The organism is Desulforamulus putei DSM 12395 (genome assembly GCF_900129195.1).
GTDB lineage: Bacteria > Bacillota > Desulfotomaculia > Desulfotomaculales > Desulfotomaculaceae > Desulfotomaculum > Desulfotomaculum putei.
Map to the genome: position 1 here is coordinate 1 of NZ_FQUY01000017.1, position 57,671 is coordinate 57,671.

The 57,671-nt window shown below is 49.0% G+C and carries 57 protein-coding genes (1 of these 57 running past the window's edge); 54 read left to right on the forward strand and 3 right to left on the reverse strand.

From position 1 onward, the window contains the following. Window positions 1-771 precede the first annotated feature (771 nt). The 27 genes from BUB67_RS10945 (at window position 772) to spoIIM (ending at window position 27,445) form a co-directional block, all read left to right on the forward strand. On the forward strand, window positions 772-1,611 hold the full coding sequence (locus BUB67_RS10945; protein WP_238457029.1) for an IclR family transcriptional regulator: 840 nt from the start codon (window positions 772-774) through the stop codon (window positions 1,609-1,611). Between the two features lie 5 nt (window positions 1,612-1,616). Beyond that, a complete protein-coding gene (locus BUB67_RS10950) occupies window positions 1,617-2,417 on the forward strand; it encodes a nicotinate-nucleotide diphosphorylase (protein ID WP_084127715.1) in 801 nt (266 codons plus the stop codon). 5 nt (window positions 2,418-2,422) lie between these two features. Continuing rightward, window positions 2,423-3,331: a molybdopterin-binding protein gene (locus BUB67_RS10955; protein WP_073239470.1), complete on the forward strand. Its 909-nt coding sequence runs from the start codon at window positions 2,423-2,425 to the stop codon at window positions 3,329-3,331. Beyond that, on the forward strand, window positions 3,318-4,091 hold the full coding sequence (locus BUB67_RS10960) for a 2-keto-4-pentenoate hydratase (RefSeq protein WP_073239471.1): 774 nt from the start codon (window positions 3,318-3,320) through the stop codon (window positions 4,089-4,091). The genes BUB67_RS10955 and BUB67_RS10960 overlap by 14 nt, the downstream gene beginning before the upstream one ends. Before the next feature lie 19 nt (window positions 4,092-4,110). Further along, on the forward strand, window positions 4,111-4,986 hold the full coding sequence (locus BUB67_RS10965; RefSeq protein WP_073239472.1) for an acetaldehyde dehydrogenase (acetylating): 876 nt from the start codon (window positions 4,111-4,113) through the stop codon (window positions 4,984-4,986). Next, window positions 4,983-5,999, forward strand: a complete 1,017-nt coding sequence (gene dmpG / locus BUB67_RS10970; protein ID WP_073239473.1) for a 4-hydroxy-2-oxovalerate aldolase — start codon at window positions 4,983-4,985, stop codon at window positions 5,997-5,999. Before BUB67_RS10965 ends, dmpG begins: the two co-directional genes overlap by 4 nt. 1 nt (window position 6,000) lies before the next feature. Then, window positions 6,001-6,621: a 4Fe-4S binding protein gene (locus BUB67_RS10975; protein ID WP_073239474.1), complete on the forward strand. Its 621-nt coding sequence runs from the start codon at window positions 6,001-6,003 to the stop codon at window positions 6,619-6,621. After that, window positions 6,621-8,042: a hypothetical protein gene (locus BUB67_RS10980; protein ID WP_073239475.1), complete on the forward strand. Its 1,422-nt coding sequence runs from the start codon at window positions 6,621-6,623 to the stop codon at window positions 8,040-8,042. Before BUB67_RS10975 ends, BUB67_RS10980 begins: the two co-directional genes overlap by 1 nt. Window positions 8,043-8,221: 179 nt before the next feature. After that, the gene (locus BUB67_RS10985; RefSeq protein WP_073239476.1) at window positions 8,222-9,502 is read left to right on the forward strand and encodes a benzoate/H(+) symporter BenE family transporter; all 1,281 of its coding nucleotides are present in this window, start codon (window positions 8,222-8,224) and stop codon (window positions 9,500-9,502) included. A 96-nt stretch (window positions 9,503-9,598) separates the two neighbouring features. Next, entirely contained in the window at window positions 9,599-10,696 is a 1,098-nt protein-coding gene (locus BUB67_RS10990; RefSeq protein WP_238457030.1) for a M24 family metallopeptidase, read from the forward strand. Window positions 10,697-10,764: 68 nt separating this feature from the next. Then, the gene (locus BUB67_RS10995) at window positions 10,765-11,793 is read left to right on the forward strand and encodes a HoxN/HupN/NixA family nickel/cobalt transporter (protein ID WP_073239478.1); all 1,029 of its coding nucleotides are present in this window, start codon (window positions 10,765-10,767) and stop codon (window positions 11,791-11,793) included. Between the two features lie 558 nt (window positions 11,794-12,351). Further along, window positions 12,352-13,473, forward strand: a complete 1,122-nt coding sequence (gene steA, locus BUB67_RS11000) for a putative cytokinetic ring protein SteA (protein WP_073239479.1) — start codon at window positions 12,352-12,354, stop codon at window positions 13,471-13,473. Between the two features lie 11 nt (window positions 13,474-13,484). Continuing rightward, on the forward strand, window positions 13,485-14,417 hold the full coding sequence (locus BUB67_RS11005) for a copper transporter (protein WP_073239480.1): 933 nt from the start codon (window positions 13,485-13,487) through the stop codon (window positions 14,415-14,417). Further along, window positions 14,374-15,078 (forward strand): glycosyltransferase family 2 protein, encoded by a 705-nt coding sequence (locus tag BUB67_RS11010; RefSeq protein ID WP_073239481.1) that lies wholly within the window; start codon window positions 14,374-14,376, stop codon window positions 15,076-15,078. The genes BUB67_RS11005 and BUB67_RS11010 overlap by 44 nt, the downstream gene beginning before the upstream one ends. 526 nt (window positions 15,079-15,604) lie before the next feature. Beyond that, window positions 15,605-16,438, forward strand: coding sequence for a hypothetical protein (locus tag BUB67_RS11015; protein ID WP_073239482.1), 834 nt, complete (start codon window positions 15,605-15,607; stop codon window positions 16,436-16,438). 339 nt (window positions 16,439-16,777) lie between these two features. Then, entirely contained in the window at window positions 16,778-17,881 is a 1,104-nt protein-coding gene (locus BUB67_RS11020) for a Leu/Phe/Val dehydrogenase (protein WP_073239483.1), read from the forward strand. Window positions 17,882-18,146: 265 nt separating this feature from the next. Beyond that, complete coding sequence (locus BUB67_RS11025) at window positions 18,147-19,088, forward strand: bifunctional enoyl-CoA hydratase/phosphate acetyltransferase (protein WP_073239484.1); 942 nt, start codon at window positions 18,147-18,149, stop codon at window positions 19,086-19,088. 141 nt (window positions 19,089-19,229) lie between these two features. Beyond that, a complete protein-coding gene (locus BUB67_RS11030) occupies window positions 19,230-19,925 on the forward strand; it encodes a nucleotide-binding protein (RefSeq protein ID WP_073239485.1) in 696 nt (231 codons plus the stop codon). A 97-nt stretch (window positions 19,926-20,022) separates the two neighbouring features. Next, on the forward strand, window positions 20,023-20,241 hold the full coding sequence (locus BUB67_RS11035; protein WP_073239486.1) for a 4Fe-4S binding protein: 219 nt from the start codon (window positions 20,023-20,025) through the stop codon (window positions 20,239-20,241). Beyond that, complete coding sequence (locus BUB67_RS11040; protein WP_073239487.1) at window positions 20,238-21,305, forward strand: 3-methyl-2-oxobutanoate dehydrogenase subunit VorB; 1,068 nt, start codon at window positions 20,238-20,240, stop codon at window positions 21,303-21,305. Before BUB67_RS11035 ends, BUB67_RS11040 begins: the two co-directional genes overlap by 4 nt. Continuing rightward, complete coding sequence (locus BUB67_RS11045; protein ID WP_073239488.1) at window positions 21,305-22,054, forward strand: thiamine pyrophosphate-dependent enzyme; 750 nt, start codon at window positions 21,305-21,307, stop codon at window positions 22,052-22,054. The genes BUB67_RS11040 and BUB67_RS11045 overlap by 1 nt, the downstream gene beginning before the upstream one ends. Further along, the gene (locus BUB67_RS11050; RefSeq protein WP_073239489.1) at window positions 22,055-22,603 is read left to right on the forward strand and encodes a 2-oxoacid:acceptor oxidoreductase family protein; all 549 of its coding nucleotides are present in this window, start codon (window positions 22,055-22,057) and stop codon (window positions 22,601-22,603) included. It abuts the gene before it with no gap. A 120-nt stretch (window positions 22,604-22,723) separates the two neighbouring features. After that, entirely contained in the window at window positions 22,724-23,857 is a 1,134-nt protein-coding gene (locus BUB67_RS11055; protein WP_073239490.1) for a M20/M25/M40 family metallo-hydrolase, read from the forward strand. A gap of 6 nt (window positions 23,858-23,863) precedes the next feature. Next, window positions 23,864-24,073, forward strand: a complete 210-nt coding sequence (locus tag BUB67_RS11060) for a hypothetical protein (protein WP_073239491.1) — start codon at window positions 23,864-23,866, stop codon at window positions 24,071-24,073. A 352-nt stretch (window positions 24,074-24,425) separates the two neighbouring features. Then, the gene (locus BUB67_RS11065) at window positions 24,426-25,505 is read left to right on the forward strand and encodes a DUF3866 family protein (protein ID WP_073239492.1); all 1,080 of its coding nucleotides are present in this window, start codon (window positions 24,426-24,428) and stop codon (window positions 25,503-25,505) included. A 429-nt stretch (window positions 25,506-25,934) separates the two neighbouring features. After that, window positions 25,935-26,609, forward strand: a complete 675-nt coding sequence (locus BUB67_RS11070; protein WP_073239493.1) for a hypothetical protein — start codon at window positions 25,935-25,937, stop codon at window positions 26,607-26,609. 203 nt (window positions 26,610-26,812) lie between these two features. Next, window positions 26,813-27,445 (forward strand): stage II sporulation protein M, encoded by a 633-nt coding sequence (gene spoIIM / locus BUB67_RS11075; protein WP_238457031.1) that lies wholly within the window; start codon window positions 26,813-26,815, stop codon window positions 27,443-27,445. Window positions 27,446-27,498: 53 nt separating this feature from the next. On the opposite strand, the gene BUB67_RS11080 is transcribed toward spoIIM, so the two are convergent. Both BUB67_RS11080 and BUB67_RS11085 read right to left on the reverse strand, forming a co-directional pair. Further along, window positions 27,499-27,954, reverse strand: a complete 456-nt coding sequence (locus BUB67_RS11080; RefSeq protein WP_073239494.1) for a DUF441 domain-containing protein — start codon at window positions 27,952-27,954, stop codon at window positions 27,499-27,501. 101 nt (window positions 27,955-28,055) lie between these two features. After that, window positions 28,056-28,292 (reverse strand): hypothetical protein, encoded by a 237-nt coding sequence (locus BUB67_RS11085; protein ID WP_073239495.1) that lies wholly within the window; start codon window positions 28,290-28,292, stop codon window positions 28,056-28,058. A gap of 137 nt (window positions 28,293-28,429) precedes the next feature. Between BUB67_RS11085 and BUB67_RS11090 the strand changes: the two genes are divergently transcribed. The 14 genes from BUB67_RS11090 to BUB67_RS11150 all read left to right on the forward strand — a co-directional run bounded on the left by BUB67_RS11090 (window position 28,430) and on the right by BUB67_RS11150 (window position 39,217). Beyond that, window positions 28,430-28,696, forward strand: a complete 267-nt coding sequence (locus BUB67_RS11090; protein WP_073239496.1) for a hypothetical protein — start codon at window positions 28,430-28,432, stop codon at window positions 28,694-28,696. Between the two features lie 74 nt (window positions 28,697-28,770). After that, the gene (gene xerD, locus BUB67_RS11095; protein WP_073239497.1) at window positions 28,771-29,661 is read left to right on the forward strand and encodes a site-specific tyrosine recombinase XerD; all 891 of its coding nucleotides are present in this window, start codon (window positions 28,771-28,773) and stop codon (window positions 29,659-29,661) included. 27 nt (window positions 29,662-29,688) lie between these two features. Then, complete coding sequence (locus BUB67_RS11100) at window positions 29,689-30,870, forward strand: phosphopentomutase (protein WP_073239498.1); 1,182 nt, start codon at window positions 29,689-29,691, stop codon at window positions 30,868-30,870. A gap of 26 nt (window positions 30,871-30,896) precedes the next feature. Beyond that, window positions 30,897-32,222, forward strand: a complete 1,326-nt coding sequence (locus BUB67_RS11105; RefSeq protein ID WP_073239499.1) for a pyrimidine-nucleoside phosphorylase — start codon at window positions 30,897-30,899, stop codon at window positions 32,220-32,222. A 174-nt stretch (window positions 32,223-32,396) separates the two neighbouring features. Continuing rightward, window positions 32,397-33,650 (forward strand): D-alanyl-D-alanine carboxypeptidase family protein, encoded by a 1,254-nt coding sequence (locus BUB67_RS11110; RefSeq protein ID WP_073239500.1) that lies wholly within the window; start codon window positions 32,397-32,399, stop codon window positions 33,648-33,650. Window positions 33,651-33,780: 130 nt separating this feature from the next. Beyond that, window positions 33,781-34,119: an anti-sigma F factor antagonist gene (gene spoIIAA / locus BUB67_RS11115; RefSeq protein ID WP_073239501.1), complete on the forward strand. Its 339-nt coding sequence runs from the start codon at window positions 33,781-33,783 to the stop codon at window positions 34,117-34,119. Window positions 34,120-34,133: 14 nt separating this feature from the next. Further along, window positions 34,134-34,580 carry an anti-sigma F factor gene (spoIIAB, locus tag BUB67_RS11120; protein WP_073239502.1) on the forward strand — a complete coding sequence of 149 codons (447 nt, stop codon included), beginning with the start codon at window positions 34,134-34,136 and terminating at the stop codon, window positions 34,578-34,580. Window positions 34,581-34,597: 17 nt separating this feature from the next. Next, window positions 34,598-35,380: an RNA polymerase sporulation sigma factor SigF gene (gene sigF, locus BUB67_RS11125; protein WP_073239503.1), complete on the forward strand. Its 783-nt coding sequence runs from the start codon at window positions 34,598-34,600 to the stop codon at window positions 35,378-35,380. A gap of 166 nt (window positions 35,381-35,546) precedes the next feature. After that, window positions 35,547-36,005, forward strand: a complete 459-nt coding sequence (gene spoVAC, locus BUB67_RS11130; protein ID WP_073239504.1) for a stage V sporulation protein AC — start codon at window positions 35,547-35,549, stop codon at window positions 36,003-36,005. A 20-nt stretch (window positions 36,006-36,025) separates the two neighbouring features. Next, on the forward strand, window positions 36,026-37,039 hold the full coding sequence (spoVAD, locus tag BUB67_RS11135; protein ID WP_073239505.1) for a stage V sporulation protein AD: 1,014 nt from the start codon (window positions 36,026-36,028) through the stop codon (window positions 37,037-37,039). 12 nt (window positions 37,040-37,051) lie between these two features. Then, complete coding sequence (gene spoVAE, locus BUB67_RS11140) at window positions 37,052-37,405, forward strand: stage V sporulation protein AE (RefSeq protein ID WP_073239506.1); 354 nt, start codon at window positions 37,052-37,054, stop codon at window positions 37,403-37,405. Window positions 37,406-37,414: 9 nt separating this feature from the next. Next, window positions 37,415-37,624 (forward strand): stage V sporulation protein AE, encoded by a 210-nt coding sequence (locus BUB67_RS17430; RefSeq protein WP_420795744.1) that lies wholly within the window; start codon window positions 37,415-37,417, stop codon window positions 37,622-37,624. Continuing rightward, the gene (locus BUB67_RS17435; protein WP_420795745.1) at window positions 37,608-37,757 is read left to right on the forward strand and encodes a hypothetical protein; all 150 of its coding nucleotides are present in this window, start codon (window positions 37,608-37,610) and stop codon (window positions 37,755-37,757) included. The genes BUB67_RS17430 and BUB67_RS17435 overlap by 17 nt, the downstream gene beginning before the upstream one ends. Beyond that, window positions 37,691-39,217, forward strand: a complete 1,527-nt coding sequence (locus tag BUB67_RS11150; protein WP_073239508.1) for a spore germination protein — start codon at window positions 37,691-37,693, stop codon at window positions 39,215-39,217. The genes BUB67_RS17435 and BUB67_RS11150 overlap by 67 nt, the downstream gene beginning before the upstream one ends. 115 nt (window positions 39,218-39,332) lie before the next feature. Here the strand turns inward: BUB67_RS11150 and mobA are convergent, their stop codons facing one another. Next, window positions 39,333-39,926, reverse strand: a complete 594-nt coding sequence (gene mobA, locus BUB67_RS11155; protein ID WP_073239509.1) for a molybdenum cofactor guanylyltransferase — start codon at window positions 39,924-39,926, stop codon at window positions 39,333-39,335. A gap of 425 nt (window positions 39,927-40,351) precedes the next feature. Between mobA and tatA the strand changes: the two genes are divergently transcribed. The 13 genes from tatA to BUB67_RS11225 form a co-directional block, all read left to right on the forward strand. After that, entirely contained in the window at window positions 40,352-40,582 is a 231-nt protein-coding gene (gene tatA, locus BUB67_RS11160) for a twin-arginine translocase TatA/TatE family subunit (protein WP_073239530.1), read from the forward strand. 48 nt (window positions 40,583-40,630) lie between these two features. Beyond that, window positions 40,631-43,750: a formate dehydrogenase-N subunit alpha gene (gene fdnG / locus BUB67_RS11170; RefSeq protein ID WP_143157068.1), complete on the forward strand. Its 3,120-nt coding sequence runs from the start codon at window positions 40,631-40,633 to the stop codon at window positions 43,748-43,750. 28 nt (window positions 43,751-43,778) lie between these two features. Then, entirely contained in the window at window positions 43,779-44,591 is an 813-nt protein-coding gene (locus BUB67_RS11175) for a 4Fe-4S dicluster domain-containing protein (protein WP_073239512.1), read from the forward strand. Between the two features lie 45 nt (window positions 44,592-44,636). After that, window positions 44,637-45,803, forward strand: a complete 1,167-nt coding sequence (gene nrfD / locus BUB67_RS11180; RefSeq protein WP_073239513.1) for an NrfD/PsrC family molybdoenzyme membrane anchor subunit — start codon at window positions 44,637-44,639, stop codon at window positions 45,801-45,803. Between the two features lie 24 nt (window positions 45,804-45,827). Beyond that, window positions 45,828-46,640, forward strand: a complete 813-nt coding sequence (locus BUB67_RS11185) for a formate dehydrogenase accessory protein FdhE (RefSeq protein ID WP_073239514.1) — start codon at window positions 45,828-45,830, stop codon at window positions 46,638-46,640. Between the two features lie 36 nt (window positions 46,641-46,676). Beyond that, window positions 46,677-47,483 (forward strand): twin-arginine translocase subunit TatC, encoded by an 807-nt coding sequence (gene tatC / locus BUB67_RS11190; RefSeq protein ID WP_073239515.1) that lies wholly within the window; start codon window positions 46,677-46,679, stop codon window positions 47,481-47,483. 309 nt (window positions 47,484-47,792) lie between these two features. Continuing rightward, window positions 47,793-49,301: a sodium-dependent transporter gene (locus tag BUB67_RS11195; protein WP_073239516.1), complete on the forward strand. Its 1,509-nt coding sequence runs from the start codon at window positions 47,793-47,795 to the stop codon at window positions 49,299-49,301. Next, on the forward strand, window positions 49,291-49,389 hold the full coding sequence (locus BUB67_RS16220) for a MetS family NSS transporter small subunit (protein ID WP_143157069.1): 99 nt from the start codon (window positions 49,291-49,293) through the stop codon (window positions 49,387-49,389). Before BUB67_RS11195 ends, BUB67_RS16220 begins: the two co-directional genes overlap by 11 nt. 140 nt (window positions 49,390-49,529) lie before the next feature. Next, window positions 49,530-50,003 carry an NADH-quinone oxidoreductase subunit NuoE gene (nuoE, locus tag BUB67_RS11200; RefSeq protein ID WP_073239517.1) on the forward strand — a complete coding sequence of 158 codons (474 nt, stop codon included), beginning with the start codon at window positions 49,530-49,532 and terminating at the stop codon, window positions 50,001-50,003. Between the two features lie 13 nt (window positions 50,004-50,016). Further along, entirely contained in the window at window positions 50,017-51,963 is a 1,947-nt protein-coding gene (locus BUB67_RS11205; protein WP_073239518.1) for an NADH-quinone oxidoreductase subunit NuoF, read from the forward strand. A 14-nt stretch (window positions 51,964-51,977) separates the two neighbouring features. Continuing rightward, window positions 51,978-54,656: a formate dehydrogenase subunit alpha gene (fdhF, locus tag BUB67_RS16015; protein ID WP_238457033.1), complete on the forward strand. Its 2,679-nt coding sequence runs from the start codon at window positions 51,978-51,980 to the stop codon at window positions 54,654-54,656. A 523-nt stretch (window positions 54,657-55,179) separates the two neighbouring features. Further along, window positions 55,180-55,968, forward strand: a complete 789-nt coding sequence (gene cas6 / locus BUB67_RS11220) for a CRISPR-associated endoribonuclease Cas6 (protein ID WP_073239521.1) — start codon at window positions 55,180-55,182, stop codon at window positions 55,966-55,968. Further along, window positions 55,952-57,671, forward strand: the 5' portion of a protein-coding gene (locus BUB67_RS11225) for a TIGR02556 family CRISPR-associated protein (protein WP_073239522.1). Its footprint extends 29 nt past the window's final position; 1,720 of the gene's 1,749 nt are visible here — the first part of the coding sequence; the start codon lies at window positions 55,952-55,954; its stop codon lies beyond the right edge, outside the window. Before cas6 ends, BUB67_RS11225 begins: the two co-directional genes overlap by 17 nt.

Genomic DNA, 57,671 nt, shown 5'->3' on the forward strand with positions numbered 1-57,671 from the left:
TCGCTGTATCTTGTCATAGATTTTCCTCCTCCCAATGCTGCTTAAATAACTATAAATGTTTTAGAGGTCTATGACAACTATCCTAACACAGGGGGGGGTATACATATGATACTGTTGTTCGTAGACCTTACGTATGGTATTCAATGTTTCCTGATGCTTTCGGCTTAGTCCATGCCCTTCGCCAGCCAGTGCAAGTAAGTGGTCTACGGCACGCAGGTTTCGCCTCACATAGCGTAGCTGCTGGCCAACGGCTTTGCGGACGGCTTTTTTCCCAGGTTTCTTGTTGCGGACAATGCTGAGATAGGCTTTACGAGCAATTTGACGATAAGTGCGCGGCCTTTTGCCTGGTTTGCCAAGAGTCTTGTGCACAATGTCATACTTCTAAATCCTTGATTTATATGGGGTTGCGATCCATTCAGCAAACCCTAAATATTTTAAAATTAACCAGGATGAAAAACAAAAATTTTGCATAATTAGAATAATATAAATACTAGAAATTTTTCGTCAATATTATATTCGGCTATATCGAACACAATTTTAATTAGTCCAAAGGAAAATGAGAGGATGAGGAGAATATATCTATATATAGAAACGCTATTTGACAATATCAAACAAATTGCTTCGAGATATTTAATCCAAGGCCGTCATTAGGGAATTTTCTCATTATTGTGGGATTAAGGAATATTTTTGTAAAATTATTATCGAATTACATTCGACAATTCAGAACGAGCTATTTGGCTTCTAATATTTAAACGAAGGGGGGAGAACTTTTTGGTAAATACTCAAAAGTATGTTAATAACATTTTAGAAAGGAATGTCGAAAAGAAAACAGGAGAAACCTCCCAAATACGTTCCGTAGCTAAAGCTTTAATGATCCTCGATTATTTAGCTTCATGCCAGGAAGAAGTGCCTTTGACCAAGATTGCCGGTAAATTTGGAATCGCTAAAAGTACTGTACACGGTTTGTTAGCCACTTTAAGGGATTTCGGATATATCGACCAGTCGCCCTTTACCGGCAACTATAAATTGGGTGTACGTCTTTTTGAGATTGGCAGTATTGTGGCGGCTTCCTGGGATGTACGTTCGGTGGCGGCCCCGTATATTGAACGATTGGTTGGGCAGGTTGGAGAAACGGTTCATCTGGTTGTGTTGGATAAAGGGGAAGTCTTGTATATCGATAAGCGGGAAAGCAATCAATCAATACGCATTGTTTCTGCACAAGGGATGCGTTTACCGGCACATTGTACAGGAGTTGGTAAAGCTCTCTTGGCATATCTGCCAGCTAACGAACTTAAGCGAATTATTAAAACCAAAGGACTGCCCGGTTATACAAAAAATACCATCACTGACCCGCAGGTATTAGAAAAAGAATTAGAACTGATCAGGGGTCGGGGTTATGCCTTTGATATTGAAGAGATTATGGATGGTTTATCCTGTGTGGCGGCTCCTATTTTTGATCATTCAGGTAGGGCCTGTGCAGCCATCAGTGTATCAGGACCCACTGCCCGGCTTAAAGAAGACCGCTTTGAGGAGATAACCTCAACGGTTTGTCAAACAGCAATGGAAATTTCCCAGGCATTAGGTTACAAACACAATCCCAGTAGGAGTTGATGAACTTGGAACTCAGGGAATTTCTGTTTTTGCCGCTGAAAGAACAAACATTTACATTTTCCATCAGGGCCAAAGAAGCCGGGCTTTTCTCCGGTGTAAATTCTCTCAAGCAAATGTTGAGCAATCTTTCTCTTCATGTGGATTGGGTTGCTCCGGAGGGTCACTCCTTAGTAAACGGAACTGTTGTTCTTACCGGCAGTGGAGAAGCTGAACAGGTAGCCAAGGCGGAAGAAATGTTGCTGGGGTTGATTGGCAAACCATCCGGGGTTGCTACTGCCGCTGCTGAATTTATCAGAAAGAGTCAGGGAAGAATAAAGGTTGTTTGCGGGGCCTGGAAGAAGGTGGCCCCTGAGGTAAGAGCGGCTTTACGCCAGGCGATTGCTACTGGTGGGGCTGGCATGCGGATCACCGATGTGCCGTTCATCTATCTTGATAAAAACTATGTGCGCATGTTTGGAGGGGTTGGGGCAGCGGTCAGCAGGGCCAAGGCCTTTGAAGAGGAAAGACTAGTGGCTGTTCAGCTGAAGGGTGAAACAAAGCCGATCCTTGAGGAAGCGGTGGAAGCGGTTCGGGCAGGGGCAGGCATTTTAATGATTGACACGGGTGAACTGGATGATTTACACGCTGTAACAAAGGCTTCTGAGAGTGGCGGCTGGCGTGATGAGGTTCAAATTGCTTTTGCCGGTGGCTTGACACTGGATGAACTGCCGAAAGTAATTGATGCGGGAGCAGATGTTGTTGATGTAGGCCGGTCCATTATTGATGCTCCAATGCTTGACTTCAGTCTCGACATAATAAAGGGGTAGTGGATATGAAATGGGATCTCCTGGAGAAAACAACCTTTTGGATTGAGGGAATTGAGTTAAAGGACGTCAATCTTGGGCAAGTGGCCGCCACCACCGCTGCAGCCTTAGGGATGCAGTCAGACGAAATAATGGTGGTTGATGTACGTCCGGGAATGATTGCCTTTGATGTTCTGACACGTCAGGTGGAAGCCGCCGCCATTGCCGGTAAACAACAAGAAATTCTGCAGCAGTTGCAAAGGATACCCGGTGTAGAGCTGGCGTCTAACGCTATGGTACATTCCGAAGGCGTACTGGGTTTAATCGCCTTGGGAGAAAAGGAAGCGTCCCAAGTACTGGTTGATTCAGCGCGTTTGGCGGGTAATATCGGGAAGGCTGTTGCCCGCCGGGCCGTTGTCTTTGCTTCCGGCAGTGAAGTGATTGCCGGTAAAATTGAGGACACCAATTCACCCTACATTTTAGGGGCGTTGGAGAAAGCCGGGTTTAAAACAAAATTTGGCGGTATTTTAGAGGATGATGTTCAAATGGCTGCTTCCTATCTGGAGGCAGCTGTAGAACAGGGTTATGGTTTAATTATTACCACCGGCGGGGTGGGTGCAGAGGATAAAGACTTCAGCGTTGAGGCCATCTGCCGCCTGGACCCGGGTGCGGCTACACCGTGGATCCTTAAGTTTACACCGGATTATCACCGTCACCATAAAGAAGGCGTCAGAATTGCTGTAGGTGAGGTGGGAATTGCCAGACTGGTGGCTTTGCCGGGCCCCCACGAGGAGGCCAAATTAGGGTGTCAACGGTTAATAGAGGGTATACAAGCCGGTTTTGACAAACCAAAACTGGCAGAATATATCGCCGCAGCGATCAGAGAGCGGTGGCAAAATATGATGAAAAAAGGAGGCAATAAACATGGATATTCGTAGCATAGCGGTTGAGCTGTTAAAGGCGGAAGCAACCCAAACACCCATCGATACGCTGACCGATAGGTATCCTGGTTTATGTGTTGAGGAAGCATACCGCATCCAGCTCGCTCAGGTTGACTTACAGCTTGAGAAAGGTCATAAGGTCGTCGGTAAAAAGATTGGCCTTACCAGTAAGGGGATGCAGCAACTTCTGGGTGTAAATGAGCCTGACTATGGCCATTTGTACGAGCATATGCTACTGCTGGAAGGTCAGCCCTGCCGGAGGGACGAATTGATTTGGCCCCGTATTGAGGGTGAGCTTGCCTTTATTTTAAAAGACAGGCTCAAGGGCCCCGGGGTAACTATCGCCGATGTTTACCGGGCTACCGCCGGTATCATGCCGGCCATTGAAATTGTCGACAGCCGCATCCGAGATTGGAAAATTAAGCTGCCGGATACCGTTGCCGATAACGGATCCAGCGCGCGCTTTGTTCTGGGCAGCCGCATGGTACCCATTGAAGAGCTGGATTTGCGCCATATCGGTATGGTACTGGAGAAGAACGGCGAGATGATCAATAACGGGGCGGGCGCAGCTGTCTGGGGGCACCCGGCTGCGGCAGTAGCCTGGCTAGCTAACAAGTTGGCCGCTTTTGATATCGCCCTGGAACCTGGTGAAATTATTCTTTCCGGTGCTATCACCGCCGCCGTGGAAGCTGCCGCAGGGGATGTTTTTACACTTTCCTTCCATACCCTGGGGACCTTAAATCTTAAATTTATTTAGCAACAAAGGAGCTGAGAATGTGGAAAAGGTAAAAGTAGCAGTGATAGGTCCTGGTAATATCGGTTCAGACCTCATGTACAAAATTTTTCGCAGTGAGCATTTAGAAATGGCTTTAATGACAGGTATCGTGGAATCCGAAGGCATTAAACGGGCCCGCAACCTGGGCATTAAAACTTCCACAGAGGGCGTACAGGCTGTATTGGCGGATGAAGAAATTAAAATTGTTTTTGATGCCACCGGTGCTAAGCCCCACCTGCAGCATGCCCCGTTGCTGAAAGCTGCAGGTAAAATCGCCATCGACTTGACGCCGGCGGCAGTAGGGCCCTATGTAGTACCCTGTGTAAACCTGGATCAAGTAGAGACTGAACCCAATTTAAACATGGTTACCTGCGGCGGGCAAGCTACGGTGCCAATTGTTTACGCCATTAACCAGGTGAGCAAAGTTAAGTATGCAGAAATTGTCGCTTGTATCTCCAGCAAAAGCGCCGGGCCGGGTACCAGACAAAATATCGATGAATTTACGCAAACCACAGCCAAGGCTTTAACTGTTGTGGGCGGCGCTGAGAAAGCTAAAGCATTGATCGTACTAAACCCTGCCGATCCGCCGCTGATGATGACAGATACTGTTTACGTTGAGGTGGAAAACCCGGATGAACAGGCCATTCTGGCATCAGTGGAGGCGATGGTAAAACAAGTTCAAAGTTACGTACCGGGCTACCGTTTACGTGTACCACCCATCATTGAGGGCAATAGAGTAACTGCAATTATTGAGATTGAAGGTGCCGGTGACTTCCTGCCCAAGTACTCAGGCAACCTTGACATCATAACTTCCGCAGCCATCGCTGTTGCTGAAAAATTGGCATCTAAAATATTGAAAAAGGGAGAGGTAGCATGAGCGGTACAAAATCTATTCATTTAGTCGATACAACTTTACGGGACGGTAGCCATGCCATCAGCCACCAGTATACCGCGGAACAAATTGCCACCATAGCGGCCGGTCTGGATGCGGCCGGGGTGGAATACATTGAAGTTTCCCATGGTGATGGTTTAGCCGGCTCGTCAATTAACTACGGTAGGTCCGCCATCAGCGAAGAGGAAATGCTAAAGGCTGCCAGCAGTGTAATTAAAAAAGGTACTCTGACAGTTTTGTTATTGCCTGGTATTGGTACCCAGGAAGACCTGGAAATGGCCATCCACTACGGTGCCAAGGCCGTACGGGTTGCGACCCATGTTACCGAGGCTGATATTGCCCAGCAGCATATCGCCATGGCGAAAAAAATGGGCTTAAAAACCTTTGGCTTTTTAATGTTATCCCACATGGCATCACCGGAAAAAATTGTGGAACAGGCCAAACTGTTTGAATCCTACGGGGCTGATGTTATCTATGTAGCTGATTCTGCAGGAGCCATGCTGCCGGAAGATGTAAAGGCCCGAATTGGCGCCGTAGTAAACACCGTTAGTGTGCCGGTAGGTTTCCACGCCCATAATAATTTGACCCTGGCAACTGCCAACTCACTGGCTGCCATCGAAGCAGGGGCTAGCTATATAGACGGAACCTGCCGGGGCCTGGGAGCCGGAGCGGGCAACTGTCAGATTGAAGCCCTGGTTGGTGTTCTGAATAAAAAAGGTTACCAGACAGGCGTTGACCTCTACAAAATTATGGACGTGGCGGAAGGGTTGGTAGAACCCATCATGCATCGGCCTCAGGTGGTTCGTAATTCAGCCTTTATGCTGGGATATGCCGGTGTTTACAGTAGTTTCTTGTTACATGCTGACCGGGCTGCTGCTAAATTTAATCTGGATCCAAGGGATATCCTGGTTGAGTTGGGTAACAAAAAGATGGTCGGTGGTCAAGAAGATATGATCATTGATGTAGCTTACCAGTTAGCCAAGAAAAGAGGTGCGTAACATGAAAGTTGTAAACCAACTGGCGGTGGTGGATGCTGAAAAGTGCCGGGGCTGTAAGACCTGTGAAAGAATCTGCCCGGTGTTGGCCATCAAAATGGAAAACCGTAAAGCCGTAGTGGATAACGAGCGCTGCCGCGGTTGTGCCAATTGCGAGCAGCGGTGCCCGGACTATGCTATTAAAATGGTAAAACTCGAGCAGCCCGTACTGGTAAAGGTTGATGTCAGCGCAGTAGATTACGCCCTGGTTGAAGACCTTTGCCGCAGGGCCAAATTTAATCCAGAGCAGCTCATTTGCTACTGTACTGCCACCAGGGCCGAGGAAGTAGCGGCAGCCATCTTACAGGGAGCACGTTCGCCGGAAGAAATTTCCTTTTTAACCGGGGTGCGGACCGGGTGCAAAGTGGAATGCATCCAGCCGGTACTAAGGCTGTTGGAAGCTGCCGGTATTAAACCGGAACCTCCCAAAGGGGGCTGGCAGTGGTACGGCCGCACCGTAACCGTGTGGGAGATTCCGGAAGAAGTTAAAAAGAAATATGCCAGCCGCGGCTTCTACTTTGACGAAGATATTAAAATTTTAGACCGTGTAGCCAATGCACCTGTACAAGAAAGGAGTGATTCTTAATGCGTCCCCCGATCACACCTTTAGCACCCCGGCCATCCCAATACGGTATTGACCCGTCACTGGTGAAAACACGGGCAGCGGATCTGCCGGGTATGACATCTGTCATGCTTAAAGAACTGTTCCCGGACCTGCCGGAGGTAATCTTCCCCTGTGAAGAAGGGGTGGCCGCTATTCGTAAAGCCACTGAGGAGAGCCTGAAAAATGTTGACATGAGCATGATCAGGCCTGAACACTCAGTCAATATCCTGGCTGCACACCACGGGTTTACCCTGTTGGGCGGCGAGCCCTACGCGGAGATGTTAAAAACCATTAAAGATGTTATCGAAGCACGGACAGGTTGTAAAAATATTCGCCTGCGTGCCGGTGTAGGCTTGCGTTTCCGTGAGACGGAAGAATATATCAAACGGTACGGCCTGGATCAACACTTTAATGGTAAAGCCATTGGTGTGGCTCCTGTGGACCAGGGTATCCCCATTGAAACTGAAGTGGGTACACTGTACGGGATTAAGAAAATCTATGATGCGGACTGGATTGTGCACGCCCATAACAGTGACGTGCGGGAAGTGCATTTCCACCGCCAGGTAGACAGGGCCGTTAAACCCTTCGGCATGGCCTACGCACGTATTGAAACCCGTTCCACCTATCACCAAAACTTGGGGCCCCGGGCCGCGAATTTTACCGCCAGAGCGATTTTTGACTCTCCTTTTGTACAGAGCAAATTTGCCTTCGCTTCTTTCCTAACGGTAGCTCCCAACGGCATCATTAACGTGGATGCGGACAACGATCTTTATGCCTTGAATGACCGGATCACCCAAAGTGGCCTGCGATATTATGGCAAAATAATGACATTATTCGGGGAAATCGACGAGTGCATTGCTGTCCTTGACTTCCCCTGCCCGGTGGTTTATGTTTTTGCGGCCGGTGTCATTTATGCCAACTTTGCCGGGGCCAATACCGATCTTTATGACCTGGATACGGCGTTGCCGGCCTATACCTGGTATACCGAATCCTTCTACGGCAAGCGGGGCAAGCCGCTGCTGGATGACATCCCACGGGTCAATTCAGCTATCAAAATGTGTGTGCACAACTATGCTTGGACCGGCTATCCCAGCGCTTTCTTTAGTGAACACATCCCCACCGTCGTAGTGGGGCAGGAACAAGCTGACCACTTTAACATGGATCCGCAAAACCTTACCTATATGAAGCATGCAATGGTTGCCGAAGACCTGAAAGCCGCCATGGAGTTTGCTTATAAGGTCACCGGCACCGACAAAGTTGTGATTTTCGACGGCGCCATGGGCGGCATTAACGTCAGTGAACCCCTGGCTGAATTTTTACTGAAGAAGGCGCCTGAAGTAAGCAAGCGGGTAGACGAAGAATTACTGCCAAAATGGTTACGCCAGCGGGGAGTTATCTTATAAAGCATCGTCGCCTGGTAGATATATTCGGATAGGTATTTACGATGGGAGCCAGATGTACCTTGAATTTCCGCAAATTCAATGGATTTTTCATACATCTGGTTTCTTCGTGTACCTTTGTAGTTATAGATAATTATTTTTTCTGACATCTTAGTTAAATCATAAGGAGGCTAAAGGCCTATATGAAAAACGAACTAATGGAAAAGGGATATAATATTTTCGACAGCCTTAAGTTGGTCTTTGCCAATCTTAATTTTCCCCGCCTGACCACCGGCTTAATCGGGGCATTGTTCAGCAGCATGGGTCCCGGTATGATTGTTATGAGTGCAGCCAAGGATGGCCAACTTACTGAAAGTATGGCAATTTCCTGGATTTTTGCAATTTTCTTTTTTGCCGGCATTGCTACCATGTTTATGTCCCTTTACTACCGGACACCGGTCGTTATTGCCTTCAGTATTCCCGGGGCGGTTCTGATCGGTAAATATCTGCAGTCTGGCGGTGACATTTATTCCGCTGTCGGTGTTTATTTTGCCATTTCAATTTTGGTACTGGTCTTAACTGCAACAGGCGTCATTAAAGTACTAATTGAACATATTCCCATATCCATTATGTTAGGCATGGTAGCCGGAGTACTGCTTAGCTTTGGTATCAACGCGTTTACCAGTGCCTTGAAAATGCCTGCCATTTACGGCGTAATGGTAGCGGTATTCTTTATTTGGCATTTCTTTAAAAGGATTTCCGGTAAGGTTCCTGGTGTTGTGGTTTCCATGTTGATCGGTGTTATTCTCTTAAAAGCTTTCGGTCTCCTGAAGAGTGTACCTATTGCCTGGGAAATTGCCAAACCAGTCGTTGTCACACCTGCCTTTGATTTTAGAAGTTTAATTGCTTTAGGCGTGCCTCTCTTCTTCATGGTGGTGGGTGTACAAAACATTCAGGCGGTAGGAGTATTGCTTTCCCGGGGCTATACCCCACCGATTAACGCGATGTATACCATACCCTCCATTATGACATTCTTCAACGGTCTCTTTGCCGGTCATACAGCAGTTACCGCCGGTCCCAGCACTGCCATCTGCTCCAGTGATATGGCCGGTACCAAAGAATATCGCTGGATTGCCTCCTTTTTTGAAGGTGTTTTCTGGTTGGTCATCGGTCTCTTGGCAAAGGTGGCTGTTGAAAGCGCCAAACTGGCACCCAAAGAATTTATGCAGGTAGTAGCAGGTTTGGCCATGTTTGAAGTGTTCATCAGTGCCTTTGAAGGAGCCTTCAGTCAAAAGTTCCGTAAAGGGGCTATGGTGGCCTTCCTGGTGGCCGCTTCCAACGTTTCTTTAATGCAAGTCGGCGCACCTTTCTGGGCCATTGTATTTGGCGTTCTGGCATCCTTGATTGCCGAAAGACAGGACTTTAAACAAGATGAAAAAGAACCGGCGGTAAATATGAAGCCTGGGGTAGCGGTAAGCAAATAAAGGTTTTTACATGCATCCCTGACTGGCCCTTTACCTATTTATCAGGGGTAAGAGGCCAGTCCTTTTTGTCTAGTTTTACTTAAGTAGGTGAGAGAATTGATCCTGAAGAATAGGATTCGTCGTACACAGGAAGCTATGACACAGAGGGAGCTGGATTTACTCCTTGTTGTGGGTAGAGAAAATCTCATTTATTTTACGGGATTAACCCAGATTGAATGCATGGCCGTATTGATCCCCAAAGAGGGAGAGGCCTGTGCTGTTACCCTTTGGTTGGATGCCGCTTACGTCCAGCAAGAAACCGGTTTAATAACCTATGGTTATCTATTTCCCAAAGAAACGGTAGCCAGTAAGGTTGTCCAGTGTATACAGAAATATGGTTATGACAGGCCAAGAATTGGCTTTGAACGCTACTATGTGGATTTCGCCATGTATGATGCCTTGAGACAGGCCTTTGACGAGTCCAATTTTTATGGTGCCGGAGATCTTTTTTATAAGGTGCGCTCAATAAAAGATGAACAGGAAATTTCATATATTAAAGAGGCCGCTGCCATCGTCTGCCGTGGTGTGGATGCTGCCATAAAAGCCGTTCGACCGGGCGTAACTGAACTGGATTTATTGGCTGAAGCAGAATATGCCATGCTAAAAGCAGGTTCAACCGGGTCTCCTTTTCGGCCGCAAGTCATATCCGGTGAACGAACGCTGTTAACCCACCCGTGCAGCAGTAATAAGCAAATAAATTCCGGGGAGATCGTAATTATTCACCTGGGTGCAAATTACCAGGGTTATTGTGCCAAAATGTGTCGTACTGTGGCACTGGGTAAGGTGCCGGAGGAACAGGTAAAGGTTTATCAATTGTTACTGGAAGCCCAGCAACGGGCCATTGATGCTTTAAGACCGGGTGTAACGGCCGGCAGTGTAGATAAAGCTGCCCGTGAAATCATCGAGGCTGCCGGTTACCAACACCATTATCTTGATTATGTGGGCTATGGTGTAGGGATACGGCAATCCGAGTTTTATCCTATTATCGGTAAAGGTAGAACGGAAATCATTCAGGCCGGTATGGTGGTTGACTTGCTATTACCGACAATTTATCGGCCAGGCATTGGTGGCCCAAGGGTAACTGATGTGATTCTGGTGGGAGATCGAAGCAATGAAATCTTAACCAATTACCCGCGGCAATTGATTCAATTATAGTGTCTAATTATTTTGGCGGTATCTAAAAAAAGAAAGAAGCAGTGCCTAAGTAAAGGAGATATTTGCAGATGAACCATAACGACATTAACAGGTTAAGAATGGGTCGCCCGAAGTGGCTGGGTTATGGCATTGCTGTTGTAGGGATGCACATTCTCGGCTTAGCTTTTTTGATGCTGGGCAGCAGTGACCACCCGGAACTGCTGGGGATGGGATTTCTAACATACACGCTGGGATTACGTCATGCCTTTGATATCGACCATATCGCAGCCATCGACAATACCGTCCGAAAGTTGCTGCATCAAAAAAAGGACGCAACGGGGATAGGATTTTTCTTTTCCCTGGGACACTCCTCTGTGGTTTTTCTTATGACACTGTTTACCATTGTTGCGATGAATTTTGTGCAGCACAAGCTTCCCCAGTTTCAAGAGGTGGGGGGCATTATTGGAACAACCGTTTCGGGTGTATTTCTTCTTTTTATCGGTTTGATTAATCTTTATATATGGTACGATATTTACCAGGTTTTCATCCGGATGCGTCGTGGGGTTTACAACCCTGAAACACTCGAGCAGCTTCTTGTGTCGCGGGGTCTGATTGCCCGTTTCGCCAACCCGTTGTACCGGTTCATTAACCGGAGTTGGCATGTTTTCCCCTTGGGGTTTCTTTTTGGTCTAGGTTTTGATACGGCCAGTGAGGTGGCTTTGCTGGCTATCTCCGCAGGGGCGGTAAGGGAAACCATCCCCTTGACCGGTATCCTGTCTCTCCCAATCTTATTTGCTGCAGGAATGAGTTTATTGGATACCCTCGACGGGGTCTTTATGTCCAATGCTTACAGTTGGGCTTTTGCTACTCCCTTACGTAAAATCTATTACAATTTAACCATTACCGGTATATCGGTTGTGGCGGCGCTATTTATCGGTCTGGTTGAAATTACCCAAGTTCTTTCACCAAAGATAGGAATGGACGGGCGGTTCTGGAACTGGGTACACAGTCTGGACTTAAATGGATTTGGGTATTTGCTGGTATTCTTATTTGTCTTAATATGGACCATCTCCTTTGGTGTGTGGAAATATCTGGGTCTTGAGAAACAGGGGACCTGATGTTCATGCTAAAACCAAAAGGTAACTCCACCGTCTACATTTTTGATAACCTTTAAAAAGTGGGGCTTTTGTATAGATAATAAGTGGAGGGGGGGTTCCTGAGAATATGGTATAAATGGTTACTATCTATGGACTAACAATTAGTTTCAGGCTGTAGACAAACCACAAATAGTAAGCAGGCAGCCTGGCTATTCCAAAAGCGAAGCGGGCAAGTAAGAGGTGAGATGTGAGAAGTTAGAGGTGGGAGGTCTTTCTCACTTCCAACATCTAACTTCTAACCTCTAACCTCTCAATTGCCAGGCTGCCTGCGCGGACTTTGTCAACACTCTGGCCATTCCCTAAAATACGGAATGGTTTTTTTGTTGAGATATGACTTGAATATTTTCACCCTTTACCTAGGAAATTTAAGAATAAAGTTTTTAATTGATAAAACGCAATTAACTGATTTTGAAATTTTTGCCATTTTGGCCAAATAATAGCACAAAACTCATATGGGTATACTTGACTTAACGTACTTATAACATTAGAATGAAAGTTGGTAAGGTGGTGATTTGTCTAGTGAATATTAAAGCAATCGCCCGAGTAGATAAAAGAACGAAAGATTTAGCAAAAAGAATTCACTCTAACGAGATTGCGGTAATATGTCATCATGAGCTTGATAAAGTAGCCGCTGATTCGCTGATTGCCGCGAAAGTAAAGGCGGTAATAAATGCGCTACCTTCGCTAAGCGATGATTATCCCAACCAGGGTCCCATCACTTTGTTGGAAGCCGGTATTCCCATCCTTGATAATGTTGGCAAGGACATTATGGAGAGGGTCGTCGAAGGGGATGAACTGGAGATACGGGATAATGTTGTTTTACGGAATGGCGTAGTCCTGGCAGAAGGAACTCTATTAACCTTAAAACGGGTTAAAGAGCATATGGAGCAATCCCGGAGCCGTATGGATCGGGTGTTATCCCGTTTTATCCATAATACACTTGACTACGCCCGCAACGAAGTGGATTTTGTTTGCGGGGGACTGAGCATACCTGAAGTAAACACTTCCTTTAAGGGTAAACATACCTTGATTGTGGTACGGGGTCATAATTATAAACAGGACCTGAGTGCCATAAAGTCTTATATTGATGAAGTACATCCCATACTCATCGGAGTGGACGGGGGGGCCGACGCGCTGCTGGAATTTGGCTATACCCCGGATCTTATTATCGGTGATATGGACAGCACCACCGACAAGGCCCTTTGCAGTGGTGCGGAACTGGTGGTTCACGCCTATCCCGACGGCAGGGCGCCGGGCATGGAAAGAATCAAAGCCCTTGGTTTAAATGCAAAGGTCTTTCCGGCCCCCGGCACAAGTGAAGACATTGCCATGATGTTGGCCTATGAAAAGGGTACCGAACTGATTGTAGCAGTAGGTACCCACTCCAATATGTTGGATTTTTTGGAGAAGGGCCGTAAGGGGATGGCCAGTACTTTCCTTGTCCGCCTAAAGGTTGGAGATATCCTGGTGGATGCCAAGGGTGTCAGCCAGCTCTATAAAAATCGTATCAAAATGAAATATGTAGGCCAGATACTGCTTGCTGGCCTGGTTCCGCTTGCGGTTGTGATTGCCATGGCGCCCCCCACCAGGGAATTATTCAGGTTGCTGGTTTTAAACGTAAGATTAATCTTTGGTATTTAGGAGGAAGTTTTGTGATCATTGATTATCGCTACCACATTGCCTCTCTGGTGGCTGTTTTTATTGCCCTTGGCATAGGCATTTTAGTTGGTAGTGCAGTGCTGGGAAATGAGGTTATTGTAAAAAGGCAGCAGCAATTGGCCGACAGATTGGAAATTCAATTGGAAGAATTACGGCAAAAAAATGAAGCTGTACAAGCCAGGGCCAATAACCTGGAAATTGACAACAACATTCAGAAGCAGTTTGAAAAGCAAGTTTTACCGCCGCTGGTGGCCGGAAAGCTGGCCGGTAAACGGTTGGCCATTGTGGAAACCAATAGTTACGGGTTCCGGGATGACCTGGTCAACACGTTAACTATGGCCGGGGCCACTGTCCAATCTGTTACAACTGTCCTGGACGGGTTTGATTTAACCGATCGCAAGGACAAGCTGGTCACTGAGTTAAACCTCAAGGTGAGTGATGACAACGCCATTGTAAAGCATCTTGCCTCAGAAACTGCCAGGGGCATTTTAACGGGCGAGAAGCAGGCCCTTTTGAACACATTGGCCCAGGCTGAACTGCTTAAGTTATCCGGTGATTATGGTGTGCCAATTGACGGGGTAATATTCATTGGAGGCAGTCAGGATCAAACTCTGGTAAAAACGGAAATACTGGATTATCCCATGATTGATTATTTCCTGCAGCAAAAACTTCCCGTTTTCGGGGTTGAAGAGACAGACGTTACTTATTCCTATATGAAGGCCTATCAAAAGAAAAGGGTTAGCACGGTGGACAATGTGGAAACACCTCCAGGTCAACTGGCGTTGGTGATGGCCATTGCCGGAAAACCCGGGCATTACGGGGTAAAACCCACTGCCAAACAATTACTGCCACCTTTTGATACCGCCACTGGAGGTGTGGGTAATGGCAAACCGGGCCAAAGTGTCAGTGGTAATCCCCGCACATAATGAAGCGGAACGCATTTCCGATACCGTGAAAGGGGTCGTGGCCATTCCTGAGGTATCGGAAATTATCGTGGTTGATGACGCATCCTCGGATGAAACTGCAGAACTGGCCAGGCAGGCCGGGGCCATTGTAATCTCGCTGCCTAACAATATGGGGAAGGGCGGAGCCCTCAATACCGGAGTGGCCAGAGCCACCGGTGATATTGTGGCCCTTTTGGACGGCGACCTGGGCAGCAGCTCCGTGGAGGCCAGGGCGCTTATTTTGCCGGTTCTCAATAACAAAGCCGACATGACCATCGCACAGTTCCCCAGGGCCAAAAAGAAAGGCGGCTTTGGCCTGGTGAAAAACCTGGCCCGGGCAGGTATCCGACACTTTGCCGGTTTAGACAGCAATGCCCCTTTATCCGGACAAAGGGTCATGACTCGCAAGGTTCTGGAAAAGGTGGTCCCCTTTGCTTCCGGTTACGGTGTAGAAGTAGCGCTTACCATCAAAGTGGCAAAGGAAGGTTTCCGTGTGCTGGAGGTTCCTACCCGAATGTCCCACGCTGAGACCGGCAGGGATCTGAGGGGTTTCATGCACAGAGGCAAACAATTTGTGCACGTGGCCCGAGTCCTGGCCGGCTGTTTCCTAAAATACGGTTTCACACGGGCACGAAACCGGTAACCCAACGATGTGAATAAAATGCAAAGAAAACAAGGTGCCAGGACACTTTAGAGATAACTAAAGGCCCTGGCACCTGTAGGTTTGGGGAGTAACCTATCACTAATTTTTGGTAATAATAGTGTTGCACGGTCTTGCATATAAAAAACTAGCCGGCCTCAATAAAGGTTTACATAAAATAACTTTCTTAAGTCAATGCAGGCTAAGTCATTAAGGGTAAAAATATATTTTTACCACAGAGTGCTGACAAAATTCGCGCAGGCAGCCTGGCAATTGAGAGGTTAGAAGTGAGATGTTGGAAGTGAGAAAGACCTCCCACCTCTAACTTCTCACATCTCACCTCTTACTTGCCCGCTTCGCTTTTGGAATAGCCAGGCTGCCCGCTTACTATTAGGTTTGTCTACAGTCTGGGTAAAAATATATTTTTACCAATTATCCCCTTGACTTACACATACATCTGTCCTAAAATTGGCTGATGGCTATAAAACTCCTGACGTTTGACGACCGACGTCCGATGCGAGGTGTTCCCATGTTCCAAAAGGATTACTGGCTCCTGTTTCCTGCCGCACTTGTGGCCTTCGGAGTGGCAAGGTTTATCCTGTCCAGCGTGTTAAAATTAATTACCGAGGCAGGATTTGTCAGGCCCAACTTCCGGGGTGACAACATACCCGTAGGGGCGGGGTTTTTATTTTTCCTGAGTGCCCTTTTGCCCACCAGCCTGCTTATATTCATAGCACCGGAGCATTATCGTACAATGGGGTTCATTTATCTCTTTGCCCTTGGTTCTATGACCTTGCTGGGGATGGCCGATGATGTCTTTGGTTCCCGGGCGGACAGCGGGCTAAAGGGGCATATTAAAAAAATGATGCGTGGGGAATTAACCACCGGGGGACTGAAGCTGACGGCAGGAGGATTTATGTCCTTGGCAGTGGCCGGCGCCATTAGCCATGGCTGGCAGGAGGTTGTCATCAATACTCTGGTCATTGCCCTGTCGGTAAACGCCATTAATTTGCTGGACCTCCGGCCGGGCAGGGCCGGTAAAGGGTTTTTACTGGGGGTCCTGCTGTTATTTTTTGGGGGCTGGCCCTCCGGCAATTTGATTTGGGCTGCCATTACGGCAGGGGCATTGCTGGCCTACTTACCCACTGACCTGCGGGCCGAGGCCATGATGGGGGATACCGGTTCCAATGCCCTGGGGGCAACCATCGGGATTACTTCCGTGTTGGTTTTGCCGGAGGCAGCTAAAATCGGTTACCTGGTATTTTTAATCGGGTTCCACTTATTCACTGAGAAATACAGTCTCACCAGGATCATCGAGAAAAACAAAATGCTGAATTACCTGGACCGGTTGGGACGGAATTAACCTAAATCCGGTAAGATACCAACAAACAGAAGACTCATCATTAACCTACCCGGCTGTTTTCATCCGGGTAATTGAATAGAAAAAGTGCCTTGACGGTGCTTTTTTGGGTGCTTTGCTACTGATTTGACAATATTTTTTATCATTTGATAAAAAATATTGTCAATTTTATTTATCAGCAGGTCTATAACCTAGAGTTCCGGGATGTAAGTAATGTAAAACACTATCGTGTAGACTGTATACAGTTCTAGAAAAAATTCATAATTTTTAAACACCTGGCATGTTATTTGCGATATACAACAATAAAATAAATATTTATCTAGTCTGGGGAGGGTAAAACTTATGTCTAATCATGAAAAACAGAAAAACTTTAGTATCTTTGAAGAAATGGAAAAGTACGGCCACGAACAAATTATCTTTAATTATGACAAAGCCACCGGTTTAAAATCTATTATCGCGATTCATGATACCACACTGGGTCCTGCTCTGGGTGGCTGCAGAATGTGGAACTATGACACCGAAGAGGATGCCATTGTGGACGCGCTGCGTCTCTCCCGTGGCATGACCTATAAATGTGCTGTTTCGGGTGCTACCCTTGGCGGTGGCAAGACAGTTGTTATAGGCAACCCCAGAAAAGATAAGTCCGATGAGTTTTTCCAGGCCTTGGGTACCTTTGTGGAAACTTTAAAGGGTCGTTACATCACCAGCACAGATGTAGGTACCACATCGATGGACTTTGTTTGTGCGGGCAAGCAAACTAAGTATGTGGTAGGTTTGCCCGAAGAATACGGTGGCAGCGGCAATACCGCCATTACCACTGCCTATGGCATTTGGAAAGCAATGAAAGCCACTGCCAGGGAGGCCTTCGGCACCGATTCCTTGGAGGGACTGACTGTAGCGGTACAGGGACTTGGCAAGGTCGGTCAACTGCTAGTAGGACACCTGCATGACGAAAAAGTTAGAAAAGTGATTGTCACCGATATCTTTGAAGAAAATGTCAATAAAGTAAAGGAAATGTTCCCGGATGTAGAGATTGTTAAACCTGAGGAGATTTACGGCGTAGAGTGCGACATCTTTTCCCCTAATGCCCTGGGTGCTGTGGTTAACGATCATACCATCAAAGAGTTCAAATGCAAAGCCATTGTGGGTGCAGCCAATAACCAGCTAGCCGAAGATCGTCACGGTGATATGTTGCAGGAAAAGGGAATTGTCTATGCCCCGGACTACGTAGCCAACGCCGGCGGGTTGATTCAGGTGGCAGATGAACTGCAGGGCTTCAACAAGGAACGTTGCCTGAAAAAGGCCGACTTAATCTATGATACCCTTCTTCAAATTTTTGAAATGTCCCGGGAACAAAAAATTCCCACCTATAAAGCTGCAGACATACTGGTAGAAAGTAAAATTGAAAAAATTGGCAAATTACAGAATAAATTTATTGGCAACTAGGTTGGGTACCCCTGTGGAGGCCCTTAGCTAGTAGAAGAAACAAGTTTGCTTAAAATGGAGTAAGTTCAGAATATATAGAAATTAAACTGGTTGTGGCCACCTGGGGGCGTATCGCTTTAACAGGCGGGATTGCCCGTTATTGCTCCCACGGTGGTACTCCCGGGTTAAGAAGATGGAATCTCTGGTTCTGGGTGCGCAGCGGGTATTAACGGGCGAAGAACCCGGCCCTAACCTACCGTTCTTAAAAATGGAGTGATTTAGCAGAATGTTTAAGAATTTCGCCCAGGTTTTTGAGGAGCTAAATAAGATTCCCAAACTGAAGGTTAGTGTGGCCAACGCCCAGGACAAGAGGGTACTGTTGGCTTTGAAAAAAGCTATGCAACACGGCTTTGTGGAGCCCGTATTGGTAGGACCCCGGAGCGAAATCGAACGCGTTGCCTGGGATGTGGGCTTTAACCTAAATGATGTGGAAATTTACCAGGCAGACGGCCTGGCAGCACCGGACCTTGCCGTTAAGCTGGTAAGCAGCGGCAGGTGCCAGGTATTGATGAAAGGATTGGTAAACAGCAGCACCTTCTTAAAGGCTGTATTAAATCGGGATTGGGGTCTGCGTACCGACAAAATTCTTAGCCATGTGGCAGTTTTCCAGATCAATGGCTATGACCGGTTGATATTCATGTCTGACGCAGGGTTAAACATTGCCCCTGATATTGAACAAAAGAAACAAATTTGCCAAAACACCGTTGATTTTTGCCATTCCCTTGGCCTAACCCTGCCTAAGGTGGCCTTGTTGTCGGCTAATGAACAGGTAAGCCCTAAAATGCCTGTAACCATTGAAGCACAGCACCTAGCCCAGATGGCTAAGAAAGGCGAAATTACCGGTGCCATCGTGGATGGCCCCTTAGCCCTGGATATTGCTGTCAATGAGAATTCAGCCAAATCTAAAGGGATCAAGAGCTTAGTGGCTGGCCATGCGGATATTCTGCTAGTGCCGGATATTGAGGCTGGCAATCTGCTGGCGAAGTCCATCATGTATTTCGCCGGTGGGCTAATGGCCGGATTGGTGTTAGGTGCCTCAGCCCCCATTGTAATGCCTTCCCGGGCAGATACACCTGAGGGGAAGCTTATGTCACTTGCTTTAGCTTGCCTGGCTGGTTACGGACTTAGTAATAAAGGAAATGATTCTGGATTTAAAAAAATAGGTTAGCAAGATTCCGGGCATTCCTTGATGTTTAGGTTTATTTATATCAATTAAAGATGTATTAACTGGGGTATTTTTTAAGCCCGCCGGGGAAGGTATTTTGTAAGATGAAAGCGAAATAGTAAGTAAAAGGCGGAGGTTTGCAAAATGCAAGTTAACATAAAACCTATTACTATTTTTACTGCTAACCTCGGCAGCGGCAAAACTGAGATTTCCATTAATTTTGCCCGCATGCTGCACCGGCGGGGGGAAAAGGTCTCCCTGGTGGATCTGGATATTATCAATCCCTATTTTCGAACCCGCCTGGCCAAGGATAACCTGGCCAGCCAGGGATTGCAAGTGGTATGCCCGCCCGGGCACCTGGTCAATGCCGATGTGCCGGCCCTTACCCCTGCCATCCGGGGAGCCCTGCAGGCGGCGGAAGGTTATTGCGTTTGTGACGTGGGTGGCGACGATGTGGGAGCCGTTGCTCTGGGGGCCTATAAGCCTTTCTTGCCGGAGGGCCGCTTCGATCTTTATTTTGTTGTCAACACCTGTCGTCCCTTTACCAGGGATTTTGACGGGGTGGTTAAAATCATGCGCAGCATTGAGACCAACTCCCGTCTTAAGGTGACGGGACTTGTCAGCAATACCAATCTGGGCCGTCAGACCGACGCTCAGGTGATGGTGGAAGGCTACGGCAAAGTCTCGGAGATGGCCGAAAAACTCGGCCTGCCGGTGGCTTTTATGGCATCCCCCGGTTCCCTGGTAAAGGAAGTTGCAGCACGGTTACCGGGAGTTCCCATTCTGCCCCTGGAATTTTATATGAAGACTCCCTGGGAGGAGGTCTGCGGAGAAGGTTAGGGGTCAAACCCCGGAAAAGATTATATATAATGGGGGCAAATACTGGATTATTTTTTATACCAATATATCAATTAACCAATCAAGGAGGGAATAAAATTTGGCCACAGTATCATTCCGGGAAGAACGTTGCAAAGGATGCGAATTGTGCATTACGGTTTGTCCCGAAAAGATTATAGTCCTGGCCGATCACTTCAATGCCATGGGTTTTCACCCGGCTACGGTGGTGGAAATGGATAAATGCAAGGGCTGCGCTATGTGCGCCCGCATGTGTCCGGACGTAGTCATTGAAGTTGTAAAGGAGGAGAAGCAGGCTTGAGCAAGGTACTGATGAAAGGGAACGAGGCCATCGGCGAAGGAGCCATCCGGGCCGGCTGCCGTCATTTCTTTGGTTATCCCATTACCCCCCAGAGTGAGTTACCCCACTACCTGGCAAAACGTATGCCGGAGGTGGGCGGCGTTTTTTTACAGGCGGAGAGTGAAACGTCCTCCATTAATATGGTGTATGGGGCTGCCGGCGCCGGTTTCAGAGTGATGACTTCCTCCTCCAGCCCGGGATTGAGTCTTATGCAGGAGGGAATTTCTTACCTGGTAGGGGCTGAGCTTCCCTGTGTCATCGTCAATGTTATGCGCGGGGGGCCCGGCCTTGGCAACATCGCCCCGGCCCAGTCCGACTATTTCCAGGCTGTCAAGGGCGGCGGCCACGGGGATTATAAGTTAATCGTACTGGCGCCCGCCTCTGTGCAGGAAATTATCGATCTGATGCAGGTGGCCTTTGACCTGGGCGACAAGTACCGGACCCCGGTCATGCTGGTTGGGGACGGTATCCTCGGGCAAATGATGGAACCGGTGGAACTGGCCGATGAGGTGACAGTGCCCGAGATTGCTGCCAAACCCTGGGCCGCCGGTGGCTTACAGGGCAGAGAAAAACCCAATATTATCAATTCCTTATACATCGTGCCCGAGGACTGTGAAGAACTGAATAAAAAACTGTTTGCCAAGTATGATGTGATTGCCGCCGAAGAAACCCGCTGGGAGGAATACCGGTTGGACGATGCCGAAATCGTGTTAACCGGGTTTGGCACTGCGGCCCGTATTGCCAAATCCGTGGTGGATAAAGCCCGGGCGGAAGGCATTAAAGCCGGTTTGATCCGACCCATTACCCTGTGGCCTTTCCCGTCCGAGGTTTATGCCAGAGCTGCGGAGCATGCCCAAAAGTTTCTATGTATTGAAATGAGCATGGGACAAATGCTTGAAGACGTAAGGCTGGCTGTCAACGGCAAGAAGCCTGTTCACTTCTATGGCCGCAGCGGCGGCATGGTACCCCTGGCCAAGGATGTTCTGGCAGAGGTTAAAAAAATCATGGCAGGGGGTGCTGAATAATGGCAAAGGTTATATTTAAGCGTCCGGAGGCCCTGACAGATAAGCAGTTTCACTATTGCCCCGGCTGTACCCATGGCATTATCCACCGCCTGGTGGCTGAAGTGATTGACGAGATGGGGATTCGGGACAACACTGTGGGCGTATGCCCCGTCGGCTGTTCCGTATTCGCTTATGATTATTTTAACGTTGACATGTTCCAGGCCGCCCATGGTCGTGCTCCTGCCGTGGCCACCGGCATCAAGCGCACATTGCCCGACCGCATGGTGTTCACCTACCAGGGGGACGGTGACCTGGCTTCCATCGGAACCGCGGAAATCGTTCATGCCGCTGCCCGTGGCGAAAAGATTACCACCATCTTTGTCAATAACGCCGTTTACGGCATGACCGGCGGTCAGATGGCGCCCACCACCCTGCCGGGCCAAAAGACCACCACCACCCCCAAGGGACGGGAAAAGGATGCTGCCGGCCTGCCCGTAAAGGTTTCCGAAATGCTGTCCACCCTGGACGGGGCGGCTTATATTGCCCGGGTTTCGGTACATGACCCCAAGCATATCTTGCAGGCCAAGAAAGCCATTCGGAAGGCCTTTGAAGTGCAGCAGGCCGGCCTGGGCTTTGCCCTGGTGGAAGTGCTCTCCACCTGTCCCACCAACTGGGGCCTGTCACCCAAAGAGGCCCTAAAGTGGCTGGCGGAAAACATGATTCCGTACTATCCTCTCGGTGTGTACAAAGAACCGGCGGAGGTGAAGTAAATGCTGCAGGAAATTTTAATCGCAGGCTTTGGCGGACAGGGGGTTCTCTCCACCGGCCAATTGCTGGCCTACGCGGGGATGATTGAAAATAAACAGGTGGCCTGGATTCCTTCTTACGGTCCGGAAATGCGCGGCGGTACCGCCAACTGTGGTGTTACCATTTCCGACGAACCCATCAGTTCACCCCTGGTCACCGAACCCACCACACTGATCGTAATGAACCGTCCCTCCCTGGATAAGTTTGAAAAAGCCGTGGTGCCCGGAGGGTACATTTTAATCAATTCTTCACTGGTCGACCAAAAGGTAAAACGGGACGATGTTCAGGTGATGGAAATTCCGGCCAACCAAATTGCCGAGGAACTGGGCAATACCAAGGTGGCAAACAACGTGATCCTTGGCGCCTTAATTGAATTAACCGGCATTGTCTCCATTGAGTCTGTGGTAGAATCCTTAAAGAAAGTTCTGCCTCCCAGGCGCCACAACATGATCCCGGTTAACCAGCAGGCACTGGAAAAGGGCGCTCAATTGGCCAGGGAAATGAAAAAATAAAAAAGAATACGCTCCGTCAAGCCGGCAGCATATAAATGAATGTATGCTTCCGGCTTGACTTTCTTTTGTCCATGTATTAAGTTGGTGGACAACAGGTAGAAAAATCTGGAGGTGACCCCTTTGGTTAACACAGAAAGATTAATTCAGGAGTTTATGGAACTGGTCCAGGTGGACAGTGAGTCCGGCGCAGAGCGGCAGTTGGCCGACCTGCTCAAGGAGAGACTGGCAGCCCTGGGCCTTGAAGTATTTGAGGACAATGCCAGTGGTTTTGTAGAGGTAGGCCGGGGAACCGGCAATGTCATTGCCACCCTGCCGGGAAACGGAGGAGAAGGGCCCCCTTTGCTGCTCTCCGCCCATATGGATACCGTAAAACCCGGTCAAGGAGTCAGACCCCGGCGGGAAAACGGTATGATCACCTCCTCCGGAGATACCATTTTGGGTTCCGATGATAAAGCAGGCATTGTGGCCATATTAGAATGCCTGCGGGTTATTAAGGAGGAGAATATTACCCACGGCGGCGTCCAGGTGGTCTTTACCGTGGCGGAGGAAATCGGCCTGGTGGGCGCCAAAAATTTGGACTACAGCCGTATTAAAGCCAGGGTCGGTTTTGTTCTTGACAGCGGTGGACCTCCGGGTGAAATCATCATTAAAGCCCCTACCCAGTACAGCTTAACCGCCACCATCAAAGGGAAAGCAGCCCATGCGGGAATTGCTCCGGAACAGGGCATTAACGCCATTGTGGTGGCATCCCATGCCATTGCCAACATGAAGGTAGGCCGTATTGACGAAGAAACCACTTCTAATATCGGCTTGATTTCCGGCGGTGTAGCCACCAATATTGTACCGGAACAAACCACCGTCAAAGGGGAAGCCCGCAGCATCAACCCCACCAAAGCAAAGGACCAAATCGACCACATGGTGGACGAAATTAACAAGGCGGCGGAGAAATTCGGAGCCACAGCGGCAATTGATGTGGTAAAAGAATACGACCCCATCAATTTAGCCCCGGAATCCCTGCCGGTCCGTATTGCCATGCAGGCAGCAGCAAACATTGGGGTAAAACCATTCCTGGGGCAAACCGGCGGTGGCAGTGACGCCAATATTTTCAACGGCCAGGGCATTGCCTGTGCCAATTTAGGCATAGGCATGTCCAAGGTTCACACCACAGAGGAATTTATTACTGAAGAAAACCTGGTGGCAAACGCACAATTCATGGTTGAGATCATCAAGGCGGCCCAGGGAATAAAGGAGTAGTGTGCCATGGAAGGTCTGGGTCTTAACGCTACCCTGCTGGCCCAACTCTTCAACTTTATTGTTCTCGTGCTGATCATGGCAGTGTTCGGTCGTTTGGTCTATGTTCTATTAACAGGCCGTACTTCTAGGAAACAGTTCGGGAAAATGGAAGAGGAGTTGCGTGAAATAAAAACCCGCCTGGGCGAGATTGAGAAGAAGTTGGATAAGAAGGGGTAGCAGTTTCCACCATTCCCAGGCTGGAGAAAACTATAGAGGAGCTAACCCGCCGGCTGAATGAACTTGAAAAGAAGCTGGAGCGAAAAGAATCTTTGCCGTTAGACAAAGAAGGTTAGGGTATTTTTTTCACCATGCTAAACAATTATACCGAGTTAATAATTCTTGGTGAAAAGCCGGGTTTGGATTAAGGAAGGCAGTAACGGTTTAGTGAAGGGCAATTATGTAAATAATTTCCACAGAGGGTTTTATTTAGTTTACATAACAATCCTGTTTTACTTAATACAGAGAAAAGCTGACTAAAGATAAACCCTTATATGTACAGCTTGATTACCAAAACCAAGGGGGCTTTATTTTGATTCGTACTCGTTTGGGGGTCGTAAGGGAAGTCATCGTAAGCAGGCCGGGAATTACGGAATGCCTGGTGGAGGTGGAGGGCGAGAGCCGGCGGGCCGTCAATTATGACGGCCTCACGGGATCGCTGCGGCCGGGAGACCGGGTGATTTTAAATACCACCGCTGTTTATAAAAAGTTGGGCACCGGAGGTGCTCATTTTGTTATGGCAAACCTGTCCAACCCGGAAAAAGAACTTTCAGAAGAAGGACATATCATGAAGTTGCGGTACAGCCCCTGCCAGGTCAAAGTCCTTGCTGTGGAGGAGCCGGACAGTCTCTACGCGGAAATCATGCAGCAAACCGATTCCCTGGCAGGAACCCCGGTGATTGTTGGAACCCTTCACAGCATGATTGCTCCGGTGGCGGCCGTTATTAAAAAACTGGGGGGCGACAGGTTGAAGGTAGCTTACCTGATGACCGACGGCGCAGCCTTACCCATGGCTCTCTCCAGAGTGGTATTTGAGCTTAAGGAAAAGGGACTTATTCACCAAACCGTCACCTGTGGCCATGCCTTTGGGGGTGACCTGGAGGCCATCAATATCTACACGGGATTGCTGGCCTGCAAAGCCGTGGCCGGGGTGGACGTGATCATCGCCGCCATGGGACCGGGCATTGTGGGCAGTGGTTCCTGCTATGGATTTACCGGGGTGGAGCAGGGTGAAATAATCAATGCCGTCAATATCCTGGGAGGCAAACCCGTTGCCATTCCCCGTATCAGCTTTGCGGATGCCCGGGCAAGGCACCAAGGCATCAGCCACCATACCCGTACCGCCCTGGGGAAGATCGCCTTAACAAAAGCCACGGTGACTTTGCCGAAACTGGAGCCGGCAAAGATGGAGCTGTTGCTGCAGCAGGCAGAACAAAGCGGCATCAGCCAGAAACATGACATTGCCATTATAGATGCCCAACCGACACTGGAGGCCCTGCAGGAATACAACTTGCAAGTCACCACCATGGGCCGGACCGTTGAGCAGGACCGTGAATTTTTCCTGGCCGCCGGTGCTGCCGGTGTTTATGTCACGGATATCTTAATATCCTAGGTGCCGGACATCTTTTAATTATTTCTTTAAATAGCCGCATACTATTCCATTTTATGCGAAAGGAACATAACCAACGGTCTTGCCAAATAGAACTGTAAACAACTTGTGTTATATCAACCAGGATCTGCTTAGCTTAGTGTAGCTTTGATTAAATCTTGCACAGTATTGTACCGACCTGCATATTCCCGTATAAGTCTACATAAATCCTTTGCTTTACAGAAGAAATAGACTTTGTCGGCATAAACGCCTGGGTCACGGTTGTCCCTCCTTACTGGTTATGGGACAGTATATGAGGAGGGGATAGACATTATGTATGAGAAGATCAGTTTATGAAAGATAAAGCAGATAGGCTTAGCAGACGCGGCGGGATCTTACAATTTTATGGACTTGATATTTTCATCGGATAAGCCTTGGGAGGGAGTTAGCAGGATGAAATTTGTTACCCTTACAGCCAATGCCAGCGGGGCCGCCCGGGCTGCCCGGGAGGGGTTGGTGGTGATGGTGGTGGACGTTATCGACATGTCCACCACTCTGGAAGCTGCCCTGGATGCCGGGGCTCTGGCTGTTTTAGGAGCCAGCCCGGACGGAGCGTCCCCGCCGGTGGAGCTGAATCCCGCAGCCATTGGCAGACGGGCGGCGGAAATGGCCCTGGCGGCGGGAACCGGCGTGGTCCTGGTAACGGAACCCCGGGTGGGCACTGACCGGGAAAGGGCCGAGAATGCTTCCAGGCTGCTGGCGGGGGTGTGCCAGGCTGGAGCAGAAGTAACCGCCATTATCCCCAACTTGGGGGCCGAGACCCCCAAGATCTGTGACCTGGCCGGTAAAGTTGTGGTGGCTGCCACCGGAACCGGCGGTGTTGCTTACGATGCCGCCTTTACCGCCGGCGCCCCGGCAATAATCACCGGCACGGTGGCCAGAACCCTTAAAAAGAAAGGTTCCGCCCCGGCCAGGGCCGCCGCCCGGAGAGCCATAGAAGCGGCTCATCAATACAACACCGGCATCTGTGTGGTGGCAGCCAGCGCCAACTCTCTGGAGGACCTGCTGGCGGCTGAATACATTATGAAGGCGATCATCGAAGAGGGTTTTTTAACTGTGAAAAAGTAGGTCCCCTGCACTGCCCCCCTCACCCCAGGTTTAGGCCGGGATCTGCGGGGATAATGGAATCACCCACCCCCGGGTTTGTCTACACCCTGAGACCCGATCAAGCGGTCCGGGGCTTTCTTGATTCCCGGTACTATTTGGCCTGACCCCTAGCATAAATATGTACAGGAGTTGTCAACAGTTCCTGGACATGGCGGGGTGATGGCTTGGCAAAAAGTTTTAAAAAAATGTGGAAATCCTCCTTGCGTGAGAGCTGGCCCATTTATTTGTTAGCGCTGGTAACCCTCATTGCCGGGATTTGCTTCGGCAGTTGGGGTGCCCACAACCTGGACAGTTCTCAAGCCGGTCAGCTTTCAGTGGTTTTGGACAGCTTTGTCAACCAGGCAGGCAGTATCATGGTGGACCGCCCCCAGGTGGTGAAAAGCGCCATTACCAATAATCTTTTTTTTATCGGTCTCGTTTATTTTCTGGGGCTTACCGTCATTGGGATGCCGGCCATCCTGGCCCTGCTGTTTGCCAGAGGGTTTTCCCTGGGATTTACCGTGAGTTTTCTGACCAGGGATAAGGTCGGTGAAGGGATGGTCATTGCCTTGACCTCGGTGGTGCCACAGAATATCCTGCTTATTCCGGCCATCTATATGGCCGGTGTGGTGGCTTTGTCCTTTTCCTGGCTTCTCATCAGAAGGTTTCTTAATTCCAGACATCCTGTGCTGCCGGGGCTAATCGGGTACCATGTGCTGATTCTGGTTGTCTGCTGTATTGCCGCAGCGGCGGGTCTGGTGGAAGCCTTTATCACACCGGACTTAACCAAAGCAGCAGTGAATTTATTAATTAAATGACCTGATAACGGAATAAAAAACAGGCTCCGGCGCTTACACAGGCAGGAGCCTGTTTATTTAAACCAGTAAATCACTTCCAAAAATAGGGCTGTCAAACCTGCAGCCATTAACGGTCCAATGGGAATGCCTCCCAAAAAAACGATGCCGATAATGGAACCAATCACCATGCCAAAAATTAACTGGGGGTCCAGTTTTAGCAGTTTGAGACCTTCGCCATTCATATGGGTGGCCAGCGCTCCGCCAATTAATGCCAGAATGCCCTGGGGTGAGAGGGTTGCTTTCAACAAATCCCAATAAACCAGATTATCATGGGCCAGAGGGACGAGAACGGATAACATCAAAAAGATCAAACCCGCCTCAAGGCCTCGTCGTTCTAAAATATTGATAAAGCGGTTTAGCTTGCTTAATTTCAGAATTAATAAAATACAGGCTGAAGTGGCCAGCAAAGTAGAGTCGGCAGCAAAACCCATTAATAATAAAGCCAGTAAAAATATGTTCCCCTTTTGCAACCAATCCACCTCCCAACTTCTACCACCCTCAACTCATCCTATGCTTGGTAAAGAAAACAATATACCAAAAAAAAGACCCTGCATTGAGGGTCGGCTTGAAACTATTTTTTTTGTTGTAATTCCATAAGATGACTATGGAAGGACAGCATGTTGGCATGCATATTTTCAAATCCTCCCCGGATGCTTTCCAGCGAACGTTTGGTTTCTAAAATAAAAGTTTTTGCGTTGTCAAAGTAACGTTCTACTTCTTGTTCTGTGCCTAATATTAATAAAATTAAGATTAAAAAAAGAGTGAAGGGACTTTGACTGTCTAGTGCACGAAAATGATTTTGATCCATAGGGGCACCTCCGTGATATTTATATCCTTACTGTAAGGATATGGGTATATTTCTATTTTTGTGATAGTCCATCTTTTTTGATTTCGGATTTGGTCAGGTATATTTATTTATAAAGTGAAATAAAAGGAGGGTATCGTGTGCTGGTCGTTTTCATTACCAGGATTAAGCATAAGATCTTAAAAGGATTGAGGTTTGCGCTGGTCCTTATGATACTGGCTATTTTATTGTCGCAGCTGGCGGGTCTGTTGAAGGCTGCCGGGTTTTACACAGAGGAGAAAATCCCCAGCGGCAACCCGATGAAAGTAATGGCGCCGGTCTCCGAGGCCTGTGACGATGAAAACGAGTATGGTATTTTGGAACATTTAATAGAACAATTACTAAAATATAAACATGGGGAAAAATAAAAAAAGGAAATCTATGGATTTTGTTGAAGTAGTCCAAAAAATTTGGACTACTTTTTATGTTAAGGAGGAGGGAAATGGAACGCTGGTTGGAAGAATTCATCCACTACCTGGCAGTTGAGAGGGGTCTGGCCCAAAATACATTAGCCTCCTACCGAATAGACCTCAATCAGTATCTGACTCATTTAAGAGGACAAGGGGTTACTTCCCCGGGACAGACGGACCGGAACCATATTTTGTCGCATCTTTATAAATTACAAAAGGAAGGGAAGGCGCCTGCCACCGTCTCCCGGCATTTGGCAGCCCTAAAGCATTTTTACCGTTTTTTACTGGCCGACGGGGTGATCTCGGAAGACCCTACCGCCAGCCTGGAATCCCCCAAACTGGCCCAGCGACTTCCAAAGGTGCTTTCCACCACGGAAGTGGAAACCCTGTTAAGCCAACCGCAATTGGCAGATCCTGCAGGAATCAGGGATAAAGCGATGCTGGAACTGATTTATGCCACCGGCATCCGGGTTTCTGAACTGGTGTCCTTGAACCTGCAGGATGTTGAACTGGACATGGGTTATATCCGGTGCTTTGGCAAAGGGTCCAAGGAACGCATTATCCCCCTGGGTTCAGTGGCAATCCACTACGTGCGGGAATACCTGTCCAGATCGAGGGTCAAACTAACCAGGGGAAAAGCAGAACACCCGGCGCTTTTTGTCAATGTGCAGGGGAAGCGATTAACCCGGCAGGGTTTTTGGAAGATTATCAAGAAATATGCCCGGGAAGGGAAAATTGATAAGCCCATCACACCCCACACGTTAAGACACTCCTTTGCCACTCACCTGTTGGAAAACGGAGCGGACCTGCGGGCGGTGCAGGAAATGTTGGGCCATGCGGATATTTCCACCACTCAGATTTATACCCACCTCACAAAAGTCCGGCTGCGCGAGGTTTACACCAACGCCCACCCGAGAGCTTAAGAAACCATTGCATAAGGAGTGATTCCTTTGGGTCAAAGAAAAGTGAACAAAGTAACGTTAATTGTTTTGGACAGTGTGGGAATCGGAGAACTGCCGGACGCCGGTGACTATGGGGATCAAGGAAGCAACACACTGGCCAATGTGGCCAGGGCAGTGCAGGGATTAAAGCTACCCAACCTGGGCCGGTTAGGGCTGGGCAACATTCATCCCATTAAAGGGGTTCCGGCAACTGCCGAACCCTTGGGAGCCTACGGCAAAATGGCTGAAAAATCAAAGGGGAAGGATACCACCACAGGACACTGGGAACTGGCCGGTATTATTTTGGAAAAGCCCTTTCCCACCTATCCCCAGGGTTTTCCCCCGGAAATTATTACGGAGTATGAAAAAAGAATCGGCCGCAGGGTGCTGGGCAATGTGGTGGCCTCCGGCACGCAAATTATCGAGGAACTGGGACAGGAACACATGGCCACCGGTTCCCCCATTGTTTACACCTCGGCGGACAGTGTGTTCCAGGTGGCGGCCCATGAAGAAATTATTCCCCTGGAGGAACTCTACCGGATATGTGAAATTGCCCGGGAAATGTTAGACGGTGAGCACAGGGTGGGCCGGGTCATTGCCCGTCCCTTTGTGGGACAGCCCGGTTCCTTCAAACGGACCGCCAACCGGCATGACTATGCTGTGCCCCCGCCAACTCCCAATATTCTTACGCTTCTGCAAGAGGCCGGTATTAAGACAATGGGTGTGGGCAAAATTTATGATATTTTTGCCGGCGTGGGGATTTCCGAAACGGTTAAAGTCAAAGACAATATGGATGGCGTAGACCAAACCATAAAATTCATGAAAAACTCCCGGGAGGGCCTCATCTTTGCCAACCTGGTGGAATATGATTCGGTTTACGGGCACCGTAACGACCCGGTGGGTTACGCCAGGGCGTTAGAGCAATTTGACCAAAGGTTGCCTCAAATTATGGATGCCATGCTGCCGGACGAGGTTTTAATCCTCACTGCGGATCATGGCTGCGACCCCACCACCGACAGTACCGACCACAGCCGGGAGTATGTTCCCCTGCTGGTATACGGCAAACCGGTGAAGGGAGGCGTCAATCTGGGCACCCGGGCGTCCTTCAGTGACGTGGCTGCCACCCTGGCGGATTTCTTCGGCCTGCCCTTTAAGATGGGGTCAAGCTTTGCGGCCCAGGTTTTACTTTAAAAAGGGAGAAAAGAGGGATTTATACCATGCGCATGGTGGACATCATTCTTAAAAAAAGACGGGGACAAGAACTGAGCACCGAAGAAATAAACTTCTTTATCGAGGGCTATACCAGGGAAAATATACCGGATTACCAGGCCGCTGCCTTCCTGATGGCGGCCTTTTTTCAGGGCTTAACTCCCAGGGAAACCGGGGATTTAACCCTGGCCATGGCCCGTTCCGGGGACCAGGCAGATTTATCTTCCATACCCGGTCGTAAGGTAGATAAACATTCCACCGGCGGCGTGGGAGATAAAACCACACTGGTACTGGGACCGCTGGTGGCAGCCGCGGGGGTGCCGGTGGCCAAAATGTCCGGCCGGGGGTTGGGTCATACCGGCGGCACCATTGACAAGCTGGAATCCGTTCCGGGCTTTCAGGTAGCCATGGACAACAGGAGCTTTCTGGACCAGGTGAACCGGGTAAAGCTGGCGGTGGTGGCCCAAACAGGGCACCTGGCCCCGGCAGATAAAAAACTTTATGCCCTGCGGGATGTTACCGCCACTGTAGACAGCATCCCCCTGATTGCAGCTTCGGTTATGAGCAAAAAGATTGCTGCCGGAGCGGATGCCATTGTGCTGGACGTCAAGGTAGGCAGCGGGGCCTTTATGAAAAGCCCCGGGGAGGCCTTTACCCTTGCCGGGACCATGGTGGACATCGGGACCCGGGTGGGGCGGCAAACCGTGGCCCTGGTTACCGACATGGACCAACCCCTGGGTAATGCCGTAGGCAATGCTCTGGAAGTCAAGGAGGCCATTGATACCCTCAAGGGCAAAGGTCCCCGGGACTTGCGTGAGTTATGTCTAACATTAGGCAGTGAGATGATCCTGCTGGCCGGGCTTGCAAGGGACCTGGAAACTGCCCGCAGCCGCCTGGAGCAGATCCTGGACAGCGGTCTGGCCCTGGATAAGTTTAGAGAGTTCATCACTGCCCAGGGTGGCAATGCGCAGATCATTGAAAGATATGAACTGTTGCCCCATGCTCCCATTGCCCAAACCGTATTTGCTGATGTTGAAGGTTATGTTAGAGAAATTCAGGCTGAACAAGTGGGCCTGGCGGCCATGACCCTCGGGGCCGGACGTGCCACAAAGGATTCGGCCATTGATTTGTCCGTTGGCGTGGTGCTTCATAAAAAAGTTGGAGACAAGGTTAATGCCGGAGATCCAATGTTTGAGATATATGCCACGAATAGAGAAAATGCAGTCCTGGCGGAGAAGATTATCCGCCAGGCTTACAGCATCGGCAAGGAACCACCGGTCAGAAGAAATCTTATACTGGGGAAAGTAACAAAAGAAGGAGTATCAGAGTGTTGACAAACCACTTCCGGTAAGCAGGTAGACTGGCTATTCCAAAAGCGAGTGGAGCGTTCGGCTGCGTTGCTTTAAATTTTTTCCAAAAACTCCCTCCCTTTTTTACAGCATATAACATCGCCAAAAGATAACAATAATAGGAGCAGATGAAAAGAGAACCTTGGAGGGGGAAAGTCAATGAAACGAAAGTTTAAATTTATCCTAATCAGTTTAGTCTGTCTACTCTTATCCTTAACGCTTTGTTTATCTTCCGCCATGGCAGTGCCAGCAGCTCAAAACCCGGCGAAAACTCGGCAAAGTGAGGGAAGCCAGGGGCCAAAGCCTGCTCCCAAGGACAGCGTGGGAAGCAAGTCTTCCTCTTCATCCCAGCTGGAAACCACTGCTGAGACGGCTGTTTTGATGGATTACAGTTCAGGGCAAATTTTACTTGATAAAAACATGCACCAGTCCCGGCCCATGGCCAGTGTCACCAAGTTAATGACCATGCTGCTGATCTGCGAAGCAGAGGCCCAGGGCAAAATTAAAATGACGGACAAAGTGGTAATCAGTGAACATGCCGCCAGCATGGGTGGTTCCCAAATTTTCCTGGAGCCCGGCGAAGAAATGACCGCAAAGGAATTGTTAATTTCTATTGCCACCGGCTCCGCCAACGATGCCAGTGTGGCCATGGCCGAACAGGTTGCCGGTTCAGAAGAGGCCTTTGTGGCTATGATGAATGACAAGGTTAAGGAAATGGGGTTAAAGAATACTCATTTTTCCAATCCCACCGGTTTGCCAGTAGACAATCACTATACATCCGCCTATGATATGGCCCAGATACTGCGTGAATGTCTGAGGTATCCTTTATTCCGGGAAGTTTCTTCCATTTACGAATATGACCTCCGGGGTGGGGAGTTCAAGCTGTGGAATACCAATAAGCTCTTGAAATGGTATCCCGGAGCCGATGCCGGTAAAACCGGTTGGACCAATGAAGCCAGTTATTGCCTGGCTGCATCGGCAAAACGGGACGGTTTGCGTCTTGTTTCGGTGGTACTGGGCTGTCCCATGCCGCGTACTCATTTCCAGGAAACCATCAAACTGTTCAACTATGGTTTTGCTAGGTACAAGGCAGTGAACCTGGCCGAAGCAGGACAGGTGGTCAAGGAAATTGCGGTTGGCAAAGGGGAAATTGACAAGGTTAAAGTGATTACCAAAGATCCCGTTGGTCTGGTGGTCCCCAAAGGGCAGGAGAAAACCGTACAGGGCAAAATGAACCTGCCGGACATGCTGGATGCCCCCGTCAAAAAGGGACAGGTAATTGGCAACTATGTCTTAACCAAAGACGGCCGGGAAGTCCTCAAAGTGGATCTGGTGGCAGCCCGGGACGTCAAGAAAGCTTCACCTGTGCAACTGTTAAATGATATGCTGGACAGAGTTTACAGCCTGGATTAATTTGAAAAGCAGCCGTTCACCATACGGCTGCTTTTTCGACATTCATTTTGGAAAAATTTAGAAGGAATTACCCGGACTAAAGTAGAACTTGCCACCAGTAACAAGATATTAGGAAGGAGAGACTGGCGGGATGCACTTGGACATGGAATATCAACAGGATACCTTGCTGGCTCGCCTGGGAGGAGAATTGGACCTGGGTGTGGCGGATCAATTGCGTAAAGCTTTAGATAATCAATTAACGGAAAAGAAAATCAAATACTTAATCTTAAACTTATCCCGGGTCACCTTTATTGACAGTTCCGGGTTAGGCGTCATCTTAGGTCGTTACAAGCGTCTGGTCCATTCCGGGGGTAAAGTCATTCTGGTGGGGGCACAGCCGCAGGTGAAAAGAATCCTGGAGCTCTCGGGCCTCCTGCAAATCATGGAAGATTATCCGGATGAAAACCAAGCCCTGAGCAAGATTGTTTAAAAGGAGTGGTTATGGTGAAGATTCTCAACCGGTGTACCCTGGAGTTTACCAGCATTCCGGAAAATGTGGCTTTTGCCCGGGTGGCTGTGGCAGCCTTCGCCTCACAGTTGGACTGTACCTTGCCGGAGTTGGAAGAAATTAAGGTGGCTGTTTCCGAAGCGGTGGGCAATGCCATCATTCACGGCTACCGCAATAGACAGGATAAAACTGTGCGCGTGAACGTTACTATTTATAAGGAAGGTTTAGAAATACGGGTGGAAGACAGCGGTGCCGGCATTGCCGATATCGACCTGGCCATGCAGCCGGCTTATTCCACCGACCCTGAACGAATGGGATTGGGATTTGTTTTTATGCAGTCTTTCAGTGATCGCCTGCAGGTGGATTCATCTCCGGGGAAGGGTACCACGGTGACCATGTTTAAACAAATCGGGCAGCGTGGAGCTAAAGCACGGGCAAATTAAGAAAAGGCGGGCTGCCCATGAGTTCAACCAAGCTTTTAGAAATGAACCTTCCCCGCTTCCCCCTGCTTGGCGACAAGGAAATGAGGGATCTGCTGAAAAAGGCCCAGGCCGGGGACACGGAAGCCCGGGAAAGATTGGTAAACTGTAATTTAAAATTGGTCTTTAACCTGGTACAGAGGTTTAACAACCGGGGTTACGAACTGGAGGACCTGTTTCAAATTGGCTGTATCGGATTAATGAAGGCCATTGACAAGTTTGACCTGTCCTATGATGTAAAGTTTTCTACCTATGCAGTACCCATGATAGTAGGTGAAATAAGACGTTTTCTCAGGGACGACAGCCCGGTAAAAGTAAGCCGTTCCCTGAAGGAAACCGCCTATAAAATTCAACAGACCCGGGACCGCCTGACGGCCAGGTTGGGACGGGAACCCTCCATCAACGAAATCGCCGATGAACTGGGCTTTGGCCGGGAAGAAGTGGTTAATGCCCTGGAAGCTGCTCAAACGCCAACCTCTATTTACGAAACACTGCATCAGGACGACGGCGATCCCATTTATATTCTGGACCAGTTAAGGGGGGAAGAGGACGGGGACTCCCCCTGGCTGGAGAAACTGGCGGTCAAGCAGTTGCTGATTGAACTTCCCGAAAGGGACAGGCAGATCCTGCTGTGGAGATTTTTTGAAGACAAGACACAGTCCGAGGTAGCCCTCCGCCTGGGACTTTCCCAGGTCCAGGTATCCCGGTTGGAGCGTCAGGCCTTAAGAAAATTAAAGAAACTAATTATGGAAACCGGCAGCTGAAAAAATTCGGTCAAAGCGGCCGGATTTTTTATTGTTTTGCATTCACCGGCCCAAGCATAAAAGACGGCATAAGACACATAATACCATTAAGTTTGTAATTTAAAACCAGGGACACCGGTACAGGTGTCCCTAAAACTATCAAAAGGTGGTGTGGAATGACTGTAAAATGAATTCCTCCGATCCTTTCGAGCTGCAGAAGAGAGAATATAAAAAAATGGTCCAGCAGGTTAAACCCAAACCCACGGTGATAAAAAACGGTATCATGGCCTTTCTGGTGGGCGGGACTATCTGTGCCGCCGGGCAACTGTTGATGAATTTTTTTAAGGCCAGGGAATTGGGAACCCAGGATGCCGGGTTGGCCACCGCTGCTGTGCTGGTTTTCCTGGCAGCCTTTTTAACGGGTCTAGGCATCTATGATGAGATCGCCAAATACGCCGGAGCGGGTACCATTGTTCCCATTACGGGTTTTGCCAACTCTATGGTTGCTCCGGCCATGGAATTTCGCAGTGAAGGAATGGTCTTCGGGGTGGGAGCCAGGTTATTTACCATCGCCGGTCCGGTGCTGGTCTTTGGTATTGTAACTGCCTGGTTGGCGGGATTAATTACTTTGGTCCTTTCACTATAACAAAGGGGAGGGTTTCAGCCATTAAAGCAGTAAAAAAAATCGGGCTGCAAACCGTCACTTTTACCAACCCCCCGGTTATTGCAGCTTCTGCCTGTATTGTAGGTCCAAAGGAAGGCGAAGGACCGCTGCAAGGTTCTTTTGATAAAGTCCTGGAGGACATGTACTACGGGGAAAAGACCTGGGAAAAGGCAGAACAAAGAATCTTTCAGGAAACTATGGAGCTGGCCTTACACAAGGCCAATCTAAAAACAGGCGATATTGATTTTATGCTGGCCGGTGACCTGACCAATCAAATCATCGCCGCCAATTTTACCGCCAGGGGCCTGGCCATTCCCTTTATCGGGCTTTACGGAGCATGTTCCACCATGTACGAAGGGTTGGCTCTGGGCAGTATGCTCATTGACGGGGGATTTGCCCGGTATGTCCTGGTGGGGGCCTCCAGCCATTATGCCACAGCCGAGAGGCAGTTCCGGTTCCCCACCGAACAGGGGGTCCAGAGGGCGATGTCCGCACAATGGACCGTAACCGGTGCCGGGGCCATTGTATTGGGATCACAGGGCCAAGGGCCCAGGATTACCCATGCCACTGTCGGCAAGGTCACGGACTTTGGTGAAATGGACGCCAGTGATATGGGGGCGGCCATGGCCCCGGCTGCCGCAGACACTCTGTTACAGCATTTGAAAGATACGGGCAGATCCCCCGGGGATTATGATCTCATCGCCACCGGAGATTTGGGCAAATATGGCCGGCAACTGGTGGTTAAGCTGGCAGAGCAAAATGCAGTGGCCCTTTCCGACAGTTATACCGACTGCGGTACGCTGATCTTTGATGAAAGCCAGGACACCCATGCCGGGGGCAGCGGCTGTGCCTGTTCAGCGGTGGTCACCTGCGGTCACATACTGGATCAAATGAAGCAGGGAAGGATAAAAAGGTTTCTGGGCATCGGCACAGGAGCGTTGCTCTCTCCCTGCAGCTGCCAGCAGGGGGAATCCATTCCCGGCATTGGACATGCTGTTGTCATAGATGCAGGCTAAGGAGGGGAAAGGATGCTGCTGAAGGCTTTCCTGGTGGGAGGGAGTATCTGTTTAATCGGGCAGCTTCTTATGGACTTGACCAACTATAAAGTCACCCCTGGACATATCCTGGTTGGTTTTGTGACTGCCGGGGTCATCATCAGCGCCCTGGGTTTTTACCAGCCTCTGGTGGATTATGCCGGAGCCGGCGCCACCGTACCCCTGACCGGTTTTGGGCACCTGCTGGCCCAGGGAGCCATTGAAGAAGCCCGCAGGACCGGGATTTTAGGTGTTTTCAAGGGGGCTTTAAGCGCCGCAGCGGGTGGCATTACGGCAGCGGTGGTATTTGGCTACCTGGCTGCCCTGGTGTTTAAACCGAAGGGGTAGGTGACCTGGGTGACAAAAAAAAGAAATGTGATCTTTGTAACCGACGGCGACCCGGTGGCCCGCCGCACCCTGGAGGTTGCTGCCAGAAATATCGGAGCCAGGTGTATTTCCATGTCCGCGGGAAACCCGTCCCGTATGAACGGTCAGCAGTTGGTGGAACTCATTAAGACGGCTGGTGGTGGGCATTGGAGACATCGGCAAAATGAACGGGGCGGATGATTATCATTACGGGGCGTCCGTAACCACCCGGGCTTTACAGGAAATCATAGAAAGGAGTGGTTTTAAATGGGAGCAGAAGCAAAAGAAGCGCCAAAGGTATCTGCCAACCTGGAGAGAAACATCGCTTACTTAAACAGTACCCTGGGCTATGGTAAAAGCTTTGACATTGTGTTGAGGCGCTTTAATGTTGCCGGCAAAGAAATTGCCATGTATTTTATCAACGGGTTTGTAAAAGATGATGTGATGGCACTGATTTTACGCAACCTGGATGAACTAAAAAGGGGCGATGTGAGTCCCAACAGCTTAAAGAAGCTGTTCAATGAGCATATCAACCATATCCAGGTGGAAGCGGTGGACGAACTGGAAAAGGTCATTGACCAGGTCTTAAGTGGTCCCCTGGCGTTGTTGATCGAAGGGGAGGAGCAGGCGTTAATTATTGATTTGCGGATGTATCCTTCCCGTTCACCCCAGGAACCGGACCTGGAAAAGGTCGTGCGGGGTCCCAGGGACGGGTTTGTGGAAACTTTGTTAATGAATACACTGCTCATCAGGAGGCGGTTAAGAGATCCCCGGCTGCGCAATGAAGTGATGCAAGTGGGTACCCGGTCTAAAACGGACATTGTTATTTCTTACATTGAAGATGTTGCCAATCCTGAATTGGTTAAAAAGATTAAAGAGAACTTGCAAAAGGTTAAAATCGATGGTATTCCAATGGCGGAGAAGGCCATTGAGGAACTGATTCAACCGGGCAAATACGGACACCTGTTTCCCAAAGTCCGCTTCACCGAGCGCCCGGATGTGGCTGTTTCGCACCTGCTGGAAGGGCGGGTTTTAGTGATGGTGGACACTTCCCCCAGCATTATTATTGCCCCCTGTACCCTTTGGGATCATTTGCAAGCTGCGGAAGAATACCGGCAGGGTCCGCCGGTAGGGGTATACATTCGCTGGGTCCGCTACATTGGTATCCTGGCAGCCCTATTCTTGTTGCCGCTGTGGTTCCTGTTTGCCATACAACCGGAACTGCTTCCACCGGCCTTGAAGTTTATAGGTCCCAATGAACCGGGGAAGATTCCCCTCATCGGGCAGTTCCTGTTAGCGGAACTGGCCATCGACATGATCCGGTTGGCTACGGTACATACCCCGTCCCCTCTGGCAACCTCAACGGGTATCATTGCCGCCTTACTGGTGGGGGATGTAGCCATTTCGGTGGGACTGTTCAATGCTGAAGTGGTCATGTACACGGCCATTGCCGCAGTGGCATCCTTTATGATTCCCAGTTATGAAATGAGCTGGGCTGTAAGGATTGTCAGGCTGTTCCTTTTACTTGCCACCGCTGCCTTCCGACTGCCCGGATTGATCATTGCAACCCTGCTGGTACTGGCTTATTTGGTCCGTACCAAATCCCTGGGTGTTCCTTACATGTGGCCATTAATTCCCTTCAACGCCAAAGAAATGTTTGCGGTACTGGTCCGCCCGCCGGTATCTGTCAGGAACACCAGACCGGCCATATTCCACCCGCGGGATGTCATGAGGCAGGCTACACCGGAACCCGCCCGTAAACCGGAGAACGTAAAAAAAGATCGGGGTAAGTAGGAACATCCCTTTAACCCTGCCCGGTGAAAATAGGCAAAGAGAAAGCAAGTTGCTTTATTTTTTTTGAACAGGAAAAGTCCTGCACCGATGGACGCAGGACTTTTCTCGCCGTGTTTTACCCTTCCATATTCAGAACCAGTTGATAATCTTCCGGGGTGTTGACATTGAAGAAAACCCGATCCCACTGGTATTCCGGGTATTGGTCAAAATCAAAATATTTTATATTAACCAAGTCGTAGAAAGACATGATTTTTGGGTTTTCCTTCTGCAGGGCATTTTCCACCGCAGGCAAACAGTCTTTTCTGTAGGAAGCGTGAAGGGGCTGAAAAAAACGGCCCAGCCGGGGCACTACAGCTTGATAAACATGCAGGTCGGTTGTCAATTGCCTGGCCAACCGGGGGTCCACAAAGGGCATGTCACAGGCCACAAAAAAGGCTCCTCGGGAAGCGATGTGTGTAAGGCCGCTGTGAATTCCCGCCAGAGGACCCCGATTGAGAAAAATATCACCATAAATGGGTAAGCCAAAATGAGAATAATGTTCGGGTTGATTGCTAATAATCAGTATTTCTTTAAAATGCGGAATCAGACGGTCGATAATGATCTGTATGAGGGTCTTACCGTTAATTTTTAGCATGGCTTTGTTTGTTTTCATACGACTGCTGCTGCCGCCAGCGAGAATAACAGCAGAAAAAGGGCTTTTATTATCCAATTTCTATCACAACTTTCTAATTCTTATTTACATCCAACCCACAAAGATTACTAACTAAATTACTTCGCTAGTGAAAAAATTCCCCAATAGTATAAAGATTAAGATAATAGAAGAACAGGCTTGACAATAGAAATATTTAAGCCCATATACTTGGCTATAGTTCAACCAGTATTTTTTAATTGTTCCGAAAATATACTATTATTATACTTGTATAATAAAGTTTTGGAAAGGAGGGTCTAAGTACAAGCGTTTTTCCAATTTTAGAGGCTGTTCACGAACCCGTTCTTTGAAAGTTTATGAAATTTTCAGACATCGTTTTATATTCATGTTGCCAAGCACCTTGATTGTTGGCATAATGAATACAAGCATAACTTAATATTTGTGGCATCTTGACATTATTTTATCGATGCCCAAAAACACAAAAAATGGAAAGGGGAGTGAACGTCTTCTTCGAGGGAATTTTTCAACCAACTCACCTCATTCTCATCTTAATTGTGGTCTTGATTATCTTCGGACCCGGTAAGCTGCCTGAGGTGGGTAAAGCCATGGGCAAGACCGTAAGTGAGTTCAGACGGGCCACATCGGCCAGCTTTGAGCAGGAAGAGAAGAAAGAAAAAGAAAAATCTGCTCAGGCAAAAGAAGAATCCGACAAATAGCAACCCATACAAAAGAATCCCGGTTAAACCGAGGGGGTTAAAGGTTACATGAGAAAAATAAGCAGGCGCGATTTTTTAAAAAATCTTGGACTGGGGACTGCAGGGCTGACTTTAGTGGCGAGTCCCGCCCTGGCCTCTGAGTCCCACAGTAAAATTACCGGAGAGAAATTACCCGCTAAAATCAGAAAAGTAAAAGAAACCTACACAGTCTGTGCTTTCTGCGGCTGTGGTTGCGGCATCATTCTTTATACCAACAACGACAATAAAATTGTTTTCTGTGAAGGGGATCCGGATCACCCCATCAATGAAGGTTCCGTCTGTTCCAAGGGCAATGCCATTATTGATACTTATAACACAATTGAAAAAAAAGGGAACCGCGTCATCAACAAACTGCGGGTTACCAAACCTCTTTACAGGGCCCCCGGCAGCACCAAGTGGGAAGAAAAAAGCTGGGAATGGGCCCTATCTGAGATTGCCAAGCGAATTAAGTCCACCCGGGATGCCACTTTCGAAGAGAAAGATGACAAGGGTGTAACGGTCAACAGGACCACCGCCATCGCCACCTTTGGCAGCGCTTCCCTGGATAATGAAGAAAACTACCTGCTCCACAAGATGTTCAGATCGTGGGGGCTCCTGAATATTGAGCACCACGCCCGCCTCTGACACTCCTCCACGGTAGCCGGTCTGGCTGCTTCTTTCGGACGGGGTGTTATGACCAACCACTTTATTGATTTCATTAACACAGACGTGTTTATGATGATTGGCTCCAACTCGGCAGAAAACCACCCGCAGGCCATGAAATGGATTGTCAAGGCCAAGGACAAGGGTGCCAAGTTAATTGTGGTTGATCCAAGATTGACCAAATCCGCCGGCTTGGCAGACGTCCATGTACGCCTGCGTCCCGGTACCGACATTGCTTTTATAAACGGAATGGTCAACTATATAATTGAAAACAATCTGTATTTTAAAGATTATGTTCTGCATTACACCAATGCCAGCTTTTTGGTAAATCCCGAGTACAAGTTTGAGGACGGTGTGTTCTCCGGGCTTACTGAAAAAGACGGTAAGAAGACCTATGATACCAAAACCTGGCAGTACCAGATGGATGGCGACCCGGCTAAAGACGGCATTCGGGAAGAGGCCATCAAGAAGGATCTCACTCTGCAGGATCCCAACTGTGTTTTCCAAATCTTAAAGAAACACGTAAGCCGTTATGATCTGAAGACGGTTTCTTCAATTACCGGTACACCGAAGGAGACCCTGAAAAAGGTTTACGACTTGTTCGCTTCCACCGGAAAACCGGACAAGGCCGGTAACGTGATTTATGCCATGGGAATTACCCAGCACACTTATGGTTCCCAAAACTGCCGGGCTCTCGCTGTCTTACAATTACTTTTGGGCAATATCGGCATTGCCGGCGGCGGTGTAAACGCCCAGCGGGGTGAATCCAACGTGCAGGGCTCCACCGACTTTGCCATGCTGAACCACTACCTGCCCGGTTACAACCCCATGATTTATGCCTATAAGCACAGCAAACTGCAGGACTATTTGGACAAAGACGTGCCCAAGACCAGTTACTGGTCCAACCGGGGCAAATTCTTAATCAGCATGTTAAAGGCCTGGTATGGTGACAAGGCCACCAAGGAAAACGACTTCTGCTTTGACTGGATACCCAAGCACGATAACAAGAACCGCAGTCACATGGGTATTTTTTCCGATATGGCCGAGGGCAAAATTAAGGGCATGATCGCCTGGGGTCAAAACCCCGCCGTGGGCGGACCTTCCTCCTTCCAGGGACGCAAGGCCATGGAGAAGTTGGAGTGGCTGGTAGCAGTTGATTTATTTGAAACCGAAACAGCTGCCTTCTGGCACCGGCCGGAAGCCGACCCCAGCAAGATCAAAACCGAAGTATTCTTCCTGCCCGCTGCCATGTCTTACGAAAAAGAAGGTACTGTAACCAACAGCGGCCGCTGGCTGCAGTTCCGCTACAAGGCCGTCGACCCGCCGGGTGAGGCCAAGAGCGACCTGTGGATTGCCGACCGGCTGTTCAAGGCTGTGAAGAAAGAATACCAAAGCGGCGGCAAGTTCCCGGATCCCATTTTGAATATGGTCTGGAACTACGACAAGCCCGGCGAAGAGGAGCCTAATATTGACCAGGTGGCCATTGAAATCAACGGTTACAATGTAACCACCAAGGAAGTATTGCCAGGCTTTGCCCAATTGAAGGATGACGGCTCCACCGCCTGCGGCTGCTGGATTCACAGCGGCTACTGGGCAATGGACAAGGAAGCCGGTACCGTTGCTGCCAAGCGTAAACTGCTCAAAGACAAGTCCGGTCTGGGCCTGTTCCCGCAGTTTGCCTTCGCCTGGCCCGCCAACCGCCGTATCGTCTATAACCGCTGTTCCGCCGACCCTGCCGGCAACCCCTGGAACCCCAAAAAGGCCCTTGTGAAATGGGATGCTGTGGCAGGCAAGTGGGTTACCGCGGATGTACCGGACTTTAAAGCGGCCGATCCGCCAAAGGACCCCAAGGATCCTAACGCCAAGCCGACCCCTGTACCGCCGGACAAAACCGTTCCTTTCTTCATGCAGGAGGAAGGTCGGGGACGTCTGTTTGCGGTGAAGGGCGTCAATGACGGCCCGCTGCCGGAACATTACGAACCTATTGAGAGTCCGGTGAAGAATATCCTGTCCAAACAGCAGAATATGCCTTTGGCAACCAGATTCAAGGGTGACTTCAGCAAGTTGGCTGAAACCGCCAGTGAAAAATATCCCTATGTGGGCACTACCCACAGGGTAATTGAGCACTACCAGAGCGGCGCTGTCACTCGAAACTGCCCGACCTTAGCAGAAATTTCCGCTCATATGTTTGCCAACATTTCGCCGACACTGGCCCAGAAGATCGGTGTCAAGACCGGTGATGATGTGGTGATTGAAACCGTCCGCGGTCAAATCACCTGCAAGGTTTCCGTCTCCGGCGTATGTGTGCCCCTTATCGTCGACGGTAAAGAGGTTGAGGTGATCGGTATGCCCTGGTGCTTTGGCTATCAAGGCATTGCCAAGGGGGCTTCGGCCAACGACCTGACACCCAGTGTAGGCGATCCGAACACCAATATTCCGGAATACAAGGCCTTCTTGTGCAACATCAAGAAAGCCGGCAAACATTAAAAGAGCAGTGCTAATGGGGGTGTAAAAAGTGCCAAAAGGCGTACTCGTTGATATAACAAGATGTATGGGCTGTAAGGCATGCCAGGTGGCCTGCAAGCAGTGGAACGACCTGCCGTCAAGCAACCCAGAGTTTAAGGAAGGCCTTACCAGCCCGCCGGATATGAACGGCTATACTTACACCACGGTCCAGATCGAAGTGGTGAAAAAGGATAACGATTATACAATAAGGTCTGCCAAAAGGCAGTGCATGCACTGCGAGCACCCGGCCTGTGCCTCGGCCTGCTTTGCCAAGGCTCTGCAAAGGGATCCTAAAACCGGTGCGGTCCATTACTATCCTCACCTCTGCGTGGGTTGCCGCTACTGTATGCTGGCCTGTCCCTTTGATGTCCCCAAATACCAGTGGGATAAACAGTTCCCCCTGGTGGCCAAATGCCAGTTTTGCTTTGATCCCGAGGGCAAGTATGACCGCCTGGGTTATGGTCTGAGGCCTGCCTGCGTGGATACCTGCCCCACCGGCGCATTAAAGTTCGGTGAGCGGGATGAACTGCTCCAAGAGGCCCGTAACCGCATTAACAGCGATCCTAAATATATCAAGAAGATCATGGGTGAGAAAGAAGCCGGCGGCACATCCTGGCTGTATATCTCCGACGTGCCCTTTGAAACCTTTGGCTTCCGTCCAAACTTGGGTACCAGACCGTTGCCGGAGTACTCCCACAACTTCCTCAAATGGACACCGATCATTGCTGTGGGCTGGGGTACCTTGCTAACCGTCTTGTACCACTATACCAAGCGCCGTGAGCAGGTCGCTTCCGAGAGCGGCAAGAAAGATGTTCACATGTAGGCAGCGGAAAAAAGACGAACCAAATGGTTATTGGGGGGAAAAATAATGTCGGCAAATAAAGGATTGCTAAAGGAAATTGCGGAGTATAAGTGGAAGTTTACCATGACTCCCACCCGCAAAGTATTACTCCTGCTGGCCGGCCTTGCCATCGTCGTGATGGGCTACCGTCTGGCCACAGGATTGGGAGCCACCACCAACTTGAATGACAAGTGGCCCTGGGGCCTTTGGATCGGCTTCGACGTGCTGACCGGTGTTGCCCTGGCCGGCGGTGGTTACGGTACAGCAATTATCGTTCATGTGCTGCACAGAAACAAGTATCATGCCATTGCCCGCAGTGCCATGCTGACTTCCTTGCTGGGTTACCTGCTGGTAATGGCCGGGCTGTTTATGGATATCGGCCAGTGGTTTAACTTCTGGCGCCCCTTTGTATCCTGGGGTCATGCTTCTGTACTGTTTGAAGTGTTCTGGTGTGTGTCCTGCTACACCACCGTCCAGGTGCTGGAGTTCGGCGAAATCCTCACTGAAAAGGTTGGCACCAAGTACCACAGCATGTTCAAAAAGGCTTTGCCCGTATTGATGATTGTGGGTATTGTTTTCCCCACCCTGCACCAGTCCTCACTGGGCGGGCTGTACCTTATTATGGTGGATAAACTTTACCCGCTGTGGTGGTCACCATACATCGGCTTGCTTTTCCTGATGTCTTCCTTCTTTGTGGGACCCGCCATGATCTGCGTTGAAACCACCCTGGCCGGCAGGGCATTTAACCATGAGGTTCCCATCCCTGTTTTACGGGGGCTGGTCCGCATTTCCGGTGTGTTCATGATTCTTTACCTGGCTCTCAAGCTGTATGATCTGGCAGCTCGGGGCGTATTCGGTCTGATGTTCAAGGGGAATTTGGAAGGTAATTTGTTCCTTCTGGAAGTGATTCTGGGTGTGGTGATTCCCATCTTTATTGCCTTCAGCGGCATGAGCAACACCCGCAGGGGTCTCATTACCTTTGGTGTTCTGGTGAGCGGGGGTCTCGTTTTCAACCGTATGAACGTTGTGTTTACCGGTATGTCCGCGGCCCTGGGCGGCTGGTACTTCCCCTCCGTCATGGAATGGGCCGTCAGTATTGGCCTTGTGGCCATCGGCTGCCTGGCTTACTGCTTTATCGTAGAGAATTTCAATATTTTGGAACATGAGGAACACCACCACAAGGCAACAGCCTAAAAGAAACTCAAAGGAGTTGCTCTAATGGAAATAAAGAACAATACAGAAAAACTGGCCAACTTTTATCTGGAAGTAATGGAACTGGAAAATGACACGGAGACATTAGAGTGGAAGGTGGTTTTGGATCCTCAACAAATAAAACAGTGGGAACAGGGGGAAGCCGCCCTGGCGGTGGCCCCTCCGGAAATTGAGTGGGAAAAGGTATTTGAACGTTTCTTTTCTGTGGCCCGGTCCTGCCAGAAATGGCAGGCGGGCCCACAGCCTGTTTCAGATGCCTTTTTGAAATCCTTGGAGGAACTGGCTGAATCCCAAAGGAAGGAATTCATCACCTCTCTCTTCAAGGTGGACGGTCAAATAGGTAAGTGGGCCAGGCTATTGGGTGCTCCCGTTGACCTTTTGGATTTTATCGCCCTGGTTACCTTCAGGCCGTTTTTCAAAACCTACGGACAGGCCGTTTTGGGACAAGTTCAGCTTAATGACTGGATGCAAAGCCATTGCCCCGTTTGCGGTGATCAGCCCACCATGGCCAAGCTGGCCGGCAAGGAAGGCTACCGCAAGTTATACTGCGGGCGTTGCGAAACCGAATGGCGTTACAGAAGAATTGGGTGCCCCTATTGTAAGGATGAAAATGCTTCCCAGGCATCGTTTATTACCCTGGAGGACAGTAAACAATACCGTATATATCTTTGTGAACGCTGCAAAAGTTATTTGAAAACCGTCGATGAGCGGGTGTGCGGGGAAGTGGATCTGTTTTGTGAGGACCTAGCCACTGTTGAATTGGATCGTTTGGCCCAGGCTGAGGGATACCAGCGGGGAGACAGAAGACAGCAGGTTTAACAGGGGTAACTTGCAGAGCAGAAGGGGGTATCTGTTTTGTTCGAAGATCAAGACCAGACGATGATGGAGCACCTGGAGGAACTCCGCCGGGTGCTGATCATCTCTTTAGTGGCCACCTTCATTATGGCCGGTGTATGCTGGTTCTTTAGTGACCGTATATTGGAAATCATTCTCAAACCGGTTCTTGCCACCGGAAATAAGATGCATTATATCGGCATCATGGAAGCCCTGATGACCAAAATAAAGCTCTCCTTTTTTCTGGGCTTTCTGGCAGCCCTGCCTGTGACCCTGTGGCAATTTTGGGCCTTTATTATGCCGGCTCTGCGCAAGATGGAAAGGGTTTATTTCACCGTCTTTGTGGTGGTTTCCTACGTGTTTTTTATCGGCGGTATTCTGTTTGCTTTTTATACGGTGTTCAACATGGGGGTAAAGTTCCTGCTGCACTTTGGCGGTGAGGAGCTTTTGCCCATGCTGACCATTGGCAATTATGTATCCTTTGCCATGATGTTTATCTTGCCCTTTGGTGTTATTTTTGAACTTCCCCTGGCAGTATTTCTTTTAGCCCAGCTGGGTGTTATCAATTACCAGTGGATGGTGAAAAAACGGAAAATGGCCATCCTCATTTCGGTGGTGGCCGGCGCCGTGCTGGTTCCTTCACCGGACATTATTACTCCCTTGATGATGGCTACTCCCATGTACCTGCTCTTTGAGCTCAGCGCTTCCATTGTAAAACTGGTGGACTGGCTGAAAAAGCGAAAGGCTAAAAGGAAAGCAGAAGAGGAGGAAGCGCTGGCAGAGGATCAAGGTGAAAATAACGTTACCGGTACGGAGGGTAACGATTAAATTTCATAGCGCCACACAAAGGTCGGTTTTTACCGGCCTTTTAATTTTATTGAAAAATAGGGGTCAGCTCCAATATACCCCTCAATACATAAACTGTGTCAGATAATTAAACATAGAAAAAAAGACATTTTAAATAATGTCAGTAATCTGTACATGTGATTTAAAAGGTATTTTTAAAAAAGTGTCGTAATTTAAAAGTGCAAGCAACTGTTCAATAAATAAAACATATGTTTAGAAAGGGGGAATGTCCCTTTATCATAAATATGGTTTTTTCTTTAAATAATTGCATTTATTTAGGAGGTATGAAAGTTGGGACAACGTGAACAATGGGGAACCAGGTTTGGTTTCATCATGGCAGCAGTGGGGTCTGCCGTAGGCCTGGGTAATATTTGGAGATTTCCCTACATGGCCGCGGATAACGGTGGGGGGATCTTCTTCCTTTGCTATTTATTTGCTTTGTTAACCGCGGGAATTCCCATTATGATTTTGGAGTTTGGTATTGGTCATAAGTTCCGGGGCGGGGCTCCTCTCACATTTGCCCGCATGAACCGTAACTGGGAATGGCTTGGCTGGTGGCAGGTACTGGTTTGTTTCTTTATCGCTGTGTATTACGTGGTTGTCATTGCCTGGGCAATATCCTATGTTGGCTTCTCCATAACCCAGGCCTGGGGGGATGCTCCGAAGGACTTTTTCTTTGGCAAATTCTTAAAACTCACCGGCGGCCCCTTTGAACTGGGTGGCATCAATACACAAATTTTATTACCTCTGATATTAGCATGGGCAGTAACTTTCATTTCCATCTACACCGGCGTCAAAGCGGGAATTGAAAGGGTAGCAAAGGTTTTAATTCCGGTTCTGTTCTTTATGGTGGTATTCATCGCCATCCGCGGCGTGACATTGCCCGGCGCTGCAGCAGGTTTAAACTTCTTATTTGAACCTGATTTCAGCAGGCTCTTGGACTACAAGGTTTGGACCGCTGCATACGGACAAATATTCTTTGACTTAAGTATTTGTTTTGCCATTATGATTACTTATGCCAGTTATCTACCCAAGAAATCTGACATTGTTAATAACGCCTTTACAACCTGTCTTACCAACTGCAGCTTCAGTTTGCTGGCTGGTATGGCGGTGTTCAGTATCCTGGGTCATATGGCATTTACCCAGGGAGTAGCCGTAAAAGAGGTTGCCAGTGCGGGTGTAGGCCTGGCCTTCATTACCTTCCCGGCGGCCATCAGTACCCTTGGTAGTGCGGCCCCGCTCTTTGGAGTTCTGTTCTTCCTGGCCCTGACCTTTGCAGGGATTACTTCTTTGATTTCCATCAATGAAGCGGCCATTGCAGCCTTCATGGATAAGTTTAATATGGAGCGGAAGAAAGCAACCGTAATCTATACCGGTACCGCCGCTGCCTGCAGCCTGTTGTTTGCCACCGGCGCCGGTTTGTATATTTTGGATATCGTAGACCACTTTACCAATAACTTTGGCATTGTGTTCGGCGGCCTGCTGGAGGTCCTGTTGATCGGCTGGTTATTCAACCTGAAATCCATTAAGGATCACGTCAATCCCATTTCTGATTTCAAGGTTGGCAACTGGTGGTTATTCTCCATTAAAGTTGTTACACCCCTGGTGGCCGGTTACACTGGCATCATGACATTAATCAGTGACTTGAAAAAGCCCTATGAGGGGTACCCGCCGGACGCCCTGTTCTGGATGGGTTGGTTTGTATTAATCGTGATCATGGTTGGCGGGATTTTGATGGCTTCCGTGAAATGGAAAGACGAGCAGTCTCTGGTTAAAGGGGGCGTGACACTTGACAGGTAGCGCTATTTTTATGATGGTTTTAGCCATGATTCTGTTATGGGGCGGCGCCGGCTATTGCCTTGCCACCGCTATGAAAAAGAAATTCTAGCTGGTTGATAGGTTAAAGAGAGACCCTGATTACTCTTATCAGGGTCTTCTTTTTTCGACAGCGTAGTACATTGGTAATAGAACTTTGTACATAAAAATAGTACAATAATCACTGTAAAAATAACATCGGGGGGCGGATTGATGCAGGAATGCCATTGTGAGGACAAGCAAATGAAGCTTGCGCAGTTGCTTTTAAAATATAAAGATACACCGGGGGCGTTAATACCTGTCCTGCAGCAGGCCCAGGAGATATTCGGCTACCTTTCTCCGGAACTGTTGAGGGAGATCTCCGCCGGACTAAGAATACCGTTATCCAGAACCTATGGCGTAGCCACCTTTTACTCCCAGTTTCACTTAAAGCCAAGGGGGCGCAACATCATAAAAGTGTGCCAGGGAACCGCTTGCCATGTCAGGGGCGGCAGCAAGGTGCTGGAGGCCATTAAAAGATATGTGGGGGTAGAAACCGGAGAAACCTCTGAGGATTTGCGTTTTACGTTAGAAACTGTGGCCTGCCTGGGAGCCTGTGGACTGGCGCCGGTCATGATGGTTAATGAAGAGACCGAGGGTCAATTAACGCCTGACAAGGCTGTAAAAAAGATTGCTGACTGTGAATAGGGGGACGTAACCAATGATCAATTTAATGGACAACTGCTGTTCTAAATGCACCCATTCCCCGGCTACACCCTGTTCAAACTATGTTCTTTGCCGCACGGCAGGTCCCTTTTGCCATACCGATAAGGGCTGTGAGGAAAAGAGAAAGAACCATATCAACAATGTCAGGGTTCCCTCCGGCGGAAATTACCAACAGATCATTGTCTGCGGCGGGACAGGCTGTACATCCTCCGGGTCTGCCCGGCTGGTTGATTCATTAAAAGAAGCCGTTAACGAGGCAGGCCTCTCGGACCGTGTGGCGGTGAAAAGAACTGGCTGCCATGGTTTTTGCGAGAATGGGCCCATTGTGCATATCAAACCGGAAGGCATTTTTTATACCCGGGTAAAACCGGCGGATGCTCGGGATATTGTTAATCACCTGGCTGATGGGCAAATAGTGGAGCGGTTAGTTTACCGGGATGCGGCTGGCAATTCCTATCCCCATTTCCACGAAATCCCCTTTTATGCCGGGCAAACCTTGATTTTGCTAACTAACTGCGGGCACATCGATCCCGAGCAAATTTCTGATTACGTAGCGGTGGGAGGTTACCGGAGTCTGGTCAAGGTGTTGCAGCATATGACCCCTGAACAAGTCATTGAAGAAATCCAGCTATCCGGACTCAGGGGCAGAGGGGGAGCCGGGTTCCCTACGGGCAAAAAATGGGCCGCCGCCCGCAGGGCAGCAAGGGAAATCAAATACATCATCTGCAATGCCGACGAAGGAGACCCCGGGGCCTTTATGGACCGTTCACTGTTAGAAGGCGACCCCCACTCGGTGCTGGAAGGAATGATCATCGCGGGCTTTGCCGTGGGTTCCCATCAAGGATACATTTATTGCCGGGCAGAATATCCCCTGGCCATTAAGAGGTTAAAATCAGCCATCCAACAGGCCAGACAATGGGGCCTGCTGGGTAAAAACATTTTAAATTCCGGGTTTGATTTTGACATTGACTTGAAAGAAGGGGCGGGGGCTTTTGTATGTGGCGAGGGTACCGCCTTACAAGCATCCATTGAAGGGCTGCGCGGCATGCCCAGGGTCAAGCCCCCCCGCTCCACGGAAAAAGGCCTGTGGGAGAAACCTACGGTTCTCAACAACGTGGAAACCCTGGCCAATGTGCCGCTGATTATTCAAATGGGGGCAGAGGAATACCGCAAGCTGGGTACGGAACAATCCCCCGGTACAAAAATATTCGCTTTAAGTGGTTCCCTTGTCAATCCTGGGCTGGTGGAAGTCCCCATGGGAAAAACCTTACGGGAGATTATCTTTGGCACCGGCGGGGGGATCCGGGACGGCAAGGCCTTTAAAGCGGTACAGTTGGGAGGGCCCTCCGGCGGCTGCCTGGCGGAACAACACCTGGACCTGCCGGTGGACTTTGATTCCTTATCCTCGGTGGGGGCCACCATTGGCTCCGGTGGCATGGTGGTCATGGACGAGGGCGCCTGCATGGTGGATGTGGCCCGCTTCTTTCTGGCCTTTACCCAGAAGGAATCCTGCGGCAAATGTACTCCCTGCCGGGAAGGCACCAAGCGCATGCTGGAAATCCTGGAACGAATGTGCCGGGGTGAGGCCACGCTGGATGATCTGGCTGACCTGGAGAGGCTGTGCCGGGTGGTTAAAAATACTTCTCTCTGCGGGCTGGGACAGGCCTGTCCCAATCCTGTATTATCCACTTTGCAGTATTTTAGGGAAGAATACATGGCCCACATCGTGGAAAAACGTTGCCCTGCCGGAGTGTGTGCTGAACTTGTTCGTTACCGCATTGATGAGAACCTGTGCCGGGGCTGCGGTCTTTGCCTTAAGAACTGCCCGGTTCAGGCCATCCGGGGCCAGCGGAAGCAGCCCCATGCCATCGATGACAGCCGCTGCATAAAATGCGGCGTCTGCCTGAGTAAATGCAAATTTAAGGCTGTTGTAAGGTCCTGAGGAGGTGAACCGGGGTGTCTGATATTACATGTACCATCAATGATAAATCCGTAACGGTTCCCAGGGGAACCACCATTTTGACAGCTGCAGCCATGTTGGGAATAGATATCCCGACCTTCTGCCATGACCCGGAGTTAAGCCGCTATGGAGGCTGCCGGATTTGTGTGGTGGAGGTGAAGGGCTGGGGGCAGTTGCCGGCCTCCTGTGTAACCGAAGTCCGGGAAGGGATGGAAGTTTATACCGAGTCGGAGAAAGTCCTGGAAGCCAGGCGCACCATCCTGGAATTATTGCTGGCCAATCACCCGGATGATTGTTTGACCTGTGAGAAAACCGGAGCCTGCCGCCTGCAGGAATATGCTTATCGATACGGGGTAAGAAAGGGTGCCTTCCCGGGGGCCTGTCATGCCTACCCCGTGGAAGCAGACAATCCTTTTATTATGCGGGATATGAATAAATGTATTCTCTGCGGCAAGTGTGTAAGGGTCTGTTCCGAGGTGGTGGGACGCAGTGTCATTGATTTCAGTTTCCGGGGCTTTCATGCCAAGGTTGCCACCCCCCTGGACAGCGGACTGCTGAACGCCGGCTGTGTCTTTTGCGGCTCCTGCGTCGAGGTCTGCCCGGTGGGGGCCTTAACCGAAAAACAAAGGATTGGCAAAGGACGTCCCTGGGAACTGGATTCCGTAACCACCACCTGTCCCTACTGCGGCGTGGGCTGCCAGATTAACCTGCTGGTGAAAGAGGGCAGGGTTGTGGGGGCCAATGCCGCGGGCCACGGGGTGAACGGACGCCACCTGTGTGTTAAGGGACGGTATGGGCACGGGTTTATTCACCATCCCGAACGTCTTACCAACCCACTGGTGAGGAAAAACGGTCAACTGCATGAAGTGACCTGGGAAGAGGCCATCCAGGAGGTGGTCCGTCGCTTTGGCCGGATCAAGCAGGAATATGGCGGCCAGGCCATCGGGGTGCTGGCCTCCGCCCGCATCACCAATGAGGAGAATTATCTGCTGAACAAATTGGCCAGATTGGTCCTGGGAACCAATCATATCGACCACTGCGCCCGTCTCTGACACGCTCCCACAGTCGCCGGTCTGGCGGCTGCCACAGGGAGCGGGGCCATGACTAACTCCATTGATGAAATTGCCGGGGCCGACCTGATCCTGGCCATCGGCACCAACACCACCGAAGCCCACCCGGTCATTTCCCTGCGCATACGCAGGGCCATCCAAAGGGGGGCTGTGCTGGTGGTGGTGGACCCAAGAAAAACCGAGCTGGCGGAATTGGCCCACATACACCTGCAAATCAAACCGGGATCGGACATTGCTTTGTTAAACAGCATGGCCAAAGTGATTCTTGATGAAAACCTCTGGGACAAGGAGTTTGTAGAGAGCCGGTGCGAGGGCTTTGAGGAACTGGTGGAGGCTGTCCAGGGCTATACCCCGGAATTGGCCGAAGAATTGACAGGGATTCCTGCGGACAGCATCAGACAGGCGGCCCGGGCCTACGCCACTGTCGGCAAGGCCACCCTTTTATACACCATGGGACTGACCCAGCATGTCTGCGGCACCGACAACGTTCTGGCGGCCGCCAACCTGGCCCTGCTCTGCGGTCAGATAGGAAGAGAATCCACCGGCATCAATCCTCTGCGGGGGCAAAACAATGTCCAGGGTGCCTGCGATATGGGCGCACTGCCCCAGTTCCTGGCCGGCTACCAGCCGGTGGCGGACGAGACCTGCCGGAAGAAGTTTAGTGAAGCCTGGGGAGGCCCTATCCCTGATCAACCGGGCTTGACCGTCGGGGAAATGATGCAGGCCGCCATCCGGGGCAGCATCAAAGGCATGTACATTGTAGGGGAAAACCCTGTCATCTCCGACGCCGACGCCAATCATGTGGAAAAGGCCTTAAACAATCTGGATTTTCTGGTGGTGCAGGATATCTTCCTCACTGAAACAGCCAAATTGGCAGACGTGGTGCTGCCGGCGGCCAGCTTTGCCGAAAAGGACGGCACCTTCACCAATACCGAGCGCAGGGTGCAGCGGGTGCGGCAGGCTGTCCAACCGATAGGCAACAGCAAAGCCGACTGGCAGATCATTTGCGCCCTTGCCGAGGCTCTTGGCCTCCCTATGAGATACCAAAACCCAGAAGAAATATTTAATGAAATGGCTGCCCTAACGCCTTCCTATGCCGGTATTCGTTATGAAAGATTGGAGAAGGAGGGCATCCAGTGGCCCTGCCCGGCAGCAGACCACCCGGGCACGAGCATCCTGCATCAGGAGAAATTTGTCCGCGGCAAGGGAAAGTTCCATGCAGTGGCTTACCTGCCGCCTGATGAACTGCCGGACCGGCAATTCCCGCTGGTATTAAACACCGGCCGGCGTCTGTTCCATTACCACACCGGCAGCATGACCCTGCGCACGGACTTAAGGGAAATCTGCCCCACCGAGCAATTGGATGTTAGTGTTCATGATGCCCAATGCCTGGGTCTTAACCAGGGGGATCGGGTAAAGGTGATTTCCCGGCGGGGAGAAGTAGAAATGACCGTGAGGATATCCGAAACGGTACCCAGGGGAATGGTGTTCGCCTCCTTCCATTTTCCGGAGGCGGCCATTAATAAGCTGACCAACCATGCCCGCTGTCCGAAGTCAAATATCCCCGAATTAAAGGTGTGTGCGGTGAGAATTGAAAAAGTCTAAAACACAAGCGTCTACCAATTAGGTAGGCGCTTGTGTTTTAGAGATAAAACGGTTTAGATATGACACAACGGGAATAGATAGCCGAAAAAATATGAATAAAGTCGCGTTGCCGTAAACCTATGAAGACAGGTTACGACTTTGATGTTTCAGGGAATTTTATAAGAGTAAGTAGTATGATTCGGAGTTTTATAGTTCTCTTCGACATACTTTTTGCTTTTTTGACTCAATGTTTTGATAGAATGAATTTAGCAAATGATTTTTTGCAACATTAATAGAATCATTTGAACTTTACAAAAACAATAATAAATTTTCAAATAATCCTTATAGGTAGACTTTAAGCTTGCTTAAATCAATAAGCATATGTTTCAAACCCTATTAGTTATACTACTTATTATGCTGCTATTAAGCATAATTAATTCTTTCCTGTTTTTCAAGATTTTTCTTGACTCGGAAAAAGTATTCTGATAATTTAATAACCAAAGAATATGCTAAATTAATAAACATATTAAAAAGGATAATGATCATGAGATTAAAACTATCTTTTTACTCCCATAAGCCTATTATTGTACCGACCAATTATCATCAGCAAATACAGGGCCTGATTTATAGACTTATGACAAATGAAGCAATGCAAAAGTTTCTTCATGACCGTGGGTTTAATTATGGGAAGCGGACTTTTAAGATGTTTTGCTTCTCCAGATTGCTTGGGCGTAGCAGTTACGACAAAAATACCAGGCAAATTATTTTTAAATCACCGGTATACCTGTTTATATCAAGTCCCTGGATAGAATTCCTGCAAAACCTGCTCTTTGGTCTCATGACTCAGAAATCAATACTTCTTGGCTCCAATCCATTGGAAATTACGGAAGTGAAAATGGAAAACCCCCCTGATTTTGACGAAAGCCAGACCTATAATATTAAAATGCTCTCCCCGGTAACTATTTACAGCACCCTCATCAATAAAGAAGGTGGTAAAAAGACCTATTATTACTCTCCGACGGAAAGGGAATTTGAGTCACTTATCCGACAAAATTTAGTTAAAAAAGCCCAGGCTTTTTATAATGAAGACTGGTCCCAACTGTCATTTTCCATAAAACTTTTAGGATGCTTAGAGCCCGGCCAGCAAAAAATTATAATTTATAAAGGTAGCGTTATCAAAGGTTGGATGAGTCGGTTTGTCCTACAGGGACACCCCAGGATGCTTAAACTAGCTTATGGGGCAGGATTGGGTGGTAAAAATTCCCAGGGGCTAGGGATGTTTTGTTTAGATAATAAAATAACAGGAGGTGAAAAAAGTGATTTCCGCAGTTAGAGAACTAGGCTTACTGTCACTAAAAATAACGGGTAAAGATGTACTAGCCACTTTAACTGAGACCATTAACCCGGACAAATATCCCAACATGGTTGTTATCGAATTACAAAAAGAGAACGAAGACTATTCCTTTTCCTACCTTAGTTTAGAGGAAACCAACTGTGGAGGAGCCGGGAGTTACCTTTACCGTAAGGGGCCGCCCAATGGGGCAAATTTTTCTCCCACAGCCCTTATTACTGAACCAGAAAAGACCTTTCAAGTAAAGATTCTGGGCTGGTTCCGTACCGTCGACAAACTTTCCCTGAGCCAGAAGGATCAAAAAATAATAACATCTGTTAAAAAGGCCCTGGAAGCACAGCAACAACAAATTATAGCCTTACTTAAAGGAAAGCTGGCGGATATCAAAGGTTCCGCCGGTCTGACACTAAAGATAGACGGATGCTATTTGCGGGATATAACAGCCTTCAGGGACAGTTTTCTGCAACTGGTGGCCGCTAAAGAAGATAGTATCTCAGCCCAAGACAAAATTTGTTCTGTTTGTGGACAACGAAAAGCAAAAGTTTCTGCGGGTGCGCCGGCCTATAAATTTTACACAATAGACAAGCCCGGTTTTATTACGGGCCATTTTATAAAAGAAAAAAGCTGGCGTAACTACCCGGTATGCTCCGAGTGTTCTCTGGCTTTGGATGAGGGGAAACGTATTTTAGAAGAAAGATATCGCTTCTCCTTTTACGGGTTAAGTTATTATCTGGTTCCCAAATTTATTCTCAAGGAACCATCCAGTTTTATTCTTAATATTCTAACAGGGGAAATGGACAAGAACATTAAACTAAACGACAACGCAGGTGGTAAGCTTACCACTAATGAAGATGACATACTACACGAATTAGCTTCCGAAAAGGATACCATGACCCTAAATTTCCTGTTCTTACGAAAGGAGCAGAGTTCAGAACGGATTTTGCTCCTGGTTGAGGATGTGCTACCTTCCCGGTTACGCGATCTGTTTAAGGCCAAGGCCGCCGTGGATCGGATGTTTCCGCAGCAGCCCTTTCACTTTGGCCGTATCAGAACTTTTTTTGCCAAATCCGATGATGCAAAGAGGGACAATGATCTAGATAAATATTTCATGGAATTGGTTGATAAGATTTTCAAAGGGCTACCTGTAGCCATGTCCTTTTTGGCCACTCACTTTATGCGAGAAATCCGACGAGATTTCAATACCAGTAATATCAATTCTTTCAAATTGTTAGATGCCATAGAAACTGTACTGTTTTTTGCTCACCTGAAAATGCTGGGCAGGAAGGAGGTTACGATGTCAACGACAATTTTTGATCCGATCTTTGATCGCTTTGCTAATCAACTAAATACACCTGAAAAACGTGGAGTATTTTTATTAGGTGCTCTGACTCGGATGTTGTTAAATGTTCAGTATGCGGAGAGGAAGTCCCAACCGTTTTTAGTTAACCTTATGGGATTAAAAATGGACTCTAGACAAGTTAAAGGACTTTTACCCAAAGTTATTAATAAACTTCAAGAATACAAACGGTTTGATAAAGGTAAAGCCCAACTGGCTGAAGCTATTTCAGTATTACTTTTGGAATCAGACCAAAATTGGAGGATGACGGTGGACGAGTTAAACTTCTATTTTGTTTGCGGTATGAACATGTATAATGAAGCAAACCTAATTTTATATGGGAAGAAAG

Coding starts and splice junctions, on each gene's coding strand:
- BUB67_RS11085 (WP_073239495.1), bottom strand. CDS start 28,292: ATGGATCAAAATCATTTTCGTGCACTAGACAGTCAAAGTCCCTTCACT.
- BUB67_RS10955 (WP_073239470.1), top strand. CDS start 2,423: ATGAAATGGGATCTCCTGGAGAAAACAACCTTTTGGATTGAGGGAATT.
- BUB67_RS11050 (WP_073239489.1), top strand. CDS start 22,055: ATGCTGCAGGAAATTTTAATCGCAGGCTTTGGCGGACAGGGGGTTCTC.
- BUB67_RS10975 (WP_073239474.1), top strand. CDS start 6,001: ATGAAAGTTGTAAACCAACTGGCGGTGGTGGATGCTGAAAAGTGCCGG.
- BUB67_RS10960 (WP_073239471.1), top strand. CDS start 3,318: ATGGATATTCGTAGCATAGCGGTTGAGCTGTTAAAGGCGGAAGCAACC.
- BUB67_RS11205 (WP_073239518.1), top strand. CDS start 50,017: ATGATCAATTTAATGGACAACTGCTGTTCTAAATGCACCCATTCCCCG.
- spoVAC (WP_073239504.1), top strand. CDS start 35,547: ATGAATTCCTCCGATCCTTTCGAGCTGCAGAAGAGAGAATATAAAAAA.
- BUB67_RS11015 (WP_073239482.1), top strand. CDS start 15,605: ATGTTCCAAAAGGATTACTGGCTCCTGTTTCCTGCCGCACTTGTGGCC.
- cas6 (WP_073239521.1), top strand. CDS start 55,180: ATGAGATTAAAACTATCTTTTTACTCCCATAAGCCTATTATTGTACCG.
- tatA (WP_073239530.1), top strand. CDS start 40,352: ATGGAAAGGGGAGTGAACGTCTTCTTCGAGGGAATTTTTCAACCAACT.
- BUB67_RS10995 (WP_073239478.1), top strand. CDS start 10,765: ATGAACCATAACGACATTAACAGGTTAAGAATGGGTCGCCCGAAGTGG.
- BUB67_RS11060 (WP_073239491.1), top strand. CDS start 23,864: ATGGAAGGTCTGGGTCTTAACGCTACCCTGCTGGCCCAACTCTTCAAC.
- xerD (WP_073239497.1), top strand. CDS start 28,771: ATGGAACGCTGGTTGGAAGAATTCATCCACTACCTGGCAGTTGAGAGG.
- BUB67_RS11010 (WP_073239481.1), top strand. CDS start 14,374: ATGGCAAACCGGGCCAAAGTGTCAGTGGTAATCCCCGCACATAATGAA.
- BUB67_RS11020 (WP_073239483.1), top strand. CDS start 16,778: ATGTCTAATCATGAAAAACAGAAAAACTTTAGTATCTTTGAAGAAATG.
- BUB67_RS11030 (WP_073239485.1), top strand. CDS start 19,230: ATGCAAGTTAACATAAAACCTATTACTATTTTTACTGCTAACCTCGGC.
- BUB67_RS10985 (WP_073239476.1), top strand. CDS start 8,222: ATGAAAAACGAACTAATGGAAAAGGGATATAATATTTTCGACAGCCTT.
- spoIIAA (WP_073239501.1), top strand. CDS start 33,781: ATGCACTTGGACATGGAATATCAACAGGATACCTTGCTGGCTCGCCTG.
- nuoE (WP_073239517.1), top strand. CDS start 49,530: ATGCAGGAATGCCATTGTGAGGACAAGCAAATGAAGCTTGCGCAGTTG.
- BUB67_RS11045 (WP_073239488.1), top strand. CDS start 21,305: ATGGCAAAGGTTATATTTAAGCGTCCGGAGGCCCTGACAGATAAGCAG.
- spoVAE (WP_073239506.1), top strand. CDS start 37,052: ATGCTGCTGAAGGCTTTCCTGGTGGGAGGGAGTATCTGTTTAATCGGG.
- nrfD (WP_073239513.1), top strand. CDS start 44,637: ATGTCGGCAAATAAAGGATTGCTAAAGGAAATTGCGGAGTATAAGTGG.
- BUB67_RS11150 (WP_073239508.1), top strand. CDS start 37,691: ATGGGAGCAGAAGCAAAAGAAGCGCCAAAGGTATCTGCCAACCTGGAG.
- BUB67_RS11105 (WP_073239499.1), top strand. CDS start 30,897: ATGCGCATGGTGGACATCATTCTTAAAAAAAGACGGGGACAAGAACTG.
- BUB67_RS11025 (WP_073239484.1), top strand. CDS start 18,147: ATGTTTAAGAATTTCGCCCAGGTTTTTGAGGAGCTAAATAAGATTCCC.
- dmpG (WP_073239473.1), top strand. CDS start 4,983: ATGAGCGGTACAAAATCTATTCATTTAGTCGATACAACTTTACGGGAC.
- BUB67_RS11185 (WP_073239514.1), top strand. CDS start 45,828: ATGGAAATAAAGAACAATACAGAAAAACTGGCCAACTTTTATCTGGAA.
- BUB67_RS11070 (WP_073239493.1), top strand. CDS start 25,935: ATGAAATTTGTTACCCTTACAGCCAATGCCAGCGGGGCCGCCCGGGCT.
- BUB67_RS11110 (WP_073239500.1), top strand. CDS start 32,397: ATGAAACGAAAGTTTAAATTTATCCTAATCAGTTTAGTCTGTCTACTC.
- BUB67_RS17435 (WP_420795745.1), top strand. CDS start 37,608: ATGAACGGGGCGGATGATTATCATTACGGGGCGTCCGTAACCACCCGG.
- sigF (WP_073239503.1), top strand. CDS start 34,598: ATGAGTTCAACCAAGCTTTTAGAAATGAACCTTCCCCGCTTCCCCCTG.
- BUB67_RS10980 (WP_073239475.1), top strand. CDS start 6,621: ATGCGTCCCCCGATCACACCTTTAGCACCCCGGCCATCCCAATACGGT.